The 57,671-nt window shown below is 28.1% G+C and carries 60 protein-coding genes and 1 riboswitch (1 of these 61 running past the window's edge); of the genes, 10 read left to right on the top strand and 50 right to left on the bottom strand.

Annotated elements, in window-relative coordinates; translation table 11 throughout:
- Positions 1–392, bottom strand: partial view of a VanZ family protein gene (locus QX51_RS02895; protein ID WP_039678406.1) — the 5' portion only. It extends 271 nt beyond the left edge of the window; the window shows 392 of its 663 coding nt (coding positions 1–392); it begins with the start codon at positions 390–392; its stop codon lies beyond the left edge, outside the window.
- Positions 393–627: 235 nt separating this feature from the next.
- On the opposite strand from QX51_RS02895, the gene QX51_RS20530 reads away from it, so the two are divergent.
- Positions 628–777 (top strand): hypothetical protein, encoded by a 150-nt coding sequence (locus QX51_RS20530; RefSeq protein WP_161791892.1) that lies wholly within the window; start codon positions 628–630, stop codon positions 775–777.
- Between the two features lie 223 nt (positions 778–1,000).
- On the opposite strand, the gene QX51_RS02890 is transcribed toward QX51_RS20530, so the two are convergent.
- The 4 genes from QX51_RS02890 to QX51_RS02875 form a co-directional block, all read right to left on the bottom strand.
- Entirely contained in the window at positions 1,001–1,426 is a 426-nt protein-coding gene (locus QX51_RS02890; RefSeq protein WP_039678405.1) for a hypothetical protein, read from the bottom strand.
- Positions 1,427–1,486: 60 nt separating this feature from the next.
- On the bottom strand, positions 1,487–2,146 hold the full coding sequence (locus tag QX51_RS02885) for an HAD family hydrolase (RefSeq protein WP_039678404.1): 660 nt from the start codon (positions 2,144–2,146) through the stop codon (positions 1,487–1,489).
- Between the two features lie 122 nt (positions 2,147–2,268).
- A complete protein-coding gene (locus tag QX51_RS02880) occupies positions 2,269–2,769 on the bottom strand; it encodes a GNAT family N-acetyltransferase (RefSeq protein WP_039678403.1) in 501 nt (166 codons plus the stop codon).
- An 80-nt stretch (positions 2,770–2,849) separates the two neighbouring features.
- Positions 2,850–3,593, bottom strand: coding sequence for a metallophosphoesterase family protein (locus QX51_RS02875; protein ID WP_039678402.1), 744 nt, complete (start codon positions 3,591–3,593; stop codon positions 2,850–2,852).
- A 300-nt stretch (positions 3,594–3,893) separates the two neighbouring features.
- On the opposite strand from QX51_RS02875, the gene QX51_RS02870 reads away from it, so the two are divergent.
- Both QX51_RS02870 and QX51_RS02865 read left to right on the top strand, forming a co-directional pair.
- Complete coding sequence (locus tag QX51_RS02870; RefSeq protein WP_039678401.1) at positions 3,894–4,166, top strand: ArsR/SmtB family transcription factor; 273 nt, start codon at positions 3,894–3,896, stop codon at positions 4,164–4,166.
- 118 nt (positions 4,167–4,284) lie between these two features.
- Positions 4,285–5,289 carry a permease gene (locus QX51_RS02865; protein ID WP_039678400.1) on the top strand — a complete coding sequence of 335 codons (1,005 nt, stop codon included), beginning with the start codon at positions 4,285–4,287 and terminating at the stop codon, positions 5,287–5,289.
- A gap of 115 nt (positions 5,290–5,404) precedes the next feature.
- Here the strand turns inward: QX51_RS02865 and QX51_RS02860 are convergent, their stop codons facing one another.
- From QX51_RS02860 to codA, 24 genes are all read right to left on the bottom strand, one after another.
- Positions 5,405–6,529, bottom strand: coding sequence for a M20 family metallopeptidase (locus QX51_RS02860; RefSeq protein ID WP_039678399.1), 1,125 nt, complete (start codon positions 6,527–6,529; stop codon positions 5,405–5,407).
- Positions 6,530–6,548: 19 nt separating this feature from the next.
- Positions 6,549–7,979: a YfcC family protein gene (locus QX51_RS02855; protein ID WP_039678398.1), complete on the bottom strand. Its 1,431-nt coding sequence runs from the start codon at positions 7,977–7,979 to the stop codon at positions 6,549–6,551.
- A 219-nt stretch (positions 7,980–8,198) separates the two neighbouring features.
- A riboswitch (Lysine riboswitch) is annotated at positions 8,199–8,375 on the bottom strand.
- Between the two features lie 124 nt (positions 8,376–8,499).
- Positions 8,500–9,489 (bottom strand): CPBP family intramembrane glutamic endopeptidase, encoded by a 990-nt coding sequence (locus QX51_RS02850; RefSeq protein ID WP_039678397.1) that lies wholly within the window; start codon positions 9,487–9,489, stop codon positions 8,500–8,502.
- A 430-nt stretch (positions 9,490–9,919) separates the two neighbouring features.
- Complete coding sequence (locus QX51_RS02845; protein WP_039678396.1) at positions 9,920–10,438, bottom strand: folate family ECF transporter S component; 519 nt, start codon at positions 10,436–10,438, stop codon at positions 9,920–9,922.
- A gap of 344 nt (positions 10,439–10,782) precedes the next feature.
- Positions 10,783–11,580 carry a DUF975 family protein gene (locus QX51_RS02840; protein ID WP_039678395.1) on the bottom strand — a complete coding sequence of 266 codons (798 nt, stop codon included), beginning with the start codon at positions 11,578–11,580 and terminating at the stop codon, positions 10,783–10,785.
- A 211-nt stretch (positions 11,581–11,791) separates the two neighbouring features.
- The gene (locus tag QX51_RS02835; protein ID WP_039678394.1) at positions 11,792–12,706 is read right to left on the bottom strand and encodes a DUF2935 domain-containing protein; all 915 of its coding nucleotides are present in this window, start codon (positions 12,704–12,706) and stop codon (positions 11,792–11,794) included.
- A gap of 153 nt (positions 12,707–12,859) precedes the next feature.
- Entirely contained in the window at positions 12,860–13,000 is a 141-nt protein-coding gene (locus tag QX51_RS20525; protein ID WP_161791891.1) for a class I SAM-dependent methyltransferase, read from the bottom strand.
- Positions 13,001–13,437: 437 nt separating this feature from the next.
- Positions 13,438–14,214 carry a sporulation protein gene (locus tag QX51_RS02830; protein ID WP_039678393.1) on the bottom strand — a complete coding sequence of 259 codons (777 nt, stop codon included), beginning with the start codon at positions 14,212–14,214 and terminating at the stop codon, positions 13,438–13,440.
- A gap of 205 nt (positions 14,215–14,419) precedes the next feature.
- The gene (locus QX51_RS02825; RefSeq protein WP_039678392.1) at positions 14,420–14,659 is read right to left on the bottom strand and encodes a hypothetical protein; all 240 of its coding nucleotides are present in this window, start codon (positions 14,657–14,659) and stop codon (positions 14,420–14,422) included.
- 283 nt (positions 14,660–14,942) lie between these two features.
- Positions 14,943–15,326 (bottom strand): hypothetical protein, encoded by a 384-nt coding sequence (locus tag QX51_RS02820; protein WP_039678391.1) that lies wholly within the window; start codon positions 15,324–15,326, stop codon positions 14,943–14,945.
- 186 nt (positions 15,327–15,512) lie between these two features.
- A complete protein-coding gene (locus tag QX51_RS02815; protein ID WP_039678390.1) occupies positions 15,513–17,186 on the bottom strand; it encodes a MutS-related protein in 1,674 nt (557 codons plus the stop codon).
- Positions 17,187–17,272: 86 nt separating this feature from the next.
- Positions 17,273–17,665: a putative immunity protein gene (locus QX51_RS21750; RefSeq protein ID WP_408645551.1), complete on the bottom strand. Its 393-nt coding sequence runs from the start codon at positions 17,663–17,665 to the stop codon at positions 17,273–17,275.
- A gap of 174 nt (positions 17,666–17,839) precedes the next feature.
- Positions 17,840–19,561 carry a M56 family metallopeptidase gene (locus QX51_RS02805; protein ID WP_039678389.1) on the bottom strand — a complete coding sequence of 574 codons (1,722 nt, stop codon included), beginning with the start codon at positions 19,559–19,561 and terminating at the stop codon, positions 17,840–17,842.
- A gap of 4 nt (positions 19,562–19,565) precedes the next feature.
- Complete coding sequence (locus QX51_RS02800; protein WP_039678388.1) at positions 19,566–19,931, bottom strand: BlaI/MecI/CopY family transcriptional regulator; 366 nt, start codon at positions 19,929–19,931, stop codon at positions 19,566–19,568.
- A gap of 799 nt (positions 19,932–20,730) precedes the next feature.
- Positions 20,731–21,075 (bottom strand): zinc ribbon domain-containing protein, encoded by a 345-nt coding sequence (locus QX51_RS02795; protein ID WP_039678387.1) that lies wholly within the window; start codon positions 21,073–21,075, stop codon positions 20,731–20,733.
- Positions 21,076–21,181: 106 nt separating this feature from the next.
- A complete protein-coding gene (gene lepB, locus QX51_RS02790) occupies positions 21,182–21,718 on the bottom strand; it encodes a signal peptidase I (protein WP_039678386.1) in 537 nt (178 codons plus the stop codon).
- A 452-nt stretch (positions 21,719–22,170) separates the two neighbouring features.
- Complete coding sequence (locus QX51_RS21120; protein WP_242842683.1) at positions 22,171–22,341, bottom strand: GNAT family N-acetyltransferase; 171 nt, start codon at positions 22,339–22,341, stop codon at positions 22,171–22,173.
- Between the two features lie 396 nt (positions 22,342–22,737).
- The gene (locus QX51_RS02780) at positions 22,738–23,778 is read right to left on the bottom strand and encodes an acyltransferase (RefSeq protein ID WP_039678385.1); all 1,041 of its coding nucleotides are present in this window, start codon (positions 23,776–23,778) and stop codon (positions 22,738–22,740) included.
- Between the two features lie 76 nt (positions 23,779–23,854).
- Positions 23,855–24,589, bottom strand: coding sequence for an SGNH/GDSL hydrolase family protein (locus QX51_RS02775; RefSeq protein ID WP_052232848.1), 735 nt, complete (start codon positions 24,587–24,589; stop codon positions 23,855–23,857).
- Between the two features lie 326 nt (positions 24,590–24,915).
- Positions 24,916–25,131, bottom strand: coding sequence for a hypothetical protein (locus QX51_RS02770; protein ID WP_039678383.1), 216 nt, complete (start codon positions 25,129–25,131; stop codon positions 24,916–24,918).
- Positions 25,132–25,324: 193 nt separating this feature from the next.
- Complete coding sequence (locus tag QX51_RS02765) at positions 25,325–25,678, bottom strand: carboxymuconolactone decarboxylase family protein (protein ID WP_039678382.1); 354 nt, start codon at positions 25,676–25,678, stop codon at positions 25,325–25,327.
- A 97-nt stretch (positions 25,679–25,775) separates the two neighbouring features.
- Positions 25,776–26,201, bottom strand: a complete 426-nt coding sequence (locus tag QX51_RS02760) for a MarR family winged helix-turn-helix transcriptional regulator (protein ID WP_039678381.1) — start codon at positions 26,199–26,201, stop codon at positions 25,776–25,778.
- Positions 26,202–26,316: 115 nt separating this feature from the next.
- Complete coding sequence (locus QX51_RS02755) at positions 26,317–27,579, bottom strand: Gfo/Idh/MocA family protein (protein WP_039678380.1); 1,263 nt, start codon at positions 27,577–27,579, stop codon at positions 26,317–26,319.
- Between the two features lie 240 nt (positions 27,580–27,819).
- The gene (gene codA, locus QX51_RS02750; RefSeq protein WP_039678379.1) at positions 27,820–29,091 is read right to left on the bottom strand and encodes a cytosine deaminase; all 1,272 of its coding nucleotides are present in this window, start codon (positions 29,089–29,091) and stop codon (positions 27,820–27,822) included.
- A gap of 485 nt (positions 29,092–29,576) precedes the next feature.
- Between codA and panC the strand changes: the two genes are divergently transcribed.
- From panC to QX51_RS02730, 4 genes are all read left to right on the top strand, one after another.
- A complete protein-coding gene (gene panC / locus QX51_RS02745) occupies positions 29,577–30,422 on the top strand; it encodes a pantoate--beta-alanine ligase (protein WP_039678378.1) in 846 nt (281 codons plus the stop codon).
- Positions 30,422–31,390 carry a bile acid:sodium symporter family protein gene (locus QX51_RS02740; protein ID WP_052232847.1) on the top strand — a complete coding sequence of 323 codons (969 nt, stop codon included), beginning with the start codon at positions 30,422–30,424 and terminating at the stop codon, positions 31,388–31,390. Before panC ends, QX51_RS02740 begins: the two co-directional genes overlap by 1 nt.
- 200 nt (positions 31,391–31,590) lie before the next feature.
- Positions 31,591–31,941, top strand: coding sequence for a MerR family transcriptional regulator (locus QX51_RS02735; RefSeq protein WP_039678377.1), 351 nt, complete (start codon positions 31,591–31,593; stop codon positions 31,939–31,941).
- Between the two features lie 91 nt (positions 31,942–32,032).
- Positions 32,033–32,857, top strand: coding sequence for a nitroreductase family protein (locus QX51_RS02730; protein ID WP_330376029.1), 825 nt, complete (start codon positions 32,033–32,035; stop codon positions 32,855–32,857).
- A 184-nt stretch (positions 32,858–33,041) separates the two neighbouring features.
- On the opposite strand, the gene QX51_RS02725 is transcribed toward QX51_RS02730, so the two are convergent.
- From QX51_RS02725 to QX51_RS02685, 9 genes are all read right to left on the bottom strand, one after another.
- Complete coding sequence (locus tag QX51_RS02725; RefSeq protein WP_039678375.1) at positions 33,042–34,193, bottom strand: toxic anion resistance protein; 1,152 nt, start codon at positions 34,191–34,193, stop codon at positions 33,042–33,044.
- 152 nt (positions 34,194–34,345) lie between these two features.
- Positions 34,346–35,485 carry a 5-bromo-4-chloroindolyl phosphate hydrolysis family protein gene (locus QX51_RS02720; RefSeq protein WP_039678374.1) on the bottom strand — a complete coding sequence of 380 codons (1,140 nt, stop codon included), beginning with the start codon at positions 35,483–35,485 and terminating at the stop codon, positions 34,346–34,348.
- A gap of 281 nt (positions 35,486–35,766) precedes the next feature.
- Positions 35,767–37,023, bottom strand: a complete 1,257-nt coding sequence (locus tag QX51_RS02715; protein ID WP_039678373.1) for a serine hydroxymethyltransferase — start codon at positions 37,021–37,023, stop codon at positions 35,767–35,769.
- A gap of 63 nt (positions 37,024–37,086) precedes the next feature.
- Positions 37,087–37,926, bottom strand: a complete 840-nt coding sequence (locus QX51_RS02710) for an alpha/beta hydrolase family protein (RefSeq protein ID WP_039678372.1) — start codon at positions 37,924–37,926, stop codon at positions 37,087–37,089.
- A gap of 19 nt (positions 37,927–37,945) precedes the next feature.
- Positions 37,946–39,307 (bottom strand): alanine/glycine:cation symporter family protein, encoded by a 1,362-nt coding sequence (locus QX51_RS02705; RefSeq protein ID WP_039678371.1) that lies wholly within the window; start codon positions 39,305–39,307, stop codon positions 37,946–37,948.
- A gap of 56 nt (positions 39,308–39,363) precedes the next feature.
- The gene (locus QX51_RS02700; protein ID WP_052232846.1) at positions 39,364–39,831 is read right to left on the bottom strand and encodes a hypothetical protein; all 468 of its coding nucleotides are present in this window, start codon (positions 39,829–39,831) and stop codon (positions 39,364–39,366) included.
- Positions 39,824–40,675 carry a DUF3100 domain-containing protein gene (locus tag QX51_RS02695; RefSeq protein WP_079764723.1) on the bottom strand — a complete coding sequence of 284 codons (852 nt, stop codon included), beginning with the start codon at positions 40,673–40,675 and terminating at the stop codon, positions 39,824–39,826. Before QX51_RS02695 ends, QX51_RS02700 begins: the two co-directional genes overlap by 8 nt.
- Before the next feature lie 17 nt (positions 40,676–40,692).
- The gene (locus QX51_RS02690; protein ID WP_039678370.1) at positions 40,693–41,880 is read right to left on the bottom strand and encodes a M20 metallopeptidase family protein; all 1,188 of its coding nucleotides are present in this window, start codon (positions 41,878–41,880) and stop codon (positions 40,693–40,695) included.
- Between the two features lie 240 nt (positions 41,881–42,120).
- Positions 42,121–43,428 (bottom strand): winged helix-turn-helix domain-containing protein, encoded by a 1,308-nt coding sequence (locus tag QX51_RS02685; RefSeq protein ID WP_039678369.1) that lies wholly within the window; start codon positions 43,426–43,428, stop codon positions 42,121–42,123.
- A gap of 260 nt (positions 43,429–43,688) precedes the next feature.
- Here QX51_RS02685 and QX51_RS19320 point away from each other — a divergent pair, with 260 nt between their 5' ends.
- Positions 43,689–44,354, top strand: coding sequence for a zinc ribbon domain-containing protein (locus QX51_RS19320; RefSeq protein ID WP_052232845.1), 666 nt, complete (start codon positions 43,689–43,691; stop codon positions 44,352–44,354).
- Positions 44,355–44,558: 204 nt separating this feature from the next.
- Positions 44,559–45,323, top strand: a complete 765-nt coding sequence (locus QX51_RS02675; protein WP_039678368.1) for an FMN-binding protein — start codon at positions 44,559–44,561, stop codon at positions 45,321–45,323.
- Between the two features lie 259 nt (positions 45,324–45,582).
- Here QX51_RS02675 and QX51_RS02670 read toward each other — a convergent pair whose 3' ends face one another.
- The 7 genes from QX51_RS02670 to QX51_RS02640 all read right to left on the bottom strand — a co-directional run bounded on the left by QX51_RS02670 (position 45,583) and on the right by QX51_RS02640 (position 51,119).
- Positions 45,583–45,999 carry a DUF3842 family protein gene (locus QX51_RS02670; RefSeq protein ID WP_039678367.1) on the bottom strand — a complete coding sequence of 139 codons (417 nt, stop codon included), beginning with the start codon at positions 45,997–45,999 and terminating at the stop codon, positions 45,583–45,585.
- A 33-nt stretch (positions 46,000–46,032) separates the two neighbouring features.
- Positions 46,033–46,227, bottom strand: a complete 195-nt coding sequence (locus tag QX51_RS02665; protein WP_039678366.1) for a CooT family nickel-binding protein — start codon at positions 46,225–46,227, stop codon at positions 46,033–46,035.
- Positions 46,228–46,737: 510 nt separating this feature from the next.
- Complete coding sequence (locus QX51_RS02660; RefSeq protein ID WP_200886375.1) at positions 46,738–47,493, bottom strand: ABC transporter ATP-binding protein; 756 nt, start codon at positions 47,491–47,493, stop codon at positions 46,738–46,740.
- On the bottom strand, positions 47,493–48,563 hold the full coding sequence (locus QX51_RS02655; protein ID WP_242842682.1) for a FecCD family ABC transporter permease: 1,071 nt from the start codon (positions 48,561–48,563) through the stop codon (positions 47,493–47,495). Before QX51_RS02655 ends, QX51_RS02660 begins: the two co-directional genes overlap by 1 nt.
- A gap of 4 nt (positions 48,564–48,567) precedes the next feature.
- On the bottom strand, positions 48,568–49,665 hold the full coding sequence (locus QX51_RS02650) for an iron ABC transporter substrate-binding protein (protein WP_242842681.1): 1,098 nt from the start codon (positions 49,663–49,665) through the stop codon (positions 48,568–48,570).
- A 104-nt stretch (positions 49,666–49,769) separates the two neighbouring features.
- The gene (locus QX51_RS02645; RefSeq protein ID WP_039678364.1) at positions 49,770–50,294 is read right to left on the bottom strand and encodes an FmdE family protein; all 525 of its coding nucleotides are present in this window, start codon (positions 50,292–50,294) and stop codon (positions 49,770–49,772) included.
- 12 nt (positions 50,295–50,306) lie between these two features.
- Positions 50,307–51,119, bottom strand: coding sequence for a class I SAM-dependent methyltransferase (locus tag QX51_RS02640; protein WP_039678363.1), 813 nt, complete (start codon positions 51,117–51,119; stop codon positions 50,307–50,309).
- 276 nt (positions 51,120–51,395) lie between these two features.
- On the opposite strand from QX51_RS02640, the gene QX51_RS02635 reads away from it, so the two are divergent.
- Positions 51,396–52,070, top strand: a complete 675-nt coding sequence (locus QX51_RS02635; RefSeq protein WP_039678362.1) for a Crp/Fnr family transcriptional regulator — start codon at positions 51,396–51,398, stop codon at positions 52,068–52,070.
- Between the two features lie 136 nt (positions 52,071–52,206).
- Here the strand turns inward: QX51_RS02635 and QX51_RS02630 are convergent, their stop codons facing one another.
- The 5 genes from QX51_RS02630 to QX51_RS21410 form a co-directional block, all read right to left on the bottom strand.
- Positions 52,207–53,754, bottom strand: a complete 1,548-nt coding sequence (locus QX51_RS02630) for a hydantoinase/oxoprolinase family protein (RefSeq protein WP_039678408.1) — start codon at positions 53,752–53,754, stop codon at positions 52,207–52,209.
- A gap of 21 nt (positions 53,755–53,775) precedes the next feature.
- Positions 53,776–54,855, bottom strand: a complete 1,080-nt coding sequence (locus tag QX51_RS02625; protein WP_039678361.1) for an S-methyl thiohydantoin desulfurase family protein — start codon at positions 54,853–54,855, stop codon at positions 53,776–53,778.
- A gap of 11 nt (positions 54,856–54,866) precedes the next feature.
- Positions 54,867–56,123 (bottom strand): cytosine permease, encoded by a 1,257-nt coding sequence (locus QX51_RS02620; RefSeq protein WP_039678360.1) that lies wholly within the window; start codon positions 56,121–56,123, stop codon positions 54,867–54,869.
- 164 nt (positions 56,124–56,287) lie between these two features.
- A complete protein-coding gene (locus QX51_RS02615) occupies positions 56,288–57,478 on the bottom strand; it encodes a PucR family transcriptional regulator (protein ID WP_039678359.1) in 1,191 nt (396 codons plus the stop codon).
- Between the two features lie 23 nt (positions 57,479–57,501).
- Complete coding sequence (locus QX51_RS21410; protein WP_257560608.1) at positions 57,502–57,636, bottom strand: hypothetical protein; 135 nt, start codon at positions 57,634–57,636, stop codon at positions 57,502–57,504.
- Positions 57,637–57,671: the final 35 nt, after the last annotated feature.

Here is a 57,671-nt window from a genome sequence, read left to right as displayed (position 1 = left end):
TAAGTAATATAGAACTTTTCACATTTTTTGAAAAGTAAAGGCATCACAAACCCAAGAGGAATGAACATCAATATATTAAAAATTATATTTCTTAATTCTAATAAAGAAAATCTATTCCATACTTTTATATAAGAGCTAAATATATGTAAATTTATATTTTCATACATAACCGGTGTTCTATGAATAAATGTGGCTCCTAGTACTATAACAGTATAAATTAAAAATATACCCCATAATAAAATTTTACTTGCCTTTAATTTTTTAGTTCCTTTCATGATTTTCTTATATATTAAAAAGTATATTATTAATAATATACTAATTCCAATGGACACACTAAATAGACCTAGTAAAAAATATTCTCTGGCCATGTGAATTATTGATGTGATTCTCAATTTACGCCTCCTCATATGATAGATTTCTAGTTAGTCTATAAATTCTAGTTACTTTTTTAGTTTAACATATACTTGCATAACTTAATATTACAATATCTTAATTTGCAATTATTTCTAACTAAAATAAATGAGAATTTAAAAAATGAATTAAATATTCTTACATATTGTTTGATAAAAATTAAAAATACTATAAGATTATTAATCAACATAGAATATATATAATAGGAATAATTTAATGCAACTTAATGAAAAATTATATTTTAACGAAGATATTTTAACACTTGAGGGTGAATTATATGTGGAATCAGTATTAATAAGAGATAGCAAAGTATTTGGAGAAAAAAAGACCATTATGCTTATGGAACGCAAGCTTACTCAGAAATAGAAAAAAATTAGAAAAGGCATTAAATGAAAATGCTCAAATACTAGTTCACTGTAATGGAAATGCTGCATGTCAACAATATGAATATATTAAAAGTTGAACCTAATGATATTAGAAATATACAAGTCATTGAAACCCTAAAAGAAGGGGAAACTATATTAAAAAAATAATAAGTCTTAAAAAGTAGCTACTAGATTTTAATTTCTAGTAGCTACACACTATTTCTTTAATTTTTATGTTCAGACTTTTGGCATAACTCTTTTAGTTTACTGTAGATTTTTTTTGTTTTATCTGAATCATTCTCATTAAAAACAATTGTTGAATCCTTAGTTTTAAGTTTTATAAACGGACTTATATTTTTATGTATACATACCTTCGATTTAAAATCATCTCCGTTTACTTTGTATCGTCCATTATTTATATTGGCAGTGTTAAGCCCTGAGCCACCTGAAAGACTTACTTCATTTAGCAGTTCCACCTCAACAATGTCCTCTTCAGTATAAGTATTATACATAATTTTAATACTATTATCATTGACTTCTACTGGCATTAACTTTGAGTCTGCTTTTTTTATTGTAAAGCCTATAAGTAAGGCTATTATTATAAGTATGATAAACGAAAGCACATAACCATATTTTTTAACTTTGTCCATTAATTTTATTCCCCTCTGATTCTTATGTTTAACTGATAATTAATAAACTTGCTATATGTTTTAATTATTAAAACTTGCTTCTTCTAATATACAATCTAATAATTCACCTGGTGTATTTACTACAAAATCAGCTCCAGCCTCTTCTAGTTCATTGTCTTCTGCATAACCAAATGTAACCCCAATACTTGCAGTTCCAGCTTCTTTTGCACCTATAATATCGTGCTTACGGTCCCCAATCATAATTACATCTGTAGGATTAGCGTTCAATTGTTTAAGCACTTCACAAATTACTTCTGACTTTCTTGTTCTTGTACCATCCAACTCGCTTCCAATAATCAAATCAAAGTATTTACTTAACTCAAATTTATCACAAATAGGAGTAGCAAAATGGGTAGGTTTGCTAGTGGCAACGGCCAGTACATATCCAGACTCTTTTAATTTTTTAAGTACTTCTGCCATACCATCAATTGCGCTATTTTCAAATAATCCAATATGAGAATAACGTTCTCTATAATACTTAATTGCAAGTTCTGATTTTTCCACATCAAAGTTATAAAACTCCATAAATGAGTCTAATAAAGGTGGTCCTATAAATGGAATTAAATTATCGCAATCTTCTTCAATTCCAAACTTGCTAAGTGCATATTGTACACTTTTAGTAATTCCTTCTTTGGGATCAGTTATTGTTCCATCTAAATCAAATAATATGTATTTTTTCATTGTTAAATCTATCTCCTTGTGTTTTTACTACCGTAACATAATTTTCATGCTAAATCAACGTTTTGCTCATACCCATCTCTAAGCATTTCCTGTCTTCATTAAAAAGGTGATAATATTTCAATTTATCTATATTTTCCATATACACACAAGTCATAGATATTATTATTTTTAAAAACAGCACTTCTCATAATTCCCTCTAATATAAAGCCATTTTTTTCCAATACCCTTTGTGATGCTATATTAGGCTTATATACTAAGCCAGTAATTCTTACAATATCCAACTGTGAAAATGCCATTGAGCAAATTTGTTTTACTGCTTCTGTCATTATACCTTTTGACCACTTATTTGTTAGCAATAGATATCCTACTTCAGCATCTTTGCAATATACATCATCCTTAACTTCCACTGATATATTTCCTACATATTCTCCATCAACAATTATTGCTCTGAAAATACCATCTTTTCCATCATGTTCGTCAGCCATATTTAACCACCATTTTGCATCATCTTCTGTGTATGGAAATGGTATTCTGTTTGATAAAAATTGTCGCTCAACTTTATTACATATATTAGACAATTTGTCTTTATCATTCATTGTCCATTTTTTTAATACAACATCCATATATACCCCCCTTATGAATTTCTATCTTTATTTTAATAATACTACTTTTTTGCAAGAATAAATGTATTATTAAAATAAAATTACTTAGCACTACCTTCTCTTATAAGTCTTGCAAAATCATTTGGAAGTATATTATTTTCCTCTATTTCCTTAGCTGCTTTTTCAAAATCATAATTAACTTCTATTATTTCTACTTCTGCTAAAGATTTACTATTAGATAAATTATCTTCATTATTTATTTCTATAATTACATAATTTGCTTTGGGATTATTTGTTTTTGGCTTACCCACACTACCTGCATTTATAAGCAATTTTTCACCGTAATATTTAGCATAAGGTATATGTGTATGACCACATACTAAAATATCCTCAGATAACTCACTCATAACTTCTTTTGCTTCTTCTGAATTCTCTTTTAAATATTCATTTATAAACCTTGTGCTTCCATGAACTAATTTTATAGTTTTATTGTTAAAAGTTAAAGTTGATTCCTTTGGTAAATTACTTAAATATTTTTTATTTTCATCCGTAGTTTTGCTTGATGTAAACTGCATTGAGAGGCCTGCTTTTTGTGCATCCTTAGGGTCTGGATAATCACACCCACATAAAATTTTATAGTTTCCTATAGCATCATCATAATTTCCCATTATTGTTAGCACTTTATTCTTTCTAATTGTATTTATAACTTCATTTGGCCTAGTACCATACCCTACCAAATCACCTGTACATACTACTAAATCCACATTCCTATTTTCTATATCCCCTAATACAGCTTCTAGTGCATAAATATTGCTATGTATATCTGATATGACTGCTATTCTCATTTGTTATTCTCCTTATCATATATCTTTTTAATTTTTATTAATTTCCTTCAATGTTTATCTTTTTCTTTAAAGTTTTCAATTTATATTATTTTCTTGCTCATATCCTTATGATATTTTATAAAAAAGGTTTTGTAAACTGATTCCAAAGAAAATAAATCAATTTTTTTTGATTTAATAATTATCTTTTGTTTATATTAATAATAGACAATTTTAGTTTCACATTTTATATTGAAATGATTGGCAATTTTTTTTATTTATTTTAGATAATTTGATATAATATAAAATATCGGAGGTATTAATATGGAAAACTATGAATTAATTTTTAAAGCATTATCTGATCCAATCAGATTACAAATATTAAAAAAGCTATATACTGAAGAAAGCGTCTGTGTTTGCAAGCTGGTAGATCTGTTTGATATATCCCAATCAAAACTATCTTATCATCTAAAAATGCTCCTTTCAGCAAATCTAATAAGTAAAACTTCCATAGGCAAATGGAATTATTACTCTGTGAATAAGGATAGTATATCTAGAGTTTTAACTTATGAAGTAATCCAAAAATTATTTTTATAAAGGCTTCTCAAATCAACTTTTTTTGATATAATAAATATAAGTATATTCAATTTAGTTGGATATACATTTATTTATCATTTTAACATCAATTTTTTTTGATGCATTATAGGAGGTTTATATGAATGCTTTTAATTTTTTTACAGAGCAGATTCTAGGTATGAAGTGGTTATCTGATTTAATCACCATATTTGTAGAAAACATTTTAAAACTAGATGTTTCATCTAAAATGGGAGGAAGTATACAATTCTTTATTTATGATACTATAAAAATATTTATACTTTTAGCTGTACTTATTTTCCTTATATCTTATATACAAAGTTACTTCCCACCAGAAAAAACAAAGAGAATATTAAGTAAGTTTAAAGGAGTTTATGGTGCAACAGTTTCAGCCCTTCTTGGTACTGTTACTCCATTTTGTTCTTGTTCTAGTATTCCTATATTTATAGGATTTAGTAATGCAGGCTTACCTTTGGGTGTTACTTTTTCATTTTTAATATCTTCTCCAATGGTTGATATTGCTTCATTATTATTACTTGCATCTTTCTTTGGAATGAAAATATCTATTGTTTATGTAGTTTTAGGACTTGTAATAGCCATTGTAGGTGGTACTATAATAAGCAAACTTAATATGGAAGATGAAATAAGAACTTATAATGAAAAAACTAGAGATTTATATGATGAGTCTGAGAATTTTAATCAAAAACAAAGATTAAATTACGCTTTGGATGATACAAAAGTTATAGTTAAGAATGTATATATATATGTTCTAATTGGTGTTGGTATAGGTGCATTAATTCATAACTGGATACCACAAGATATGATTCTTTCTATATTAGGTCACGAAAACCCATTCTCAGTTTTAATAGCTGCAATAGTTGGTATACCTATGTATGCAGATATTTTTGGTACAATACCTATAGCCGAAGCATTGTTTATGGCTGGTGTCCCTATTGGCACTATTTTAGCATTTATGATGAGTGTGACAGCCCTATCACTTCCATCTATAATAATGCTTAGTAAGGTGATTAAGCCAAAATTATTATGTATCTTTGTTGGAATAGTTACTATTGGTATAATTATAACTGGATATATATTTAACAGTTTTAGTTTCTTGTTAATGTAAATAATGAAAAATAGCATATATACACTTTTTTTGTAGTCTATTATAGCTCAACTTATGGTAATCAATAAACAAAAAACTTCTAGCCTCTAAATTGTAGACTAGAAGTTTTTTCTATTTATAACTCAACTTTTTTAGTTAAAACATCATATCCTGTATAAGCAAGAGCCAACGTTCCTGTAATCAATCTCTCATGTCCAAGTTTTGTTACAGTCGCATCAGCCATTTCTCTACTATGACTAATCACGCTACGATCACATATACCTATATTAGGATGAATAGTAGGTACTATATGGCTTACATTGCCTATATCACTTGAACCAAAAATCTTGTCTGTTGCAAATTCTGTAATACCAAGTTCCTTAAGATTTTCAGTAAAAGCATCTGATAAATTTTCATGAGTTACTAAATTATCATAGGGTAACTCGAATCTTTCCATTTCAAGTGTGGCACCTGTCATAAGTGCTGCACCTTCTGCTATAGCTTTAACCTTTTCCAACAACTCAGTAACAGTTTCTTTTTTAGCTGCTCTAAAGTAGAACTGTGCCACTGCTTCGTCTGGAACTATGTTTGCAGCAACACCTCCATTAGTTATTATTCCGTGCATTCTAACATCTGGTGTTACGTGTTGGCGAAGAGCATCAATTCCATTGAATAATTGTATAACACTGTTTAATGCATTTATACCATCTTGTGGGCAAGATGCCGCATGGGCAGTTTTCCCTTTGTATGTAAATTGTAGTGGATAAAGTGCCATAGATGTTCCACTTTTGCTAGTTGCGTTGGAAGGATGAAGTATCATTGCTGCATCCAACTCTTCAAAGACTCCTTCTTCTGCAAATATTACTTTTGCTCCATCAGTTTCTTCAGCAGGAGTTCCATATACTATGATACGCCCTCCCACCTCATCTAAAATTTTACTTAAAATAACACCGGCACCTGCTGACATGGTACCTATCATATTGTGTCCACACCCATGACCTATTTCTGGAAGAGCATCATATTCGCATAAATAACCAACTGTTAAACCTGGTTTATTACTGTCATATACTGCTCTAAAAGCAGTTTTAAGTCCTAAAAACTCTTTTTCCACTATAAAATTATGTTCTTCTAATAGTGAAGTCAGTTTTTGAACAGATTTAAACTCTTCATTTCCCAGCTCTGGATTGTGATACATATATTCACTAATTTCAACTAATTCATTTCTTAAATTTTCTACTTCTTTATTTAATAATTCTTTCATATGTAATCTCCCTCTCTTATTATGACCATCCCATAAGCGAACCTATTGTGATAAATGTTATTGCTAAAACAAATAGTATTCCTTGTAATGGAAGTACCCATTTGAACCATTTTCCAAAAGGAACTCCAGCTATTCCTAAACAAGCTATTAATATTCCTGATGTTGGGAAGATAATATTTGAGAAACCATCTCCAAATTGGAATATTAAAACTGTTAATTGGCGAGATACTCCTATTAAATCACCAAGTGGTGCTAGTATTGGCATTGTTAAAGCTGCTTGTCCTGAACCTGAGCCAACAAAGAAGTTGATGAACATTTGTATAGGGTACATTATACAAGCTGCTAATAATGAAGGTAACTGTCCTATTACATTAGATAAGTTATATAAAATTGTATCTATTATACTTGCATTTTCAGCAACTATTACTATAGCTCTTGCAAATCCTATCATAACAGCTGCACCTATCATACCTTTTGCGCCTTCTAAAAATGCATCTGCCATTTCATCTCCTGAAAGTCTTCCTATTATTCCACTAAATAATCCCGTTATTAAAAATACTGCTGCTATTTGAGGTATCCAGAACCCCTTAGCTAAAACTCCCCAAACTATTACACCTATACATATTGCAAGTGAAGCTAATATTACTTTATGAGTTAAAGTGAATTTTCCATGGTCTTCTTCAAAGTTTTGTAAGTTTTCTCTTTTTATTTTGTCACTTTCATAAACTGGGCTTAACTCAGGATTCTTTTTAATTTTTCTAGCATACATCATTAAAAACGCACATCCAACAATAGTTGTTATTACCCATATTATTGTACGATATGCTATTCCAGAAAACATTGGTATTTCTGCTATTGATTGCGCTATCCCTACTGTAAAAGGATTAAGCATTGCTGAAGAAAATCCTAGAGCACATGCCAAATATGTAACTGCAACCGCCATTATACTGTCATATCCTAGAGCCAGCATTAATGGTACTAAAATCGCAACAAATGGCACTGATTCTTCGTACATTCCAAATACTGCACCACCTAAAGAGAAGATTGTAGTTATTATTGGAATAATTAAAATTTCTTTCCCTTTAAACGCATTTACTATATTAACAATACCGAAATCTATTGCTTTTGTTCTTGATATTATATTAAAAGCTCCACCTACTATAAATAAAAATGCTATTATTTCTCCACTATCTACAATTCCTTGGATAGGCGCTTGTAATATTGCAAATAATCCTTGTGGCTCATTTTCTATATATTTAAATGATCCATCCACAACTACAGTTTTACCTAAATCATTTACTGCTTTCTCATAAGCACCTCCTGGTACTATATAAGTAGCTATTGATACAAGGAGTATAATAGCTGATATTATTACTAATGTGTGTGGTACTTTAAAGTTTCCACCTGTAGATTTTTTTCTTTTTTCATTTACTGACGTTGTTACATTCATGTTTTCATTTCCTCCTCATACTAAATTAAAATTGATTAATTAAACAAACTAAAATTCACTTTGCTCATATTGCCAACGAGATGCCTTCCTTACCACTTTAGGCAACGACCTTGCTCAACATTCACTTTGCTCAAGCTTACAATAAAAAAAGCCTTGAGCTAATCACTCAAGACTGTGTTTTATAAATTAGTATATTTTGAAATTTAACAAAAACATATCCGTCATGATAGCTCCCCATAAATAATATTTATGACAGTATTATACATATTCTGTATAATCCCAACGATATAACTTTAAAGCATTAGTTATATGTTTCGGCGACATTTCCTTTTGATTTGCTTCTTCGTGCTTAACTCCACAAATCTACTCTTAAATATCGCAACCTCTACCTTTTTAATTCAGTTGTATAATTTGATATTAATATACATTAAATTTTATATCATGTAAATAATAAACTTTATTTTTTTTATATAATTTTTATTTATTAATAATTTATATACTTCTTAATTTAAAATATTGTTTAAGATTTTACTAGCTTAAATTTATTTGCTTTATATTCCTTAGTAAGCAAAAATGGCATGAAGAATATTGCATAAATTAAAATACTATATAAAAGAGTTTCCAATGTGTATACTGCCGTATATCCCCCACCAAATATGATACCGATAACATTGTTAACCATGTGTATAAGCATTGGAGCCCACACATTTCCTGTTTTCATATAAGCATATCCTAAGAATATACCTAAGAATATGCAAGTAGCCACATGACCGATTACACAGTAAACAGGTGTCTTCGGACTATAAAGTATAAAACAAAGTGGGGCATGCCAAATTCCCCATATAAAACCTAGAATTATTACACCAAATCTTTTACCATAAAGCTTTTGTAATCTAGGTTGTAAAAAATATCTCCAACCAAATTCTTCTCCAAAGAATAAATTAAATCCTATTAAGAAATTAGTAATTAAACTTATCATGGCAATTACAAGATTTTCTGCCAGCTTGTCAACATTTACTTGTCCTTTGATAATTTCTGGTATATTACTAGCTACAATAAGTATTACAAATATTAATATTACAGTAGCAACTTTTTTAGAATTTTTACCAAGACACAGGTTTATATATCTCATTTCGTGACTATTTACTAATACAAAATATAAAAGATATGCAGATACAAAAGTATCTAAAAGTGAAGATATCCATATACTACTTAGTAAAAATGTTTCTCCTATGGTAATAACTATTCTTACAAGTGTAGCTATGGCAAATACCTTAAAGAATTTATCTATCTCTTGTTTAAATTTATAATCAGAAAATTTTTTTAACACAACAATTGTTGAAAATGCTGGTATGTACATAAATAGTCCTGCAAAGTTTACAGCAAACTCACTGGCATTTTGTTTTGTTGAAGAAAGAAATAAGAATATAGATATGAAAGCAATAAGACCAAAGTTGATTAATAAAAATTTTTTAATTTCTTTCTTAATGGTGTTAGCATCTTTACTCATAGTATATCCCCTCCATTTTATATAATTTTTAGATATCAACATAATACATATTTTAATACCTCGAGTTCCTATGTATTTAAAATGATTGTATTCCATTTTATACCAGGAGTCAAGAATTATAATTCTATCTATTTCCATACTACAATCAAGTTGCCCATTTCAGTCTATTTTACATTAATCTTAGCTCTATATTCTTTTAAACAATTTTTTAATGGCATTTAATCCCTCATTACTATTTTTATTGTCAAGTTATAAATAAAAGTTTATCCCTTCAACTTAAAAAAGTGCCTATAAGAATCTCATAGGCACTGGGTACTACATAAAGTTATTTAATTAAATTTGATAGACTTTGCTCCAATTCCTAGCTATTTTAACTACAACCATTTTATTTCATCTAAATTCGCAGTGGTTGGCCTACTACATATTTTACCTATATAGCTTGTGAAAATTTAGGTAATTTTATGATAATCTTCTTCCAAACAATACCTATTATTATAACTTTTATTGGTATCATAATAAGTTCCTTCATTATACGTGTTGGCAACAATGCCATAAATCCTTTTCCCATTAGGATAGACAACCAGTATGTATTAAGACATAAGTTTAATCCAATGTTTATAGCTATGGATGCACCTATTATTCTAGCCCAAGTAATAGGCTTCTTATATAAAAATACACCATAAATTACCCCCGATAAAATTGCAGTAAGAGTAAACCCTGGGAAGTAAGCTCCCGTTGGGAATAAAATAGTACCTATAATATCAGCTATGCCATTGGCTACACCTGCACAAATTGGACCATACATAATAGCAGTTACAACAACAGGTACAAAACCAAATCCTATTCTTACTATTGGCGTTTGTATTGAGCAGAATCTAGTTAAGATAATTTGTAAAGCTATCAATAAACTTATTTGTACTAATTTTTTAACATCAAACCTTTTATTCATAAATTTCCTCCTAAGTTTAGCTAGCACACAAATAAGTGATCTGTGTGTGGAGGTATCAATGATTTTTTATGATGCTTTTATGTTTATGATTATCATTTGATATAATCTATCTTCTAAATTTAAATAACCTCTTGAAGTTGTACAAATATAAATATGTTATATTTGTTTTAAGTAGATAGACGTCAATAACAAATGATGATTATACTATTTTGTTACTACTTTAACTTCCAATAGTATTGTAGCACAAAGTCATACTCATTTTGCATATTTGATATTAAAACTAGTATAATTTCCTAATAAATAAATTAAGGGTGAAGTATTACTCCACCCTTAACTTTATTCAACTAAAATCCAATTAATTCACTTTCTTGTGCATATCCCTTTTCTAGAGCATCTTCTCTAAGATAAGCGTATAGTTCTGCATTTGTACTTTCCACATATGGATTTACATAAAAAATTGAAAGTAAGCCTAAGGTACATATTGATAATATATGCCAACCTATAAAAGATAAGTCTAATTCAAAAGTACTCCATTTATTACCATTCATCATGTTTTTACTTATTTCAAAAGCTCTTTTTCTGCTTATATTTGGATTTTCACTTAATATATAAGGTATCATTCTATACTCATAAGATTTCACTATCCCAGGTATTAAAAGTAATAATGACCACAAATATATGAATATATCCATCGTAAACATTGTGAATACTGAACTTTTAAGTTTTCCGCTTTTATACGCAGACAATATAGTTTTTATAGGTTTTTCTTCTTCTCTAATTCCCATAAAGTAATTGTTCTTTCCTATTGCCACAGGGTAAGCTATGAATAATTTAATAAGTAGACTTAAAATTAAAACTAATATAATTGCATTCACAAAAAATAAGACTAAGCCATTTGCAAATAAGTCTTCAATTATCCCTGTTCCTGCATCCTCTAATTCTGAATATTCATCCTCGTATTCTTCTGTGTAGTTTTCACTATAAGAACTGTTATATGTATCTTGTAAGTCACTTGCACTATTAACTACTTGGCTCATTCCTCCTGTTAACATAAATGCTATAAAACTTACAAGTACTGCTTTCCAATAGAACCTTTTAAAAGTAATTTTTGCACTTTCTTTTAGCTGTTTTCTTTCCCACATATTATTTCCTCCTGTTTGATATGCTATTGATATGATTATATATTATAATTGATTTGTATAATCTTACAATTTTGTATCATTTTAGATAAATCGTTGTATAAACTATGAAGAGCAAAACTTAGTTATTGAATGATATAAATACATTAATTAATAATTTCATATAAAAACCGTATCACTTACTTATGATACGGCCCTTTATTATACACATCAACTACATTTGTTTATAAGTTTCTAGCAGTCTAATATAATGATTGGCTTCTCTTAACACATGATCTCCAAGAAGAGGCAGTATTATAGATCTAATTTTGCAGCTAGCAATCCCTTCTGTACCTGCTTGTTTAAAATTCTTAAGTTGAACAGTTTGATTTAAAGTTTGATTTGTAACACTGTTTATAGTCATACTAGTCATATTCTGAGCCTCTTCAAGTAAATCCTTAAATGTATCTGCAAATTCATCTGCAGTTTCAATTAAGTCATCTTCTGAAGGATCAAGTAGTCCCCTTATAAAAAGTGAATGTTCCATCATAATTTTATCCCAGAATAATTTAGTTTCTCTAGCATCTTTAGAATCAATATCAACTCTATTTTGAAGGTCATCTATTAATGAATAATATAACTCAGCTTCACGAGTTATATGTTCAATAAGTAAGGGATAATTAACAGTAAATAAATTGCATGATAAAACGCCGTCTAATATTCTCTTCTTAAACTTGATAAGCCCATTAAGAAGCATTTTTGCATTCGTATTAAGTTGATTTACATAGTTTACTAAATTAGAGCTAACCTGAGGATTTTGACCACTACGTAATTTTGATTCCATTTCAGTTATACTTTGATTTATCCCTATACCTGTTAATGCTTGAGTCTTAGCTTCTGTCCCTAGTGTAAAATCAGTTATAATTTCACCCGAATTTAAAACAATCGGTCTTATTATTCCATTACTAGCACTTACTGTATATGATAATAATTTCTCAAATTCATTTTTATAGTGCTCTGCTCTCTTGGCAAATTCTGAATCTTTAGATGTGAATCCAGCCTCTAAAAAAAGTGAATGTTCTTTCATTATCCTAGAAAAAAATAAGTGTAGCTCAAGTGACAGAATAGCATATCTTTGATCGTTTATCATAATGTCCCCCTTAAAATACTTTTTTCTAAATTCTATGCATTGCAGTGTTTATTAATGATAAAAGGCTATTTACTAGTTTCATAATAATTAGCTAAAATATTGTATAAAAATTTATAACAATAAACCGTATTACTTATTAGTAATACGGTTTTACTATATGTTAACATGTTGAGTATTTAACCTAACTTTACCACAACCTAAATCTAGTACTCTTTTATCTTCTAAATCTGGAAACATATTTTTAAAAGTTTGCCATTCATCAGCTCCCTGTAAACCATATACTGATCTTGTCATTTTACTATATTTATCAAAAAATTTTTTATCATCCTATTTATTATTTCTCATAAATTATCACCTTTCTTATTATCAGTAATCAGTATATTCTTATTTTGTATCAATTATTGCAATCTTAACAGTACATAAATACTTCTGTATAATTTATGTTCAAATAAATATATGCCCATTTATATTTAATAAAATTTATTCAACAAAAAAAGCCTGGATATCTGCTTTCCAAGCTTTTTTAATATTTTATAAACCCTTAGTGTAATCTATGAATAAAGAAAATTTCGGTACTTCTAAATTATGCACACACTTTTAAATTTATATACATATTTTTGTAATTTTATATAGCTTTCCTCTTTGCATACTGATTTTCTTTAGTTAATTCATTATTAAATATAGTTCTAAAAATAAATAATAATATATTACTTCATGATATATTAAAATGTTTATGAATATTTTTTCAGTAATCTTTCTATTTCATTCTTAATTTCATCTACGCTATATTTTCTAGAGTTCTCCAATCTAATTCTTAGCTTTGATTCATCTAAGCCCATGGATTCACTTATAAAACTCATAAGACCTCTAACTTTTCTATCAACTTCTAAAAGTATGTCCACATGAGTATTTGTCGGTATGAAAACTAACTCCAATTCGTCCAATCTATTTCTAAAACTGCCTCTTATTGGTACAAATTCAAACTCCTGAACAAAATTAAAACCATTCAACTTAGATTTGCAGTATTCGTTTTCTACTTCTCTAAGAGAAAATCCTAGCTCTGATATGGCATCTACAACATTTTGCATATAATCATTAAATCCTACGTTTATATAATCTCTATCTGATGTATCCTTACCACTTTTTATATCTAAATAAGTTGATAACCATACTTTTGATTTATGAATAGTAACAGGAACTCTCTTATATAGTATAAAGCTAAATTTAACTTCATGTATTTCATCAGGAAGTATATTTTTATCTATTTTTATAATATGCTCTTGGATACGTTGTACTTTGCTTATAGTATTATCATCTACTTCTTGTTTATAGCTAGTATAAACACCTATGGATATATCATTTATATATTGTTCTATGTTACCACCTTTTATTTTGCATATACCTTCAATTCTTTTTCCTGGCACTATGTTTTTAGTATGAACTATTGTATCTATTTTTGCACCACCTATACCAAGTGCTGATGCCATAACCTTGTTGAATATTCCCATATCATACCTCCAATTTTTTTATATTATAATATCTCTATTTTATAATAAATTAATTTTTTTCTCAAATATTTTGCAGAATAAAATATAGCAACTTAATAAAAAAATACTAAAAAAAATAAGTATAGATAATTAGGTAGTATTTTACTTATTATCTACACTTATTTACCGGAAAATTAGTATTTCCTTCCCAACATATTAAAATCAATTAACCAAGTACCGTTTGATATATTACAACAACTGTAAGCACTAGAAGGCATGATGGATGGAATATTGTGTTAAATACAATCTTCTTAGATGTCTTATATTCGTCTAAAGAAACATATGTAGCATCAAAAAAATGCAAGTAAAATCCGAAACTCATAAGATTTACTTTTTTCAGAAAAAATCCAAGTAGCATACAAGCTATGTTTAATAGTGAAATCAAGTAGAAAAATATTTTTTTCAAAGTAGTCCCCCTTATTTTTAGAAACAATAATCACTCTATAAATTGTACCATATTTTCCCAATAGCCATATTTGTACAAGGCAAATTATATATATACTCTCATAACATAAATATAGTGTCTACTCTTCTCAAATGACTTTTCACAATATTTGTAGATATATCCATGGCATTGGTTACTTCTTCTGTCTTGCCATTAAAATATTTTAATATTTTGCTTAAAGCATTACATGATAGTTACAATAAAAAACCATACTTCAAGGCTACAACTAATGTACAGTTTTTTATTATTCACCCATTATTTCTTCAATCTTCTTTGAAATAATAGACACAAGATAAGCGAATACACCTAAAAAGATTACTGTTTCAACTGCTAACATGGTATCACCATATGCTATTAAATCTCTCAATCTAATAATTCCTATCCAAAATGCTATCAAAGTAGTACTTCCAAGACCCCATGCAGTGTTATTTATAAGACCATATATGGATATGGTATATACACAAGCTTTACACAAAGCCACTCCAACACATGATACATAAATTTCGAAAAATCCCAAATTAACTAATATTTCTCCATCTCCACCAACATAAGAAAAATTTTTCAAAGTAATTAATATAAGTATAATAGAAACTACATAATACCCCTTTGGTACTTTATTTTGTGACATTGTCATCCCCCTATTTTTATTCTATAATTCCAATTTGCTTTTCTTCAGAATTATAGTACTTTTTCTTTAATATTAAATAATAAGTAGAAATCCTAGATAGATTACAGTCGATAAGATCATAAAGAAACAAATAATTAATTCTTTTTTCATATTTTTAATATCACACTTTTCATTGTTTACTCCATACTACTTCCACTTTCCAGTACGAACAAATATCGCTGCCCTCTCGTTAGCATCCTCGATAATCTTCTCATCATATCCCATAAGCCCTAACAGCTTAATGGCATTTCTTGATTTGGCACGACCACTTCTTAACTTATAATCAAAAACTATATCGTTGTCTGTTATTTCTTCTTCAAAGTGATAATTTTCAAACTTGTTTTCCAACAAATAAGTCAGTTCAATATCATGTGTTGATGCAAAACAAATACAGTTTGAATCATTAAAATAACTAAGAACTTCACTGGACGATGCTATTCTTTCAATAGTGTTTGTCCCCCTTAGTATTTCGTCCACAAAGCATAAGGTAGGTATTTTAGCTTTAGATTTATCTATAATTCTTTTTAAAGATTTTATTTCTACTATATAGTAACTTTCATTTTTAAGCACGTCATCTTTTAAAGCCATTGAAGTATAAATATTAAAAAATGATGCTTTGTAAGATTTTGCACAAGTTGTAAATATGCTTTGCCCTAAGATTTGATTTATTGCCACACTTTTGATAAATGTTGATTTACCAGAGGCGTTAGAACCTGTTACTAAGATTCCATTTTCTGTGTGCAAAGAGCTTGATACTGGATTTTCTACTAATGGATGATACAACTGTTCAAAATCTATTATATTTTCTGACTTATTGCTTGATATAAATAATTTTGGTTTTGAATAATAATCCAAAGACTGTCTGAAAGATGAAACAGCTATTAAAGAATCTAAAGTTCCCACGAATTCATAGATGCTTTTTAGGTATTCTTTATTTTTTATAACTGTTTCTTTAACTTTTTCATAAGTAATTAACTCTGATAAAAAAATCATATTTGTATATTCAGCTAAAACATTTAAATCAGATAACATAGAGTTTGGATTTGTTGAAACTATTTTTTTCTTTATCTTTTTAACTTGTTTTAAATCACTGCTAATATCATTCATATTTTCATTTATAATACTTAAGTTTTTTGAATGAATTTTAAAAGCCACGTTAACAACTTTGATTATGTTAAAAAAACCACTCACATCTACTTTACTTTTCTTGTTATTAAAACTTATGAAAATATTTAAACATATTGATAACAATGTTAGGAATAAAAATGACTTATTTACTCCTATCAATAAGATACTTATAACTGGTAGTGCTCTCAGTACCCTATACAGAGTTAATTTATTTTTACTGTTATCTATTTCTGTAAATAGAGACAATGTTGTATTTAAGTCGTAATTATAACCCAGCCTAGAAAAAAGTAGCTGAAAGTCTATTCTTTCCTTTTCATTTTCAGCAAAATATTCTATTATATTATCTCTTTTCATTAACTCCAACTTATCTTTTAGTGGGTTTCGTAATATGTCATATAGTACTTCATTTCCCACTGTACTTTGAGTGTTATTTATTTTTTTGAAAATATTATCCATGGATAAATCACTCCATGTAATATCATCAATTACATCATCTTTGTTCTTGTTTCTAAAATAGCTAGATACAGCTTCCATTTTGTAACTTACGTCTTCTATATCTATTTCTTCTCCATATTCATTAACTATTCTTCTTTTATTTCTTTTTAACTTTCTTATATTGGATAAATAGTCTATTAATAAACATATTAATATCATCAATATAACAGCTAAAATTATTTTTGTACTCTCCCCCATTTTTCCTCCGATTTAATTCTTTTTATTAACATATTCTCTTTAATTAAACACATATATACTTATTAAGTTATACTACTTTGCACATTTTAGCAATGCCAGTTTATTTTTGCTGGATTAAGCTCATCTGTTATAGCAACTTTGCGTAAAGCATCCTCCATTTTCTTGCACTCTCTTTGAGCAATCTCATCATAAACTTCAAGTGATTCATTAACACCAGCAGTTGAATATGCTACGGATGCACTGCCATAAAATGCAAGTCCTAAAGAACTTGTTACTGTATTAATAGTTCCTGTTGTTGCTCCAATTGCCCTTGCTGCAGCTTGTGCTGCATGATTGTTTTCTGCTTCTCTTGCTGCTACTTGAACTTCTTTAATAATTTTCTTTGCTTCTGTTAATTTTATATTTCCTTCTAACCATTCATTAACTGCATCTAATGCATTTTTTAAACGAAGATCTTTTGGATAATCTTTTTCATATATAGGTAGGATATGCTCCCTTGCATATTCATTACACCATTTTACAATTGTTTTTTTTACTTTGCGTTTCTATCAATCTCATAAGAGATATGATATATGGTGCATCTACTTTTCCAATCATTTTTCGTATTTTAGCCATGACAACTCCTTTTTAGTTTAGTATTGAGATTTATAACTCTAATTCATTATTTCTATCAAATTTTTCTGAGATTTTTCATCTTGTAAATTAAAGTTGGCTTGATTAGAATAATTATTTTTTATATTTATATCAAATACTATATTATAACTATTATTTGCAAAAGACATATTTAAAAGATTCCCTTCACTATTATAAACAGATGATAAATTATAGTCATCATCTTTACTTGACAGTGTATTTTGTAACTGATTTTTACCTTCTGGTTGACTCAAAGTGGAATCTATTTTAAGAACTTCTTCTTTTGTTATTTTATTATTACCTGCTAATTGCAAAACATCTAAGTATGATTTAAAAAGTTTATTTTTTGCTATATCAGGATTTATATTTTTCATTACTTCACCTAGATTCTCTGCTGATAAATTTTCCAATCTCATACTGTATTTTTCTTCACTACCTATCTCTTTTGCTTCATTAGCATTCATAAATGATAGTACTATATTTTTATCATTTTTGTATTCTAATATAGAAATATTATTATTACTTAATGTTATTTCTATATTTTCATTATCCTCTTTTATAACAATACTTTCTTTTTCTTGCACAACATTTTCAAATTTTAGATTATTAATTATACTTTTTGCTTCATTTAAATCTATATTTTTCTCTTCAATATTATTAACTAACTCAAAATATAAATTTTGTGTTTTTGATAGTTGTGAATTCATTAATTTACCATTTTCTTTTGGACTAGTTATTATAAATATTCCCATTGTTAAAACTAGAATGGCCCCCATCACTGTATATATTTTTTTTCTTTTATTTATTTTATCCATAAGCTTTATATTCCTAATTCTATCCTCTAAAGATTTTTTATCATTACTCATTCCTATTACCCTTGTGCTTGTTTTGTATTTATTTAAACTCGATGAGATGTTCAAAATTGTAAATCCATAATTTTTATATTCATTATTATTTATTCTGCTTAGTACTAGCTCATCTGTTGCAAGTTCCATATCTTGACGAATTATTTTTGACATATACCATATAAATGGGTTAAACCAGTGTATACTTTGATTCATAGTCAATAAAAGGTTTATTATATTGTCATTCCTTTTTAAATGAGATAACTCATGTATGAATATATATTCTATCTCATTTTGTTTAAATTCTAGAGTATTTATTGGTATTAATATGGTAGGTTGAAAAATTCCAATTATTGCAGGAGTTTTTATATAATCATTAATAACAATTTTTATATTTCTTTTGATTTTTAATTTAGCTTTACACTGTGTTAATACTTCATCTAGACTTCCATCATAATAAAATGATTTTTCTTTTATTTTGTTTTTCATAATGAAATAACTAGATGTAAATACTAAACTTAAACTTATACAAATTGTTAACCATATATAAGATATGTTATTTACTAAATTCTTACTACTATCATAGTTTGTTGCTGTATTTTCATAGTCACCTTTAATAATGTTGATATTGTTGTCAGTTGTCTCAGCTATATTTTTATCATAATTATTATTTATACTAGTTGAAAATTTAATACTGTTAATCTTGTTAAAAATGCTCAAGTTACTTTCAGGTCCAAATGGTACCATTAATTTTATTATCACTATCATCCATAGCAAATAAATCCATTTGCTATTAATCTTATTTTTTAAAATACATCTTATAAGAAGGATTATTAAACCTGCTATACTTCCTAAAAAAGATGCTTCTATTACTTTAATAAACAAATTTTCTATCATAAACTTATTCCTCGTTAAGTATTTTTTTTAGTTCTTCAATATCGTCATCAGATGCATTTTTATTTTTTATAATAGTTGAAACCATCATAGCCAAAGATCCATCATAAAGCTTCTCTAAGAAAGAGCTATTTTCTAAACTTTTATAATCATTTTCACTTATTAATGGATAATATGTAAAAACATACTGGTTAGATTTATCCACCCCTATTACATCTTTTGATACTAGTCTTGATATTAATGTTTGGATAGTTTTTTTAGACCAAGTATTACTTATTTCTGCAATTATTTCTGAACTGGTACCTTTTTTAATCTTCCACAAGGCTTGCATTACTTCTAACTCTGAGTCTGAAATTTTTATTTTTTTACTCACTATACTCCCTCCTTTTGGACTACATTTGTAAGTCAATACTACATTAATTTTATTAATACGTCAATATAAAAAGAAATTTACCATATTTCTACTAATAAAACTCTTATACTTTTTCTCTGAATAATTATAGTATTTACTATGATTACTTTAATTTTATATATGTTTTTTGTACAATTAAAAAAGAAGACAATATAGATTTATCAAATAATAACTCTATATTGTCTCCTCTTCAAAAGTATTTTTGTTATATTGTAATCAATTAAACATTACTTTTCTTAATTGACATTCCTAAGGACATTCCTAGTAACATATAATTTTTTTCCATACTTTGCTCACATTTGTTTGAGATTTCATTTCATAAAATATTTCTTTAAGATTATTTATTGATAAAACCACTGCAATTCCAACGGTTATTAATAGTAAAATAATTAAAATAATATTAAGCATAATATTAATCTATGAAATATTAAATTTACTTTTATTTATCGCCTAAATTTATTAACATTGTCCATTATATAATATAATCACCCAATATCAAAATAAATCTTCGGATATATTGAATATGAATAAAAAAAGACTTATATCTTTTGTTATATAAAATGTATCCTATAGAATACACCTTATAAAGATCTAAGCCTTTTGGGTTCCAACTATACTTCTTTAAGTATTTATTTCACTACTTGGTACTCTTTTTCTTTTTAAATTTTTGCATTAGTAATTCTTCATAGGTCTTCCTAATAAAATTACTTAAAAACTCTTTGTATATTTCACAATATTTATTTTTTTTACTTTTTTCTTATCATGGTTTTTCTCTTAAACAATCACCACAGAAAAATTCAGCTTGTTTATTATTTTTCTTGCCACAATAAGGACAATACCATGAACCATCTTCTAAATAATAACTTTTTCTCACTCTTTCATTTGTTGAACATTCATTTTCTCTATTATTCTTATCTAGTTCAATACCAGCTAAAGGTGCCATTGAAGTTCCCTTTGCTCCTGCTCCTGCAATACTTCCAAAGTTAAGACTTTCTACAAATTTTTTTAAACTCTTTTTTTGTGTTAAAAAACTTCCACATTTTTGGCAATATTTAGATACACTATCATTATCAAAACCACATTCTTTGCAAATTCTATCACTCATATACTATTCTCCTTACCCTGTATCTTAATAGATTTTTAGGATCTAAAATAACTATTACGATTTGTTAATTTACTATTATATTAACATAAATTCACATTTTATATATTTAGTTAATGCTTCCTATCTTATCAAAGGGATACACCCTCATAGAAACTTTGCCAACCACATCATCTAAAGATATTGTCCCTATTCGATCATCTCTACTGTCTAAACTATTTTCTCTATTATCACCCATAATAAAAATATTATTTTCAGGAACTATAATATCTATATCCCCAGATGTATATACTCCTTTTATGTAGCTTTCATTTAAAAGTTCATCATCTATATAAACTTCACTGTTTTTTATAACTATATGCTCACCAGGCAAAGCAATTACCCTTTTAACTAAGCTTTTTTTCTTACTGCTTTTATCATCTATTAACTCTGTTTTAAAAACTATTATATCTCCTCTTTTAGGACCTTCAACCTCATATGTTAACTTGTTTATGAATAAATAATCATTATCCTTTAATGTTGGATACATAGATTCTCCACTAACTGTGGTTGGTTGCACTACTATTGTTATCACCATTGCAAGAACTATGGAAACAGATATGCTTTTAGCCCATTCTATTAGTTCACTTTTCACTTTTTTATTCAAAGTTAATACCCCCTAATATAATTATACTTTTAATAGATCTTAAATCTTCTAAAATATGTTTTTATATAATGTCTAATTAATATAGTTTATCGATACTTACGATAGTAAAAATAGCTATCACTCTCCATGTTAGGTTGCTTATTACTTATTGGAGTTCTTTTTTCAAATAATTCAAAACCACATTTTTTAGCAAGATTACACGATGCCAAATTAGCACAGTCAATAGTCAAAATAAGATATTTTATGTTTGATACATTAAAACACCAATTTACTAATTCATTTACTGCCTATACTGTATATCCTTTTCTTTGGTATTTTTCTTACATAAAGTATGCTATTTCAACTTCATTTGATGTGTCTTCAAGTCCAACACCAACCATACCAATCATTTCATCTGTATCACTTGATGCAATTACATATCTTTTGTTTTCATAAATATCAGTTGAATGTTTTTAAGTTTGACGCCAGTCAATATATGGAAAGTAAGACTGTGGCGAATCTCCATTTTCTGACCAATCAGGCATGAATCTTAAGATATCCTTTTCTCTAACAATTCTATAAAGGTTTTCAGAATCCTTTCTTTCAAAATCTCTGATTACTATTCTATTACTTTCTATTCTCATATTTCCTCTAACCTCCTAGTACAACACGGATAACAATTAAACATAAATTTTGAGTACTTAAGTATATAATTCTCAATAAAAGTTAATTCTCCTGTATTTATCCTACAATAATACAGTTTACCTGCTTAATATAATTTGAGAGTATTCCTCACATTTACTAAAATATACTTCTATCTCATTGATAGATTTTTGCAACAAAAAAGCCTGGATAATCCGTTCTCCAGGCTTTTTTCGGGACATATGAATATGTTTGTATCTATGAACAAAGAATTTCTTATTAGTACATTTAAATTATGTACATTCTTTTAAATTTATATACATATATTTTAATATTTTTCATTTTTTACATATATTACTAATTTCAGTTCGTCTTCTATTTTTTCCACTGTATATTATTTATCTTAATTTAATATACCTGACTCTTAGTTTTGCAACCATATATGCAAAGACAAAAGAAATAAGTACCAAAGGTATCATTAAATATATATATTTTTCTTGTGGAATGTTATACGGCTTCAATACTCTATAAGTCAATCTATCTGTTATAAATGATGCTAGATAGATATCTAGTGTTAATTTAGATATACTTATTATAATTTTCCTAAATGAATTATTCTTTATTTCAAGTTTATAAAGTAAAATAAAAATCAAGTATCCTTCTACTAATCTAAAAATTGAAGAATAATCCGTCAGTATGTGCTTATACTCTCCATTACCTGCTGCAGTATATTCTATGATAGCTTGGATTAATACTATCACTATTATAAATCCAATATTTTTTGGAACACTAATTTCTGGTTTAAATTCTTTTATATACTTACCTACAAAATAATAAGTTAACGGATATATGCTCTCCCAATAACTTGGTATATGTAACTCTCTTATGGTTGTAGCACAAGTGAGCAGTGCTAGTATTCCTATTAGTATAGTTTTTTCTTTTTTATTTTCTAATGAGTTGTACATTTTATTTAAAAAAGGTATTAGCAAAAATAGTCCAAAGTATAGGTTTATATACCAAGAATATCTATGTCCTTTAAAATGTAATATTTGGTCTATCCATAATGGTATATTAAAAGGTATTTCCCCTATATGACTTCTATATATAAGTGCTGGTATTGAATATAAAAGATATAGATATATAATTGGTAATATCTTTTTATAATAATCCTTATTTATTTTTGTATTATTATTTAAATAGCCTGTAGCCATTACAAATAATGGAATACATATTAGACATATTTGCTGGATTACTGTTTGTATAAATAAATTAGCATTGTTTAAATCAACTCTATAATATCTAGTGTTTAAAAAAAAATGTACTCCAACAACGGATAGTATAGCTATTGATTTAACAACATCTACACCAATCTCTCTATATGATAGTGCATATTCTAAATCTAGTTTTATAGTTGATTCAATTGTTTCACTTTGTTCCATTTGTAGTTTCTCCCCATATATATTTATATCATACATATAAACATAGAAGAATTTGTAACTCTTCTCTATTTTACATCTATATATTTAATAAAAATCTATACATTTTTTCTGATATTCTTTCATATCCATTTTTATTTGGATGCAAATTATCTCTTGTATATATTTTCATAGTTTGATCTGTAAATCCACTAGTTGAATATAAATCTAAAACAGGTAATGAGTATTTTTCACCTAAAGCTTTTGTAGCATTTACATAATCAATAAGTTTACTCCCTACTTCATTTGTATGGTTCATGTCATATCCATCTTTTGTTCTTTGCAAAGGTGTAATTAATACCAGTTCAATATATGGATTTGATGATAGTATTTTTTCAATCAACATCTGATAAGATCCAATAAAAGTACTTTCATCATAGATATTTTTACTCTTTTCTTCAATTTTACCTAGTTTTTTATTATATCTATAGTCATTAGTCCCAATAAATATTGTTACTAAGTCATATTCTTTGTAATTAATATTTTTCCCCATTGAATAAGTGGATTCATTTGTTTTTTGGTAAGCCATAGTCTGTCCATTGATACCTTTATTTTCTACCCTTGAAAAACCTAATTTTTCTTTAACTATTGGCTGATATCCATTGGCTTTAGTGATACTATCACCTAGGGTTAACCATACTTTTTCGTTCCATTTATCTAAATATCCATTTTCACAATCTACTTTTTTACCTTGTGCACTTATAATTGTTATGTAAAAAACAAAGCAAATTATAAATGTGAAAAATAATATTTTAGTATTTTTTTTATTTATCATAAGTAAAACCTCCTATATTTTATTATTTAAATAGGAGCGTTTTTTATTACTATTTTTTTATTTATTTTAATCATATTATATCAAATTTAATACCATAAAATTTTTTTATTATACCTTTTATTTGTATTTTTATTTATATTTCATACAACTGTCATCTACTTCTAATTATAACTCCATAAATTGCTATTTATCACATACAAAAATACCCTATAGAGTAGATTTTTTATTAACTATCTACTTTATAGGGTACATTTTAATTTTCATATGACCTTTTATTTATCAATTTTATAAATTCATAAACTTATTATGATATTGTTTTTTATACTTTACTTTGTCTTAGATTTAATTTTGCTCATTTTTCTTTCTGCTAAACTAATTATACTTCCTAAAACCATTGAACCTACAATTAATAAAGGGAAATAAAAAATAAAACTATTGCCACCTGGTTTAGACTCTGCTGCATGAACCACTATAGTATTCGTTCCCATTATCATTAGAAAACTAATAACTAAGATGAAGATTAAACTTTTGCAATATTTCATTTTTTTCGCCTCACTTTTTATGAATATATCTTTGAAAAATATATTCTTTATATATTATATTGTCGCAGGCATAAAAAATTTCAACTTTTTATAAATATATTACATAACCTTATATATGTTACACAAAGTGTCATTATAAGCTCTCCAAATAAAGTCTAAGTGCAAATCTTGTTAATAATACAATCTAAAATTTTTATTTAAAATCACTTTCAAATTCATCTATAGCATCTTTTAATAAAGTTACACTATAAGCCATAGATGGTCCACCACCAAATCCTACAGCAACCATAGCTGCCTCTATTATTTCTTCTCTTGTAGCTCCAAGCTCCAATGATTTATAAACATGATAAACTATACAATATTCACAGCGGTTATACACTGCAATAGCAACACTCATAAGCTCTTTAGTTTTTGTACTTAAAGCTCCTTCTTTGTACCCAGTATTTAAAAGTCTCATAAATGCATTAACATTTGACTTATTAGTTTCTGCAAGTTCCTCTAACCCCTGAGTAAATGAATTTAATATTTCTCTAACATCTTTTTTCATAGTATCCCCCTTGATTTAAATGCTGTAGCAATAATTGCTATAGCAAGTATTTAAGAGAATTGTAGCACTGAGTGCTACTGTTGTAAAGTATTTACTGCTATTTATTTAGATTTTTTACCATTTTATTTAAAACTTCTTTGAAAGTTTCCAAATCTTCGTCACTTATTCCTTTAATACAATCTTTTGAGAACTTTTCTCCTATAGGCAGTATTTCATCTCTTTTTTTCATTCCTTCTTCTGTAAGAAATAGCTTTGTAACTCTTCTGTCCGTTGGATCTTTTTCTCTTTTTACTATATTTTCTTTTTCCATACGATCTATTAACCTAACAATGGACGATTCGTTAGAATCTAGTATTTGAGCCAAATCTCTTTGAGTAATTCCTTCATTATTGCCTATATAAAATAGTGCAATCCATTGAACTCTTGTAATATTATGTTCTTGAAGCCTTTGGTTAAATAATTCCGTAATCTCTTTGTTGTATTTGTTAGTTATAAATGCTATACAATCCTCTAGATTAAACATATTTATCTCCTTTGCTATATTTTATTTCATTTTAAATTTATTAAACATTTAACTTTAGTGTATCATTAATAATCTTATTTAGGTTAAAAACATAGAAAATTAATATAAAAAATGATTAAAAATTTCTTTGATTATTCCAAAACTTTTCCACATTAACTACTTTATGATTTAATCTAGAGTATTCAGCTGCAAAGGATATTATATGACTTTCCACAGAATTAATTGCACTTGTTTTGACTTCCCTTTTATTTGAACTTACTGCTTGCACAAAATCCTCCATTAGTTTGAAATCCCCTCCACCATGGCCACTTTTTACTATTTTAGGATGAATTACTGTATGATGTTCATCTCCAAATTTGTGTACATCTATTATATTCTTTTGCAGATTTCCTCCCACTTCTCCATGGGTAAACATAAGCTTTATAGTTCTTGTACAATCTTTTGTGAATGCAGATAAATTGAAAGTGGCTGTTATGTTGTCTTCAAACTCTAGTATACTTACCATATGATCTACTACATTATTATCACATTTGTATACACATCTACCATAAGGACCAGTAGTTATAGCTTTTTCTAAATTTTTCTTAGTCGGATTTGGGTCAACTGCATATAAAGATGCTTTTAGTACACCATCTTCCAAATATATTTTCTTAGCACTATATGGGCAAAATCTCTCCACTTCACAGTCCATACATCTAGGTGCCATATTTTCTGTGAAGTTTTCTTCTTTCATATGGCTTAGACTTCCAAAGGAAGATATATATTTGCAACTTTTTCCTGTTAACCATAATAAGATGTCTATATCATGACAACTTTTGGCTAATATAAGTGGACTTGTTTCATTGCTATTTCTCCAGTTCCCACGTGTATAACTATGTGCAAAATGATAATACCCTATATTTTCATTATGTTGTATGCTTACAAGGTTGCCTAATTCTTTGCTGTCTACTATTCTTTTTAGTTCACTAAAAAACGGTGTGTATCTTAGTACATGGCATATCATAAATACTTGGTCTTTGTGCTTTAGGGCCAGTTCTCCAAGTTTAATAACTTCATCTAGTTTGTTTGACATAGGCTTTTCTAATAAAACATGATATCCTTTTTCCAACGCGATTTTTGTTGGCTGGTAGTGACATTCATCACTGTTGGCTATGATTATAGCATCTGCTAATTTGTCTTTTGATAGGAGTTTTTCCCATGATGTGAATGTGTTTTCTTCTTTTGTATTGTATCTATTTTTAAAGTTATTTCTTTTTTCTTCCTTTGGCTCTGCTACTGCTACTATTTCACCTAAATCAGGATTTTCTAATAGATATGGTGCGTAGGCATTCATTCCTCTTGTTCCTGCTCCTATTACAGCAACTGATATTTTTTTCATACTATCTCCACCCTTAATTCATATATGTGGTATTTTTAAGTAGATATTTATTTCTACTATATATTCATATGTGTGGTTAAGATGATTATGAAAAATAAAAATTTCATACACAAAAATAGCCTGGATAATCGGTTATCCAAGCTATTTTGTAGTATATGATGTATATGAACATGCTGTTTCTATTAAGGAAATATTGATAGTACATTTAAATTATGGACATAATTTATATTTTTTATACAATTATATTAAAAATTTATTATTTGTTTCAATTTGTTCTGGTATTCTTTTAAATAAAAATTCTCCATCTCTTACTGAATATAAAACAGAAACTCTATCACAAATAGCGTCAAATTCAGTTTGTGCATTTAATACTATAAAGTTAGCTTTTTTCCCAACTTCTATTCCGTAATTATCAGTTATATTTAAAGTTTTAGCTCCATTTACAGTTATTAAATCAAGGGCATTGTTTATTTCTTCAAAACTCATCATCTGGCATATATGTATTCCTGCATCTAATATATTCATTAGATTTCCAGATCCCAATGGATACCAAGGATCTGACATTGAATCTTGTGCAAAGCAAACATTTATACCTTCTTCAACCATCTCTTTTACTCTAGTAACTCCACGTCTTTTTGGATAAGTATCAAATCTTCCTTGCAAATGGATATTCTCTGTTGGGCATGCTATAAAATTTAATTTTGATTCTTTTAACAGTTTAAATAATTTATAAGTGTAAGCATTGTTATATGAATGCATTGCACATGTGTGGCTGGCAGTTACTTTTTCCCCTATACCTTCCATATATGCATGAGCTGCCAAAACTTCTAAAAATCTTGACTGCTCATCATCAGTTTCATCACAGTGCACATCAATTAATCTGTTGTATTTTAATGCAAGTTCTATAGTTTTTTTAACTGATTTTTCCCCAAACTCTCTAGTATATTCAAAATGTGGTATAGCTCCAACTACATCAGCTCCCATTTTTAAAGCTTCTTCTACTAGTTCATCTCCACCTTTATATGCATACATTCCTTCTTGAGGAAATGCTATTATCTGCATATCTACCATATTTTTCATTTCTTCTTTTAATTCTAACATGGCCTTTAAAGATGTAAGATTTGGGTCAGTTACGTCAACATGAGTTCTTATATGTTGTATACCACTTAGGACTTGCTTTTTTAAGGCTAATTTAGCTCTAGATTTCACATCATCTATTGTTAAATTGGATTTGGAGTCTGACCATCTTTGAATTCCTTCAAATAATGTTCCTGTTGAATTTTTAGCTCCAGGTGTGTGAGCTGTATACACATAGTCTAAATGAATGTGTGGCTCAACATATGGAGGAATTGTTAAATTTCCCTTTAAATCAATGATTTCTAAGTTATCTTCTTTATTGTACTTATTAACTAAATCATTTTCAATTTCTTTAATTATCCCATCAACTACTAAAATATCTACTGTATTATATTTGCCTTTTAATTTAGCATTTAAAAAAAGTTTTCTTTTCATTATATCTCTCCTATTACTAAGTAAATATATTTTATGTAAATAGTAACATGATTAATTTTTATAGTCATTGTACTTTAAGTCTAATTATTTTCAGTAATTTTGTACTGTATATATTAATATGATAAATTACATTTCAAACGAAAAAATCGAAATGCTGATATACTTAAATTAAAAAGTTGAAATATTGACAGAATATGTTAGAATAATTTTGATGGTATTCTTTTTCACAAGAAACTATACAAATAAAAAACTATATGGATAATTTTATATTTATTTTTCCATCCTACTAAATGATAGAGGATAGGACCTTTTAGATTACTATAAATACATTATTTTCATAGTTCTATTTTTTGTATAAAAAATGTGATAAGTAAAACCACGAATTTAGTTCGTGTTTTTTTATTGCAAAAATAAAATAATTTCTTACTCATTAAAGACTTCTATCTGAAAAAGAATGCTAAAAAACAATAGAGGGAGAGCTTTAAATGAAAGTATTAAAAACAGTAGACGAAGTAAAAAAACTATCAAATCAATGGAAAAAAGAAGGAAAAACAGTTGGTTTAGTACCAACTATGGGTTATCTTCATGAAGGTCATATGAGCCTAATTGAAAGATGTAGAAAAGAAAACGATAAAGTAATTGTTTCAATTTTTGTAAACCCAGCTCAATTTGGAGAAAACGAAGATTTAGATGCTTATCCAAAGGATTTTGAAAAAGATAAGGCTTTATGTGAAAAAGCTGGCGCAGATTTAATTTTTAATCCTGATACATCTGAAATGTATTCAAACCCGCGTACATATGTAAATATTGATGGATTGTCAGATTATCTATGTGGAAAATCAAGACCAATTCATTTTAGAGGTGTATGTACAGTAGTTAGCAAATTATTTATAATTACAAAGCCTGATAATGCTTATTTTGGGCAAAAAGATGCTCAACAATTGGCAATCATAAAGAAAATGGTTAAAGACTTAAATTTCGATGTGAATATTGTAGGATGTCCTATCGTTAGAGAAGAAGATGGCTTAGCAAAATCTTCGAGAAATGTATATTTAAATGCAAAAGAACGTAAAGCTGCACTGTGTCTTTCAAAAGCTATTACTGCAGGAAAACTCCTTGCAAATAGTGAAACTGATGCAGATAAAGTAAAAAATGAAATGATAAAAATTATAGAGGCTGAACCTCTAGCAAAAATAGATTATGTAGAAATTGTTGATAATGAAACTATGCAACCTGTTTCAGAAATTAAAGATAATACATTAGCTGCCATGGCAGTTTACATTGGCAAAGCTCGCCTTCTTGATAATTTTATTAAGGAGGGTAAAAACTAATGAGTAAATTAATTTTATCACTTAGTCAATATGCCTCTAAATATATTGGTGTCTTAGTAATATTAATATCTTTATTTGCATTTTTATCTCCATCAATGTTTGAGTGGGCAACTACTTATACATCATTGTTGCTTGGTTTTGCCATGTTTGGTATGGGGATGACTATTAATGCCAATGATTTTAAAAATATTTTAAGACATCCTAAAGATGTATTTATAGGTTGCTTAGCTCAATTTTTAGTTATGCCACTAATTTCATATTTATTGGCAGTAACATTTAACTTGCCTACACCAATTGCTATTGGAGTTATTTTGGTAGGTTGTTGTCCTGGAGGAACAGCAAGTAATATAATTACTCATATAGCAGGTGGTGATACTACTCTTTCTGTTAGTATGACTGTGGTTTCCACATTACTTTGCCCAATCTTAACCCCTTTATGGATTTATCTGTTGGCTGGACAATGGGTGGATGTTTCAATTTTATCCATGATTACATCTGTTGTAAAAGTAGTTCTTGTGCCTATAATTTTAGGCATAATTATTAATTATAAAATGAAAAATAAAAAAGAATATTTATCATCAGTTATGCCTCTTATTTCTGTAGTTTCAGTATTACTTTTAATTGCAGGAATAGTTGCTACTAATAAAGAACAACTGCTAATTTGTGGATCAACGGTTTTTATTATAATTATACTGCATAATGTAATAGGTATGATTCTTGGATTTACAATTGCAAAATTATTTAAAATGGATTTACCTAAATCAACTGCTGTATGTGTGGAAGTTGGAATGCAAAATAGTGGACTAGCTGTTTCTCTTGCATTGTCAAATTTTGCAACTCAACCTCTTTGTGCAGTTCCTGGTGCAATCTTTAGTATTTGGCATAATATATCTGGTGGAATACTTGCTTCTATTATGAAAAAAAGAAGTGAGGATAATAATATAAATTATATACCTGAATTTGAATAATTTTTAATATAAAAACCGTATTACTTACTTGTGATACGGTTTTAAAGAGCTTATTTTTAAAACAAATATTTTTCTCATTTCATAATACTGTTATTAATTTAAAATATACTTATTTTTAGTTTATTACTAAATAAATTTATAAACTCTATAATATAAGTTATAATAATTAAAATCAATATTAACTATAAGGAGTAAATTATATGGAATATAAAATAAAAGAAGTTTCTGAAATAACTAATATATCTCAATCAAAAATAAGATATTATGAAAAAGAAGGATTATTACCTGAATTTAAACGAGATAAAAACAATATAAGAGTATTTTCAGAAAAAGATATAGAATTACTAAATTTAATTAGATGTTTAAGAAACATAGGAATGTCAGTCAAAGAAATCCGCACTAATTTAGATATTCTAGCAGACAGCAACAATAATCAATTAGCAATAACTCTTTTAATCGAACATCGAAATAAATTAGAAGAACAAAGAAAAATGCTAAAAAAGCATATTGATAAAATAAATTTAAACCTTGAAAGCAGACAAAATAGTTAGTATATATTTTCTTTATAAAAAAGCTTGACTTAAACTCTAGTTTAATAAATATAATTATAAATACCACTATATAGGAAGGAGGCATTTTATAGTGTTAGTAAATACCAATAAATGTATAGGGTGTACTTTATGTAAACAAGACTGTATAGTAAATGATATAGTGATGATTAACGGAAAGTCTCATATAAAAAATGAAACTTGTGTAAAATGTGGACATTGTATTGCAATTTGCCCTGTAAAGGCTATATCTTCTGATGATGAAAAAGAATACTCAATGAGTGAAGTAAAAGAATACAATGATAAAGAATTTTTAGTAAATTCAGATGTGTTAATGAACTTCATGAAATTTAGAAGAAGCGTTAGGTTATTTTCAAAAAAAGATGTTGAAGAAGCAAAGATAGATAAAATAATTGAAGCAGGAAAGTTCACTCAAACTAGCGGAAATCTGCAAGATGTTTCATATGTTATTGTAAAAGACAAAATACAAGAGCTTAGAAAAATGGTCCTACAAACTTTAAATAGTCAAGCTTATAATTTATTATCTGATGAAAATACTCCAACTCAAATTAGGATGTATGCTAATATGTGGAAGGATATGCATAAAAATTTTGTAGAAAATCCTGATGGAGAAGATAAGCTGTTCTCCAAAGCTCCGCTATTAATAGTAATAAAATCAAATAACATTGTAAATGGAGCTTTAGCAGCATCAAAAATGGAACTTATGATAAATGCTCTAGGGCTTGGAACATATTTTAGTGGCTTCTTATCAAGAGCTGTAAAATTTAATCCTGAAATAGGTAAGTTTCTTCAGATAGGAGATAACGAAGAGCTAGTTGCATGTATGGTAATTGGTTACCCAAAAGTACATTATAAAAGAACAGTTCCAAGAAAAGATGTAAATATAACAAGATTGTAATTTTAAATTTTTTTAATTATATGTAAAAAATAAACCATAATCAATATATTATTGGATTGACTATGGTTTACTTTTTAGTTCATTTGGACTGTGGATATGGTTGTGCTATTAATTACTCATTTTTCACATTTATTCTATACCTAATAAAATAAATTCTATATTATTTGATACTAAGCCTGCATTACTAATATTTAAAATCTAAAAGCTTATTTTTTAATTGATCTTCAATATTTCTTAATTCTATTTCAGCTTCCCTACGTTTTTCACGTCCTTCTGTTTGTATATTAAGTATTTCATCAAGAGTTGAAATCAATGATTCATTAGTAGCTCTAAGTGTTTCAATATCAACAATTCCTCTTTCAGATTCTTTTGCAGTTTCTATAGTTGAAGTTTTTAATATTTCTGCATTTTTTCGTAAAAGTTCATTTGTCATATCTGTTACTTCTCTTTGAACTTTGGCAGCATCAGCAGCATGAGCAACTCCAAGTGATAACACTATTTGACTTTTCCAAAGTGGAATAGTATTTATAATTGTAGATTGTATTTTTTCAGACATTAATGTATCATTATTTTGAATTAAACGAATTTGAGGAGCCATTTGCAAAGAAATCATTTTAGTTAATTCTAAATCGTGAATTTTCTTTTCAAAGCGATTACAAAGAGCAATAAAATCATTTAATTCTTGAGCATCCTGAGGATTACCACTTTTTTTTGCTTTTTCTTGTAATTTAGGAAGTTCTTCTTTTTCTAATTTTTGAAGTTTCTTTTTCCCAGCTAAGATATACATATAAAGCTCTTTAAAATATACTTTATTTATTTCATACATTTTATCTAGCATAGCAATATCTTTTAAAAGTTTTATTTGATGATTTTCAAGAACATTGCACATTTTATTTATATTACTCTCTACATTTTCATAATTTACTTTCATTTGAGAAATCTTATCTTTACCTTTTTTAAAGAAACCGAAAATTCCTTTTTTTTCTTCACAATCTTCAAAGTTCTTTAACTCAAGAACTACGCTAGACAGTATTTCTCCAATCTCACCTAAATCTTTAGTTTTCACATCATTTAATGCTGACTGTGAAAAATCAGAAATTTTCTTTTGAGCACCTACACCATATTGTAAAATAGAATTTGAATTGCTTATCTCTATTTTATCTACAAATTGATCTACCATTTTCTTTTCTTCTTCTGTCAGTTGGATTTCATCAATTATTTTTTCTTCTACCTTTTCTTCTTTTACCACTTTTAAATCAGGAACTTCCTCCCCAAATGGTTGGAAAGTTAATTCTGGTTTTATATCAACATACTTTTCTTTGAATTCATCACTCATCTTTAATGCCTCCCTTTTTGTTCAAAACTTACTTTTTAAAATTCGCTTTGCTTAAGCTACTGCGTGGGCGCCCCACTTCATATAGTCAACGATATATCCTAGTTACCACTTTAAACCACTGTGTGGGCGCTATGCAATTTCGGATAAATCCGTTACTTAAAATCTTCTTCTGATAATCCTTCTTGTTTAAATAATGTTTTAAGAACAGAAATATCTGTAGAAATATCTAAAACAACATCTTCATATAAATCATCTAATAAATTTTCAAAAGCATTATTAATAAGATCAACACTCTTTTCAATTTCAATTTTAGCATTTTTTATATTATCACCTTGAACTACTTGATTATTTAACTCTTTATATGAATTAATTAATTTTATAGTAATCGGAAGATAATGATTTACAAATTTATTAACTTCTTGTGTTTTTTTAGGATTTTTTTCAACATAATTAAGGATTTGATCCCCAATGTTTACTAATTTATCTAACTTTATAGATATTTCTTCTCTATAAAGCTCATTTCTTACAGTTTTTATTTGTTCAATATAATTTCTTCCTATTTTTATAGTAGATTCTATCTCTTCTTTTCCTGAATTATCTATTTCTTCTTTTAATTTTTCCTTATTACTTTCTTTAGCTATTTGTTCTTTTTTTAAATTTAAATAATCACCATATACTTCATCATTTAACATGAAATAAGTTTTTTCTTCATCTATATGTCCTTCTAAAAACATACCTAAATCAATCATTTTACGTAGGTCTTTAAGTACAAAACTCTTTTTTTCTTTAGCAAATCTCGCTAAATCCTCAATTAAGAAATAACTATTATCATCAATAAATCTTACATACTTCTTAAAGCGCTTTACTCTTTTTCTTAAATTTATTCCTTTTAATAATAAAGCTACACTTCCTACAAAAAATAAAACTAAAACTCCCAAAACAACTTGGCTACCTACAATAAAACCACTAAATAGTGAATTTGCTATTAGAAATAGTGCTACTGAAGAACCATAAATTATACTTCCGCTGGCTCCAAATACTATACAAAGTATTCCCGATATACTTCCAGCTGGTCTTTTACTAATGTATTTAGATATATCATTTTTAGATTTTTTATTTAAACCAATATATTTTTCACTATATTCATCAAACTTTGATCTAAATTGATTTATGGTTTCTTCAGTTTTATCGTTAATATCTCTTTTCAAATTAGCAATATCTATTGCTTTAAGTGCATTGCTAACTGTAGACATGATTTGATCTTCTAAATTAGAAAAATCCTTTTTATTCATTATGTTGCCTCCAGATTATTTTTCTTATTATTAACATAAATCTAGATATATACTATAACCTTATGATAATATTTTAATTTTATTATATATTATAATTTAGCTAATTGTAACCGCTAACTTAAAAATACTTTTGAAGCCATTTTTAATTGCTATTTTTAGTACAATAATCAATAAAATCTTGTTTAGTCTTGAATACAAGTAGTGTATAAATTGAAAACTCAAAAGACTTAGACCCCTTCTTTTAGGGTCTAAGCCTTTTGAGTTTTTGCTGTTATATAGGATTAATCTTCAAAATATCCTTTTGGATATAGTGGGAATCTTGAGATTAAATTTCTTGCTTGAACTCTACATTCGTTTAAAACTTCTTCATTATCTATGTTATCTGCAACTTTTTCCATAATGTCAGCTATCTCAGCTATTTCAGCATTACCAAATCCTCTCTCTGAAACTGCTGTAAGTCCTATACGAACACCACTTGTTACAAATGGACTTTCTGGATCATCTGGAATAGTGTTTTTATTAACTGTTATACCTATAGACTCAAGAGCTTGATCAAACTGTTTACCAGTTATTTTTTTAGGTCTTAAATCAACAAGTACTATATGATTGTCTGTACCACCACTTATTATTCTAAATCCTCTTTGTTCTAATTCTTTTGCTAAGTATTTAGCATTGTCTAAAACTCTTTGCATTGTTGCAATAAATTCCGGTTCTCTTACTCTTTTAAACATATTAGCTTTAGCTGCAATACCGTTTATTTGTATAGAGCCTAGTGTTCCTGGGAAAGTTGCTTTATTTAATGCTTTTGCATATTTTTCTTTACACATTACAAACCCACCTCTAGGACCACAAATTGTTTTTGAGCAAGAAGATGTGGCAAAATCTGCGTAAGGTATAGGTGAGGGAATAACTCCCGCTCCAATAAGTCCTGATATATGAGCCATATCTACCATTAAATATGCTCCTACTTTATCAGCAATTTCTCTCATTCTTTCATAATCTATAAGTCTAGGGTATGCACTTGCTCCTGCTATTATCATTTTAGGTTTAAATTCTAATGCCTTAGCTTCCACTTCATCATAATTTATTCTTTCAGTTTCTATATCTACACCATAGTGTTCATATTTATATATTTTACTTACAAAGTTTGCTGGTGAACCATGTGTTAAATGTCCTCCATGATCTAATCTCATGGCAAGTATTTTGTCCCCTGGTTCAAGAACAGCGTTAAATACTGTATAGTTTGCAGTTGCTCCTGAGTAAGCTTGAACATTTACATATTCACAACCAAAAGCTTCTTTTGCTCTTTCAATACATAAGTTTTCAACTTCATCTGCAAACTCTGAACCTGCTTGATATCTTTTTCCTGGAAGACCTTCTTCTGTTTTATTTACAAATACACTTCCCATAAGTTCTAGGATTTCTGTTGGTGCAGAACTTTCTGATGCTATCATTTCTATATTATATTTTTGTCTTTCTAATTCTTTCTCTACTATTGAGTATAATTTTGGATCTGTTATTTTTGTAGTTTTTAACATAATTCTTTCCCCCCTTAAATTTCTAATTTATCCTAATTTTATTGTACTTTTAGTATTTTTCAACTAAATATTTTTCTCAATCCAATATGCAATATTTTTAAGTAAACAAATTCTCTTATTGCTATAACAATGATCTGTATTTATTAACATCTCAGTAAGATTATTTTTATTGTGTTTTAATATTTCTTTTATTAAAGGCTCATGATAAAGTTTATATAATCCTATAGTATCTTTTTTTGCTCCAATTATTAATAATTTTTCATTAGCTAACTCTTCGCTTTTGTTTGCTAATTTCCACTCTGAATAATTTTCCATTATTTCATAAATCAATTTATTGGAACATGTTCCACTTAAAGGATCTTGCCCTCCTATAAACAATTCAATTATTTTTTGAACTTCTTCTTGATTATTATTTTTTATATTTTCACCTGCAAGGCCAAGATCAAAAGGACTTATGGCAACTGACATTTTTATTCTATTATCCATGCAATTACTTAATGCTAAAAATCCACCTACACTATGTCCAATTAATATCAAGTTATCTATATCAATATTAAACTGTTCTATATTCTTTTTATCAGTAATAAAGTCTATGGCTGAGGTAACATCTTCTAAACAATTAGTAAAAGAATAGCTTCCCTGACTTGACCAACATCCTCTATAATGAAAAGTTAAAACATTTAATCCTATTCTTCTAAGCCCCTGTGCTAAGTCTAAGTTTTCTTCATAACCTGGAAATCCATGTAATAATATTGCTGTAGGATGTTTCTCTCTTCCTTGTGCTGTAAACATGGTTCCAAGTAAGTTACAACCTTTACTTACTATTTTTATGCTAAATAAATCTGGCAAAAATTCTTCTACTTCTTCCCTATCTTCCAATAGATATTTCAAATTTATACTCACATAAACCACCTCTATTTATTTAAAGTTGTTTTTTTTTACCAAAACCATATTCTTCTTTATTAAAAAACTCTTTGCATAATGTAGCTATTGAACCACTAAGCACCAATAAACTTATTAAGTTTGGTATTGCCATTAATCCATTTACTGTATCTGCAAGTAGCATTAATGAGTTAAATTGGAATAAAGCTCCTACAAATGCACATACTACCCAAAGTATTCTATAAGGTATTATAGCTTTTGTTCCGAAAATAAATTCTATGGCTGTTTCTCCATACCAAGACCACCCAAGTAATGTAGAAAATGCAAATAATGTTACGCATATACTTACGACTACTCCACCTAAGTTACCTAAACCTGATGCAAATGCTTGATTTGTCATAGCTGCACCTTCTGCTCCACTTGTCCATGCACCTGACATCAAAATTACTAAAGCAGTTATGGTACATACAACTATAGTATCTATAAATACTTCCATAATTCCATATAAACCTTGTCTACAAGGATGATCTACTGTAGCTGTGGCATGTATCATTGGTGAACTACCTATACCAGCTTCATTTGAGAATATCCCCCTAGCAACTCCAAATCTTAATGCTTCTTTTAAGGTTGCTCCTACAAATCCTCCAAATGCTGCTTGACCTGAAAATGCACTAGTAAAAATTAATTTAAATGTAGGTATAATTTGTTGATAATTACAACATATAACTACTAATGCACCCATTATATAAATTAATCCCATGATAGGAGTAATAATACTAGTAACTTTTGATAACCTTTTTACACCACCAAATATAACTATAAATGTTAATACTGCAAGAATTGCACCTGTAACAACAGGCTTAACACCATAAACACTAAGTGCACTTGCAACGGAGTTTGATTGAACCATATTACAACTTATAAGACCTACAAATGCTGTTATTAATGCAAAGAAAACTCCCGCCCATTTGCAATTTAACCCATTTTTTAAAACATACATTGGTCCACCACGCCAAACACCATTTTCATCTTTTTCTCTATATTTCATAGAAAGTGTTATCTCACTAAATTTTGTAGCCATACCAAATATTGCTGAAACCCACATCCAAAAGATTGCTCCTGGTCCACCTACTCCAATAGCAGATGCTATACCAACAATATTTCCTACACCTATACAAGAAGATAAAGCTGTTGCTAAAGCTTGAAAAGATTTTATTTCTCCTTCTCCTTTTCCTTGTGATGGTGTAAATATTTTGCCTACCAATTCTTTAAAAGCAGTTGTAAAATATCTAAATTGAACAAATCCCAATTTAAATGTTAGAAAAATACCTGTCCCAACTAATAATGTAATCATATATGGTCCCCAAAGAATACCACTTAGCCAATTTAAGAAATCTGTCATGTTACTCCCCTCCTCTTGTTAATGCTATCTTAATCTTTAAAATATAAAATTAATTATTATATTATTCCACTAGATGATAGAACAATCTGAGCAACAAATGCTGAACCTACAAATGTTCCTAACATTACGAAACATGCCACAACTATTCCTCTCCAGCCAATACGTTTAAGATCCACCCAGTTTTTAGACATGGATACACCTGCAAAACCTAAGATACAAGTAGCAAGAGCTAACATATTTATTTTTTCAACGTGCATATTTACAAATTGAGAAACAGGAGATATAGGACAGGCAACTATAACACCTATAATACTAATCCATACAACAGCTGGACAATTTATAGGAATTATATATGTCAAAAGACTACCAGATAGAGCTATTGCAAATAAAATCAACATACCTGGTATTGATTCCATAATTGAAATTTTGTATCCTATGCTGTTTCCAAAAATACTAATAACTGATACTAACAACATAATTGATACTAATTCTATAAATATACTTATATTTAACTTCTTATTCATTTTCTTGGACCTCCTCAACTAGCTTAATTTCAGCTTTACTTTTTCTTCCTATAATAGGTTCCAATTTTTTATACAAAAAGTTACATAATGGATAAGCAATAAATATAGTTACAAATATTCCATCTGCAGTAGACAGAGTATTACTCATACCTGCATATGCAGAAATCTCTGTAGCCATTTGAGGGAAGGTTTCCATTAAAGGAGCAACTGATGCAGCCATCATACTTCCACTTCCTACGCCACACGCCATTGCTAAAGATAGAGGATGGAATGGTGTAGCAGTAGCAAGAAAACTAGCTAATGCTCCTAAGAAAATTGACCCTACCAATGTTCCTACAACATATGTAATCATTATTCCGCGTCCTTCTGGAGAGTTCATTCCACATTTTTCTGCTATATATGCAATATTCGGCTCACGTCCTATGGAATGTGTCATACCAACAGCTTCTCTTTTAAATCCAAATAATAATGCTATTGGTAATGCTAAAAATATAGTTCCTAAGTTACCAAGTTCTTGTAATATAAGTGCTGGCCCTGCTAATATAACACTTTCTATTGCTGCTCCGCTGTTAACTCCTACTTTTGCACAAAATACAGCTATTCCTATAACAACAATCTTATCTGATATATCACAGTCTTCCTTTGAACCTATTATTTTGATGGGTTTTAATAAAGCTAATATTAGACAAATAATCATGCAATACAATAAAGGTAAAAACATAATACTTCCAGATGCTATTGGTATTTTTATAACACCTATTTTTTCACTAATTAGTGTTATTATAAAGACTACTAATATCATCTTCCAACATCTAATTATATTTTTAATATTACTTTCACTCATTTCATCACCCTTTTCTTTTATATTTGGGAACTTTTATTTTTTAACATATAATTAATAGCACTTTGGGCTAACACATTTGATCCTACTAGCAAAGAGTCTGTGTCTGCCACAAATCTTGAGTTATGCCATTGATTAACATATCCTTTTTCCTTATTTCCAACACCTAGCCAATAGAAAAATCCTGGTTTATTTTCAGTAAATATGGAAAAATCCTCTCCACCAGTTGTTGGCACTGGGTCAAATATAGCATCTTTACCATAAGTTTGTTCTACTGTTTCACATGCTAAATCATACATATCTTTTTCATTTATTACTGCAGGTAAATCATATCTATAAGTAACTTTACCTGTTGCACCATATCCTGCAGCTATGCCTTCTACTTTTTTACTTAATATTTCTGGCATATTTTTTCTTATTTCTTTATCAAAAGTTCTTACAGTACCACTCATATGAATATGTTCACTTATTACATTATTTGCTGTTCCACCATTTATAGTTCCAATAGAAACTACTACAGAATCTATAGGGCTTATGTTTCTACTAACAATACTTTGTATCCCTTGAATTACTCCACTTGTTGCAACAATAGGGTCGATAGTTCTTTGAGGAATACCTCCATGACCACCTTTGCCATAAATATCTATCCAAATTGTGTCTACAGCTGCCATAAGACCACCTAGTTTTACACCTACTTTTCCTACTGGTACGTCTGGATGATTATGAAGCCCAAATATTACATCTACATCATCCATCACACCTGCTTTGACAAGCATTTTTGCTCCTTCATTTTTTTCTTCAGCAATTTGAAATATAAATTTTATATTTCCATGTAGTTGGTCTTTTAGCTCTGATAGAATCATGGCTGCACCAGCTAAACATGTTGTATGAACATCATGACCACAAGCATGCATTACTCCATCTACTTTTGACTTATAATCTAAGTCAGTTTCTTCTACTATGGGAAGTGCATCGATATCTCCTCTTAGAGCTACTGTTGGTCCACTATATTTTCCTTTTAATAAACCAACTACACCTGTTTCCATTCCCATGTCTAAAATTTCAATATCAAGTGATTTTAATAAATCCTTAATTTTACTTGTTGTTCTAAATTCTTTAAAACTTAATTCAGGATTCATATGCAAATCCTTAAAAAATTCTAAAAGCTTATCTTTATATCTTTGAGAAAAATCCATCACATCCAGCATAAAATTCCTCCTTCTAAGATTTCAAATCTTGTTTCATTTTTTATATTTAAATAAATCTTATATAAATATATTTCTATATCTAATTTAATTATAGATAATATATAATAGCCATAATAGTACATTAAAATGACTTTAATTATCAAAATTTTCAATTAAATCAAAATATGTTTATAATACCTTAACATGCAAAAAAAGATATATATTCAAATAACTAAAAAATTATCTGAATATATATCTTTTTTAAAATTTAAATTTCATGATTCTTTTAGGTCTACCAGCACCGTCTGGAAATTGTTTACCAACTATATCAATATAATTACATTCTTCCAATCTGTTCAACATTCTATTCGTTGATCTAATAGAAATACCACAGTATTTAGATAATTCACTTGTTGTAAAACAGTCTATTTTATATTTGTCTACCACATTATAAATTTTTAATATTTTATTTATATTTAAATTAGTTTTTGTTGCTATTTCTAATATTTTTTCGTCTATCTTCTCTTTCTTTTTTCTTTTAACATTATTAATAGGTCCTACACTAATACCATCTTCATATACTACATATGCAGTATTTTCATCATATTTTTTTGCTTTAATCATTGCTATATTAGAATTGTATTTAGCTTCAATTGCTGTTTTACCATAACCTATACCTATTGATACAATATGTAGTGATTTTTGCGAAATCCAATCTAATATGCTTATTTCTTTAAAGTTATTTGTTTTTCTTTCAATAATTTCTTTTGTAGTAAAAAGCAAGTATGTATTAAAACTTACTTCAACAATTGTAGCCTCAATATCTCTTCCAAATTCATAAACTATATCACTTACCTTGTTCTTCTCTCTTATATAATAATACTCATTTTTACTTATCAGAGAATATTCACTAGGCAAATCTATTTCTATAAACATTGAAACAAGTTGACTATTTTTATTAACTTTAGCTGTATATTTTAAATACAGCCTTTCAAATGAATCCATTATTACACTTTCTGTAGGTATTGCCATGTAATTTTTTATATTCATATTTTTTAATTCATTATTAACTTTACTTAAGGCTGTAACAATACATACATTTTTATTTTCCTTTAAATTTTTTTTATGAAATTCAAGTGCTTCTTCATTTAAATTTCTATAATTTTCTAAATTCAGTTCATATAACTTTATATTTGTATCATTTAGATTTACTCCAACCATATCAAAGATTTGCTTTAGGTTTGATTTTGAATATGTATCAATACTTAAATCTTTTATATTTTCATTAAAATATTGCGCTTGAAATAGAGCATTCAAAAGAGAACTTTCATGCAATTGAAAATACTCCCACATTACTTCTTCTTTTATATTTTGTTTTGCTAAATAATAGCTTATTATACCTGCAAACATAATTCCATCGTATTTACTTTGTATTTTGTTTAAAATATCTAACACTTCTATATAATCATTATAGATATATATTTTTAATTCTATAGAATCCATTTGAGTTTTAACAATAGGTTCAACTTTACTTGCAATAGAATCAGGTGCTAATAGTGCAACTTTCATAAACATCAATCCTCTCAAAATCAGCATTTTATATTGATTTTTGGCTTTTGCCGTATTTTTTTATCGATATATTGTATTAATTACATATTTTTTATAAAATCCCTCTATAATTTGTTAAATTTTTATTTTCTTGTTTTATTTTAAGGTTAATTGAGAATTTATAAACTTGATTATTCTTATTTAAGTATAATTATTATATAATACTAATATATCATGAAGTTGGCTACTATAGTATAAAGATGACATAAGGAGAGTAATGTATGAGTATTATTTGTACAAATTGTAAAGCACCTATTAGTGAGGATTTTATATTTTGCTGTAATTGTGGAGCTAAATTGGATCAAAATAATGTTAAAGAAAATGATAAAGCTCTTGGATTTTGTAACGCTAGAATGGGATTCAACAAAGGAGAATTACACATTTATAGAAATAGACTAGAGTTTATATGTAAAAATGGAATAGAAAAAATGTACTACTGTAATTTAAAAACAGTAAAAAAAAGTTTTGGAAGCATTGACTTAAAAACTATTGATGGTAAATATGAAACCTTGTCAGTGCAAGATAGAATGGATGAATTAGTAAAATTCTTAAATGAACAAATTATTTACTCTAAAGAAAATAGCCAAAACATAGAAGTAAACAAAGATACTACTATTAAGATTGATGAAAGTAACATTTATGAAAAAATTAGGAAACATTTAAAAGAAAAGGACGGTAAGGTTCATATTGTTATGATAAATAGCCAAATTGATTTTTCACGTGAAGAATTTGAGTGTTCTAGTAAGTATACAAATGAAATAGATCGTGTATTAAGTTCTATGCAAGATGAAGGGTACGAAATAATTGATGTGAAATATGACATAAGAAAAGACTCAGATGGACGATCATATTATGATTATTATCGTACGTTAATAATGTACAGGTAAAAATGTTGAATTGCTATTTTTCTATAAAAAGCAGCTAGGTTGGATATATCCCTAGCTGCTTCTTTGTCTGCTTAAAAGTTCTTTCTTTTTTATTTTAAATTTTTATAAAACTTATGTATAATAATCTATAAATAGTTGAAAAAAATATAAAACTAAGTAAAAAAACAGTAATATAATATTAATTAAAAAACAACTGGAGGTATTATGACTTTATTTTTTAATATTTTATTTGCATGGATAGCTCTAATATCAGGAATACTTCTAAGCATCATATGGCTATTGAGAATTGTACAAAAGAAAATACAAAAAGATCGCAATAATGAATTATTAATAAAAATAGATAAGTTTTTAAGAACAATAAATAAGTTTTTGAGGAAAAATCACATTAACTTAGGATATTTATTTTTATTATCATCATTTATTCATGGAATGCTTTCCTCATATTCAATCATAAGCTTTAATTATGGAACAATTGCTCTTATAATAGGTTTACTTTTATGGCACACATTTGTTGATAAGAAAAATATGGGAAAAGTGTGGATACAAAGACATAGAGAGTTAACTGCCTTGCTTATTATTATTACGGTATTACATATATTTGAAGTTGGAGGATTTGTGGGATTTGATAGAGTTATTAATAGTATTAAATCAGACTTCAGTCCTAACATAAGTACAAATGAAGGCAGTTCAAACAGTGATTACAAAGATGGTGTGTATGAAGGTACTGGCTATGGATATGGTCCAGACCTTAAAGTTTTAGTGACTATAAAAGATGGTATCATTGATGAGATTTCCATAGTTAGCCACAATGAAGTTGGCGAAAGATTTTATGAACCAGCTTTTGATTCTATTCCCGAAAAGATAATAGAAAATCAAACATATGATGTTGATGCAGTAAGTGGTTCAACTTATTCTTCAAAAGGTGTTATTGATGCTGTGAAAGATGCCTTGTTAAAAGCTAAAAAGTAAGATTAAAGTTATTTTTTACAATATTTCATTTTTTTCGCCTCACCTTTTCAATATATCTGTAAAGAATATATTGTTTGTATATTCTATTGTAAGGTGAGGCGAAAACTTCAAATTTTCGTAAATATACTCCTTAAATTTTAGGATTTAGGTTGTAAGTATACTTAACTAAAATTTAAATATATCTTTTATCCATTGAACTATGGTATTAATTAAATAAAATATTTAATGCTTGAACTTAAACTAATACGTTCAAAGTGATTTATTTTATGTTAAATTCTTTTTTGATTAATTTTACTGCATCTTTTATTAGTAATGATAAAGGTTTACCTTCTATCCCTACTATTTCTAAATTTTCTGGTACGAGTGGTAATAATATCTTAAATGCTTCACTATCACACACTGCCTCACTCATTCTACTTGTAACCTCTCCCATCATAGAGTTTGGCATAACTATAGATATGGGTGAAACAATTACATTAGCCTTTTTAGAAGATACTACTATGGCATTTTCACCCGTAGCACCTTTGTTAGCATGAGATTTCATCATAGCACTTGTAGCTATGGAGTTTGTCCCCAATGCATATATTTCTATATATGAAGGTAACTCTTCTCTAATAGCTTTAATCACTTGCGCACCTATTCCCCCAGCCATTCCATCGATCACTGCAACTACCATACTTACTCTCTCCCTAATTTTATTGTTTTTAAATTATTTATTTTCCTCTAAAATTATTTTGTGGTCAATTAATCTCATCTCTTTAATCGCCCCGTCTATAATTTTTTGATTTCCAAATAAATCAGTTAAATAAACCTTGTCTCCATCTGGATTTATATTTACTATATAGTCCATTATTTTTATTAACTCATTATTTTTTCCCATTATAAACGCTGATGATTCACACATATTATGCCTCCCTTAGTTATAAACTTTCTGAATTTAAGTATATAATTTAAATTTATACCAGTCAAATAATATACTTTTTATATCAAGTAATTTTAATACATTTTATCTATAATATATTATAATTTTTATAAGTTAATTTTCTCAAAAACACTTTACAAATATTGGAAAATGTTTTATTATATAGTTATACATAATAATTATATTATGAAAATATAAAAAAAGTCAGAAGGCTTAAACCTTCTGACTTTTTTTGTTTTTAACCCTTAGATGAAGTTAGCTTAGTTTTATCACACTAGTTTTTTTACATAATATTCTACTTTCCCCGAGTATGAATTATGTAGTTAAAAAGATGGCTTTGCCATCTTTTTTATTGTCTAAAACTTTCTTCTTATTTAAGGTTCTTTAGTACAATAATATACTTTTTCATATTTTTATCTTCCATAAATTAAATATGTTTATATAAAGAAAAGCTGTGATTTAATAAAATTATCAAATCACAGCTTTCCTATTTTAGGTTAAAGGTATAACTATACTTCTATTATTATAAGACTTTACTTCTACAGGTACCTTATATACCTCCTCAATATTTTCAGGAGACATTATCTCCATACCTCCATAACCGTATATTTTTCTATCTTTTAAAAACATAAATTTATCACAATACCTTAAAGCTAAATTTAAGTCATGTATTACAATAATTACAGATATATTATTTTCATGGGCAATTTCGTGAACTGTTTTTAATACATCCAATTGATTTTTTAAATCTAAATTACTTGTAGGTTCATCTAATAATAAAACTTTAGGTTGTTGTGCTAATGCTCTAGCCAGCATTACTTTTTGTAATTCTCCTCCACTAAGCTCATCTAAATATCTCAATGAAAAATCTTCTAATCCCATTCTTTTTATTATATCTTCAACTATTTCTATATCTTTTCTAGTTTCACTAACTTTTATATAAGGCTTTCTTCCAAGAAGTACTGCATCAAATACTGTAAATTTAGTTGCTTCATTTTTTTGCGCTACATAGGCTATCTTCTTTGCAATATCACCTTGTCTAAGCTTTAGTATATCTTCTTCTTCCACATAAACGCTACCATATTGAGGTGAAATAATTCTGTTTAAGCATTTTAACATTGTACTTTTTCCAGCTCCATTGTTGCCAAGTACTGCTATACACTCTCCACTTTCCACATCAAATTTTATATCATCTAGAATTTTAGCATTGTGCTTATATGAAAATTTTAAGGAATCAATTTTTAACATTATTTTTCAACTCCTTTAAATAAAATATATAAAAACAGAGGAGCACCCATAAAAGATGTTATAGTTCCTATTGGCAAAATTATTGGAGATATTACCATTCTTGCTATAGTATCACTAAATAATAATAAGAAAGCTCCTAATATTGCTGATGCAGGTATTAAATATCTATAGTCATTTCCTATAAACCTTCTCATAATATGAGGTGCTATTAATCCTATAAAGTTGATTATTCCAACAAAAGATACAATAACTGATGCAGTCAAAGAGCATATTATCATACCTACAATCCTCATGGCAGATACATTTACTCCTAAACCTTTTGCCGTTTGTTCACCACTTTCCAATGCATTATAATTCCATCGATTATAAAAGAAATACAAAAGAGCTACTGACGATATAACTGTAACTATTAATATTTCTGTCCAAGATGCTCTACCTAAATCTCCAAAGGTCCAAAATACTATAGCTGCAACTTGAACATCATTGGCAAAATACTGAATTAGAGCCGTTGCTCCAGAAAACAATGAACTTATGGCAACTCCTGCAAGCACCATAGTTTCAGGTGTTACTTTTTTAAATCTAGAAAGTATTAAAATAACTATTGTTGCTCCCATGGATCCTAAAAAAGCACAAATACTTGTCATATATGGATTACTAATTGCCACTGCATCTGCTGTATTACTTTGTATAGCTCCTGCTCCAAAATATACTATAGCTAGTGCAGCTCCAAATGCAGCCCCTTGAGATACTCCTAAAGTTGATGAAGATGCCAAAGGATTTTTTAATATACTTTGCATAACACATCCTGTAATAGCTAAACCTACTCCAGATACTACTGCCATAGCAACTCTAGGTAGTCTTATATTATACAAAAGCATATTACTTTGCTTGCTACCTTGTCCCAAAAGAGTTTTGATAACTTCTATTACAGGTAAATTTGATGATCCTACACTAATTGCATAAAGCCCCATTCCTATTGTAAGTAAAAGTGTAATAAGTAATATGAACCTTTTTTTATAAACATACTGATTATAATCACTTAGTACTTTATGCTGTTTCATTGCTAACATCTAATCACTCCCCAATAGTAATAGGTCCAAACCCTAATCCTTCTTTTACAAAATCACTATATAACTTTTTACCTAAGAATTTTTCGTATATTTCATCTGCTTTTTCTTCCACTTTTACATCTTTAAATTGCTCTGGATATATTATAGTTCCTGCATAGTAAGCATCTGCTATTGCAATTTCCACATTTGTTGTATACCAGTTATATGATGGTTGAGAATAAACTTTTTTGTTTTCTACAGCACTTAGTGAATTATAAAAATCAGGATTTTTCTTATAATCTTCATTTACTAATTTCATATTTGTAGGGTTTAAGAAAATTATATCTGGATCCCAAGTAGATACTTTTTCTAAATCTATTAATAAAGCTCCACTTTTTTTAGTTTCATCTACTACATTTTTAGCATTTATTGCATCAAAAGGAGGATATTTAGCATATGTTCCTTCAAATCCATGTTCTCCTCTAAAACTTACTGCTCCAGTATATACTGTTGGTTTATCTTCATCAGCTATATCCTTAGTTCTATCATTTAAATCTTTTTCTAATTCATCCATATATGTAACTAATTCATCTGCTCTATCTTGTTTTCCAATAACTTCTCCTATTAATTTTAGAGATTTATCCATATTCTCATCAAATATTCCATCATAAGAAACTGTAACTACTGGTATTCCAGTCTTTTTAGTTAAATCTTCTGCCATATCTTTATCATAAGCAGCTATTATAACATCTGGTTCTGCTTTTATTATTTCTTCCTGATATGCAACACTACCATTACTTCCACCTTCACCAACTACTGGCAACTTAGAAAGTTCTGGATAAACATAGCTGTAAGGTCTTGCTATATCTGTTTCACTTTCTAAATTTTCTACACCTACAACTTTATCTGTTCCCTGCATATAGCACACCATTCTCAAAGCTCCAGCACCTAAAGCTATAATAGAATCTGATTCACTTGGTATTTCTACTTCTCTCCCTAAAATATCTGTTACAGTTTTAGTTGTTGCCTCCTCTTTTTTTCCTTCGTCAGATGTTTGACTACATCCTGTAAGTACCAACATAAATATAAGCATTATTGGTAAAAAACGTTTTATAAATTTCATATTAATTCCCCCTCACATTTTTATTTTATTGCTTAATAAAACTATAATTATCTGCTATTATTTTGTTATTTATTAAAGCTACCAACTTCTCTTATTATTTCAAACTACCAGCCTCTGTTATATGGATTGAAGCAATCTTCACAAACTGTTTTGCCACCTTGTAAATGCATCTTATGCTCTGGCGCTTTTTCTTTACAACAGTCGCATTCTATACTTGTAAAAATACGAGCTTCCTCTGGTAAATCAAACTTTGGCACTGAAAAGTCAAATATTTCATCTATTGGTCCTTCTAAAATAAACTTTTGTTTAGCATCTCTATCCTCTACATTACTTACTCCTTTAAAATAAAGACGTAATTTTTCACCATTTTTTCTGTTGAAGAATGAAAATGCTTGTTTTCCTGTTCCTCTATAAATTAAATTTCCTTTTCCTATGGAGCATCCAAGTAATGATTGAATTGCATCTACTCCACAAGCATCATTTTCTGTAATACAAACTATTTCTTCATCTTTTGCACATGTAATACCCATTTTCTCCATTATCGCCTCACAAGCTCTTACTCCTATTGCAAGACCTGGACACTCATGTCCATGAAACTCCACTGCTTTTTCCCATAATTTTTTATCCATTTTATTTTCCTCCTATACTTGCCAATATAAAGTTGCTATAGTTGTGTTTACATCTTCACTAACTACTCCATCTTTGCTTATTGACTCTAAATATTTTTTTATAATTTCTTCTTCCTCTAGGGTAATATCTTTATATGATTTGACTCTATTTATATATAATTCAAAAGCTTCTTCAAGTGTTTTTTCCATATTCCAAACTTGTTTCTCATATTCTACCTTTGGTTCATACCCTTGTAACCATAGCATTTCAAATGCATAGGCTATATCCATATCACAACTTTCTTTATTATTATTTATACCTACTAGCTCTTTTACTTTTTCAGATACAGGATCGCTCCTTCTAGTCGGTTTACATAATACGCAGTATTTTTTACTAGCTTTTGATAGTTTTTCAAATGTTTCTGCACTATTTACTGCTGGAGTCATGTGAGCAAAAACTAAATCAAAATTATTTTCAAATCCTCTCTCATCTAAATCCATATCTGCCCAGTCTTCACAGTAAAATTCTATATTATTTATCTTATATTCTTCTTTATTGCTCTTTGCATTTTCAATCATCTTTGGTGATAAATCTATTCCTATAATTTTTTCACATAAATTTGATAAAGCAATAGAATATTTTCCAACTCCACACCCCACGTCTAACACTTTAAAATTAGATTTTATCATATTGTTATCTGATACCAGTTTTAAAAACTTACTACTTTCTACTGTGGGAACTACAAATTTGTTGAAGCTTCCTGCCATAGAATTCCATAAGTCAACACTTGCTTTTTTGTTAACACTATCATTTTTCCATAAATTACGAATATTATCTAACTGCATTTAACCCCTCCTCACAACAAAAAAGACGCTTTCAAATTAGCGTCTTCATAACAAATTTATTCAGCCTTCGGGCTAGATATTATTTTCTTATTAAATTTTAAAATTAACTTTTCAAAGTAATCTTACTTAATATTAATAGTAATCCAATTATCTTAGCTTATATGTTGCAAATGCAACACTTTTATAAATTATTTTGAGAAATTTGATGTTTTTTTAAGAAATTTAAGATAATATTTAAATTAATAAGATATTAAAATAAATAAGGTGGGTAATATAATGATTGATGTATATAAAGACATGAATACACTTACTAAACTTAATATTTTTTCAAAATTCCCTTTAGAACATTTGGAGCATCTTTTAAAGTGCTGTGGGGCATATTATAAATTCTATGATAAAAATCAAATTGTTTTTTTACAAGGAAATAAAGTAGACTCTCTATGCATAATAATTTCAGGAAGTGTCTCCATAGAAAAAATAGATATTTTAGGAAATAATACATATATGTTAGATATTTATGAAGGAAATTTCTTCGGTGAACAAATAGTTTTAGATAAACCATCCATAAGTCCATACACTTATAGATGTTCTAGTGACTGTAAAATTCTATGCCTCCCTTTTCATAAAAAATATAGCACTGATAATTGTAAGAATACTTGCGCTTGTAGGTTATTATTTAGAGAAAATCTTCTTAATGAGATTGTTGAAAACAATATGCTATTAATAAATAAACTAGAAATTTTATCAAAGAAAAATATTCGTGAAAAAATAATGACATTTTTAGCTTATGAATCTGAAAAATATAGTTCTAATAAAGTTAAAATACCTTTTAGTAAATCAAAATTTGCTGAATATTTAGGTGTAAACAGATCTTCTCTAATGAGAGAATTATCTAATATGAAAAATGAAGGTATTATTGAGCTAAACAATAAAACCTTTACAATTTTATAAAATTGTAGTGTCTATCTATGAGTAATTCATTGTAATATAATAATTAATTGTATATTCCTGTTGCTATAAATAAATTAAATATTTAGTCACTAGAAAAACTCTATTCTAACTATATAGCTAAAATAGAGTTTTTTATTTATACTAAATCTCCTACAACTTTTATTTTTATTCTTATGGCATTTCCAGGAAGATAAGCTAAAGGCACATCTTCAATAAATAATACAGATATACTATCAAGCTTGGCCCCTGCCATTTGAGCTTTTTTTATTGCTTCTTCTTTTACCTCGTTTATAGCATCTTCTCTTGATATTTTATCTAAACTATATACTTTTTCAACATCACCACTTACTTGACCAAGAGCTGCACCTATGGCATTGGCTGCATTATAATGTGGTGGTATAATTATATTTTTAACTCCTTGTAGTTTCTCTGGTACAATTATGCTTCCTCCACCAGTTAATACTAAGTCCACATCATCTTGATTAGTTTTCATTTGATCTATTAAGTCTTCAAGTGTAGTTTTAACTTTTTCTTGTATCAATTCACAATATTTTATATCTAAATCAGATACATTATTTATTTTATCACCAAAAGCTCTTCCTAATTTTGTAGCTACATCTGATAGAGTTAGTGTATTTCCTCCAAATACTAAGGCTTCTTCTGTTATCTTATAACCCACACTTTCTGGCCCTATTTTAAAAGAATTTATATCACCTTTTACACAAGTTCCTCCTGCCAGACCTATGGATATAATATCAGGCATTCTAAAGTTTGTATGTACTCCACCAACTTCTACTGCTATGGCTGATTCTCTTGGAAATCCATTTTGTAAAATACCTAAATCACTAGTTGTACCACCCACATCTAACACTACGGCATTTTTTACTTTAGATAAAAATGATGCTCCTCTTATGGAGTTTGTAACACCACATCCTATAGTAAATATAGGGTATTTAACTGTGTATTCTAAATTCATCAAAGTTCCATCATTTTGACTAAAATAAATTTGTGCATCTATATTTAATTGATGTAAAGATTTTTTTAATCCAAGGGAAACATCTTTTCCTACTTTTGATAGTGCCGAGTTTAAAATAGCTGCATTTTCTCTTTCTAAAATTCCCACATTTCCAATTTCATTAGATAGAGATATTGGAATATCCTCTCCTAAAACCTCTCTAACCCATTTGGCTACTTGTTTTTCTTGCTCATTATTTACTGGTGAAAATACACCACTTATAGCAACACTTTCTGCTTTTCCTTTTACTTTTTCACAAAATTCTACTACTTCATCTTTACATAATTCAGAGATTATTCTTCCATCAAATTCATATCCGCCTGATACTATTATGGAGTCTAATTCAACTTTTTGTCTTAAATCTTCTGGCCAATCAATAAACGGATTTATTGCAACTGTTGCTGGTTTTGCTATCCTTATCATAGCTACGTTATTTAATCTTTTTCTTTCTACTATTGCATTTGTACAATGAGTTGTTCCGAGCATAACATATTTTATTAAAGAAGAATCTATTTTACTTTCTTCTAAAACTTTTTTTAATGAGTTGTATATTCCACTTTCCACATCATCTGTAGTTGGCATTTTTACAGAATTAACTACATTTAAATCTTTATCTAATATACACGCATCTGTGTTTGTTCCTCCAACGTCAATTCCTATACGATACATTCCAAATATTCCTCCCACAAATTATTTTCCTTGAATTTTTTCTACTGGTACATAATCTACTTCATATCCAAAATATTTAGGTCCTGCTACTTCTAATCCTTTTTCACTTCTCCATTGATAATTACAAGGAAAAGCTACCACAACTACTCTTGAACCATATTTCATTCTTTCTGTAGTTATTGGAATACCTGTCTCTAAATCTAATACTGCTATTAAATCTGGCGTAGTACATAAGATTTCATCATCTTTCTTTGCAATTAAATGCTCATTTTGGAAAAGTATTGTATAATCTCCTGTGTATTCATTTATGCCTTTAAAATAAGCATGACCTCTTGTAAATCCACCTTTTAATTCTCTTTTTATATCAACTATTTTTCCTTCAAATAATTTATATCCTTTTAAGTCTTCTAACATTTTATTAATGCCTACTTGAGCATTAGATCTATTTTCCATTAAAGTTTTGCCTATATTTTCTGCTATGGTTAAGGTATTTTCTACGACAGCACTTTTTACTTGCTTTCCACTTAAGGCATAGTCAGACACAGAAGAACTTCCTCCCATTTCTATAGTTAATGTTCTAGCCAATCTTTCAGCCCAAATTCCATCCTTAGGATAAATTACTACTGTATTACCTTTTTCGTCTGCCATGGTTACTGGTGAACTTTTATATCCTGCCAAATAAAATGTAACCATTTGTGCTTCTGGGAAGGCTCTTCCCATAGCATCTGCATCTAATATTGGCAATCCTTTTTGAGCTGCCACTGCAATTGGCATTAATGAGTTTATCCCCCCTATTTCTATAGGGATAATAACATCAACTTTTTTATTTAATAATTCTTCCATCTTTTCCAGTGGAGCAGTTAATTCAACTTCAGAAAGAAGCTTTTCTATAGTAATAGTTGGTGCCCCCATTCCCGAAACAGGAACTACAAGGGCATCATCTTCTAATTCTTCAATAGATATAAGTTTAACTGGTCCATATTTTTTTATAGCTTGTTTGGCTAACAACTTTCCTACATATGGGTCACCTCCACCCCCTGTTCCTAATACAGCTGCTCCTATTGCAATCTTCTCTATACTTTCTTCTGTTAATAGTCTCATTATTTCACTCCTTATTTTGATAATTTACCTATTATTGCTTGTGCTATAAATCCTGTAATAAAACCATCTAGAGGTGATATTGTACTTAATGTAATAAACCCGTAAGTTGAAAGTGTTGTTATTACTATACCTATTACCCATGCTACTATAGATCGTGTAACTATAGGATTTACACTTGATTCATCTTCTATATTTTTAAAAGCCTTTTTAACTATATAGTACTCTGCTATGTATACCCCACCAACAGGTGCCACCACTATTCCTAATATATTTAAAAAATTTATAAACCCTTCATATATTCCTAAAACAGCTAATAATGTTGCTATTAAGCCTAAGATTATTGTTAATTTTTTCTGAGATATATTTTTAACTACTAAAGCAATACTCAATGCTGATGAATAAATATTACTTGTATTTGTTGTCCATTGAGCTAATGTTAAAACTATCATTCCTGGTATAGCCAATCCTAGTGCTAAGAATATATTCATTATTTCTGATGTTCCCATACATTTTACAAGAATTATGGAAACTATAATCATAAAACTATTTCCAAATAGAATTCCAAAGAAACTTGCTAATGTACAATCTTTTCTACTTTTTGCCCAACGGCTTATATCTGGTGATATTATTGCTCCAACAATTATTATACTTACAGCTAAAGAAACACCTTGCGCAAAAGTCATAGTTTGTTCCATATTAGCTTCTATAGTTGGAATGCCATTTGCTTTAAATCCTAAGAGTATTGTTAAAAACATAAGTGCTAATAATAATGGTACTGAATAAACACTTAACTTTTCCATTGCTCTATATCCATAAATAACTGTACTCATCATTAATAACCCACCAACTAGACTAAGAATTCTAACATCAATATTTATATTAAAATTATTGAATAACAAACTAGCATTTTCTGAGAAAAATCCAACTTGTACACCAAACCATCCAAGTAAAGATATACCTATGGCAAGAGAAAATATTTTTGCGCCTATATCTCCAAATACATATTTTGTTATCATTGATGTGGATAAGCTAGTAGACGAACCTACTAATGAGCATAATGTATACAAAATTGCTGACAAAAAAGAACCAACCACTACTGAAAGTATTGCTTTGTCCAGCGGCATACTATTTGCAAGTTCCGCTCCTAAAATTACAGATGATAAATCCACACCTATTGCAACTAATACACAAAATATGGATTTCCATCCACGTTTCATATCATCAGGAACTTGCTCTAATGCGTAATTTTCTACTGCTTGATTTTCCATAATAAACATCCCCTTTTGTGAATTTTAATTTAATAGTATCAATTATAACAGAAATTTTTGAAAATTCTTTTGTGCAAAAAATAAAAATAATCTTGTTTTTTTGTATAAAAAAACAAGATTATTTTTATTTCATTGAACCTATATATTTTTCTAGCTATTATTTTCTATCTATTATTTCGAATTCTTTTTATTGCTATTGCTATAGTCAATTGATTTATTGCTGGAAATTCAAATATATCACTTCCTATAGCTTCTTTAATTTTATTCAATCTATATTGAACTGTATTTTTATGTAGAAACATATTTTCTGAGGTTTCTATAATATTAGTATTGTAATCTATTAAATAAGACTCTAATGTTTCATATAAATTTTTATCGCTTTTTTCAACTTTATTTACTATTGATAAATAATATTGTATGTCACTTTCTCCGTCTTTTATTAAATTAATACATTGTTCTGTAAATAATAACTCATGTCTATTAAAATATTTTTTAGTTTTAAATATAAATTTTATTTCTTTCATTGTAAATGCACATAATTTATATGCACTTATTATATCTTCTAGAGAATTTAATTTATCTAGGTGTGATATAATTGGTCTCTCATAAATATCATCTATATATTCATATAATTTGTCTATTTCATCGCTTATTAAACTACTTTTCTTTGATATTAAAATAACAATTGAGTTTTTATATATTCCTATATAAGCCTTAATATTATTATCTTTATAAAACCTTCTGATTTTATCTAGTAATTCACCTTTTTTCAAAAATGACTCTTCTATATAAACATATCTCATATATCTAATATCTTCTGGATAATCATCTATATAAAAAGATAATCTGTGAAGTGACATTCGATCTTCATCTAAAATGGATTGTACAAATTCTGCATCTATTTCATGACTATTTTTTCTCCATGCATTTGCCTCTAGTTTCTTCTGAAAAATAAGCTGCATTACTTCATAAATCACATAAGAATACGGAATAGCATCTGTATTTTTAGGCATCATTATTATTGGAAAATCTAATTTATCAGCTAGTTCGCATACTTCTTTGGGTATTTCTTTTAGATAAATGCCAACATAAAATATTATCAGGCCAGAATCTCCTCCTTTTGCAAATAGCTCTACACATCTCAACATACTTTCTATATCATCATAGCATGATATAAATCCTGTAACTACTAACTCTCCCCCAAATCCTTTATAGCTATCACTATTTAAAATTGTTTTACTTGTTTCTAAAACTGATATTCCTAATACATTTTTGTTTAGTCCACCGCTGCCTGCTACTACAGTTGCCGCTGACATTATAGGTAGTTGTAAGCAGTCGTTTACTGTTATATTCATGCTTTATCCCCCCCTATTTATTACTAATTAACTTTTTGTAATTCATCACCTAGATAATACAAATAAACTTCAAATATTTGTTTATCTACTAGATAATTACAACCACTCATAGCGTCACCATACTGTACACCAAATACGTAGTACTTTGATACTCCCATTTATTTTACTCTATTTTACTTATAATCTATATTTT

Source organism: Terrisporobacter othiniensis, assembly GCF_000808015.1.
GTDB lineage: Bacteria > Bacillota > Clostridia > Peptostreptococcales > Peptostreptococcaceae > Terrisporobacter > Terrisporobacter muris.
The sequence above is the reverse complement of the archived record's forward strand: the minus strand, read 5'-3'. Positions and strand labels throughout refer to the sequence as shown.

Coding starts and splice junctions, on each gene's coding strand:
- QX51_RS20530 (WP_161791892.1), top strand. CDS start 628: ATGCAACTTAATGAAAAATTATATTTTAACGAAGATATTTTAACACTT.
- QX51_RS02890 (WP_039678405.1), bottom strand. CDS start 1,426: ATGGACAAAGTTAAAAAATATGGTTATGTGCTTTCGTTTATCATACTT.
- QX51_RS02885 (WP_039678404.1), bottom strand. CDS start 2,146: ATGAAAAAATACATATTATTTGATTTAGATGGAACAATAACTGATCCC.
- QX51_RS02880 (WP_039678403.1), bottom strand. CDS start 2,769: ATGGATGTTGTATTAAAAAAATGGACAATGAATGATAAAGACAAATTG.
- QX51_RS02875 (WP_039678402.1), bottom strand. CDS start 3,593: ATGAGAATAGCAGTCATATCAGATATACATAGCAATATTTATGCACTA.
- QX51_RS02870 (WP_039678401.1), top strand. CDS start 3,894: ATGGAAAACTATGAATTAATTTTTAAAGCATTATCTGATCCAATCAGA.
- QX51_RS02865 (WP_039678400.1), top strand. CDS start 4,285: ATGAATGCTTTTAATTTTTTTACAGAGCAGATTCTAGGTATGAAGTGG.
- QX51_RS02860 (WP_039678399.1), bottom strand. CDS start 6,529: ATGAAAGAATTATTAAATAAAGAAGTAGAAAATTTAAGAAATGAATTA.
- QX51_RS02855 (WP_039678398.1), bottom strand. CDS start 7,979: ATGAATGTAACAACGTCAGTAAATGAAAAAAGAAAAAAATCTACAGGT.
- QX51_RS02850 (WP_039678397.1), bottom strand. CDS start 9,489: ATGAGTAAAGATGCTAACACCATTAAGAAAGAAATTAAAAAATTTTTA.
- QX51_RS02845 (WP_039678396.1), bottom strand. CDS start 10,438: ATGAATAAAAGGTTTGATGTTAAAAAATTAGTACAAATAAGTTTATTG.
- QX51_RS02840 (WP_039678395.1), bottom strand. CDS start 11,580: ATGTGGGAAAGAAAACAGCTAAAAGAAAGTGCAAAAATTACTTTTAAA.
- QX51_RS02835 (WP_039678394.1), bottom strand. CDS start 12,706: ATGATAAACGATCAAAGATATGCTATTCTGTCACTTGAGCTACACTTA.
- QX51_RS20525 (WP_161791891.1), bottom strand. CDS start 13,000: ATGACAAGATCAGTATATGGTTTACAGGGAGCTGATGAATGGCAAACT.
- QX51_RS02830 (WP_039678393.1), bottom strand. CDS start 14,214: ATGGGAATATTCAACAAGGTTATGGCATCAGCACTTGGTATAGGTGGT.
- QX51_RS02820 (WP_039678391.1), bottom strand. CDS start 15,326: ATGTCACAAAATAAAGTACCAAAGGGGTATTATGTAGTTTCTATTATA.
- QX51_RS02815 (WP_039678390.1), bottom strand. CDS start 17,186: ATGGGGGAGAGTACAAAAATAATTTTAGCTGTTATATTGATGATATTA.
- QX51_RS02805 (WP_039678389.1), bottom strand. CDS start 19,561: ATGATAGAAAATTTGTTTATTAAAGTAATAGAAGCATCTTTTTTAGGA.
- QX51_RS02795 (WP_039678387.1), bottom strand. CDS start 21,075: ATGAGTGATAGAATTTGCAAAGAATGTGGTTTTGATAATGATAGTGTA.
- QX51_RS21120 (WP_242842683.1), bottom strand. CDS start 22,341: ATGAGAATAGAAAGTAATAGAATAGTAATCAGAGATTTTGAAAGAAAG.
- QX51_RS02780 (WP_039678385.1), bottom strand. CDS start 23,778: ATGGAACAAAGTGAAACAATTGAATCAACTATAAAACTAGATTTAGAA.
- QX51_RS02775 (WP_052232848.1), bottom strand. CDS start 24,589: ATGATAAATAAAAAAAATACTAAAATATTATTTTTCACATTTATAATT.
- QX51_RS02770 (WP_039678383.1), bottom strand. CDS start 25,131: ATGAAATATTGCAAAAGTTTAATCTTCATCTTAGTTATTAGTTTTCTA.
- QX51_RS02765 (WP_039678382.1), bottom strand. CDS start 25,678: ATGAAAAAAGATGTTAGAGAAATATTAAATTCATTTACTCAGGGGTTA.
- QX51_RS02760 (WP_039678381.1), bottom strand. CDS start 26,201: ATGTTTAATCTAGAGGATTGTATAGCATTTATAACTAACAAATACAAC.
- QX51_RS02755 (WP_039678380.1), bottom strand. CDS start 27,579: ATGAAAAAAATATCAGTTGCTGTAATAGGAGCAGGAACAAGAGGAATG.
- codA (WP_039678379.1), bottom strand. CDS start 29,091: ATGAAAAGAAAACTTTTTTTAAATGCTAAATTAAAAGGCAAATATAAT.
- panC (WP_039678378.1), top strand. CDS start 29,577: ATGAAAGTATTAAAAACAGTAGACGAAGTAAAAAAACTATCAAATCAA.
- QX51_RS02740 (WP_052232847.1), top strand. CDS start 30,422: ATGAGTAAATTAATTTTATCACTTAGTCAATATGCCTCTAAATATATT.
- QX51_RS02735 (WP_039678377.1), top strand. CDS start 31,591: ATGGAATATAAAATAAAAGAAGTTTCTGAAATAACTAATATATCTCAA.
- QX51_RS02725 (WP_039678375.1), bottom strand. CDS start 34,193: ATGAGTGATGAATTCAAAGAAAAGTATGTTGATATAAAACCAGAATTA.
- QX51_RS02720 (WP_039678374.1), bottom strand. CDS start 35,485: ATGAATAAAAAGGATTTTTCTAATTTAGAAGATCAAATCATGTCTACA.
- QX51_RS02715 (WP_039678373.1), bottom strand. CDS start 37,023: ATGTTAAAAACTACAAAAATAACAGATCCAAAATTATACTCAATAGTA.
- QX51_RS02705 (WP_039678371.1), bottom strand. CDS start 39,307: ATGACAGATTTCTTAAATTGGCTAAGTGGTATTCTTTGGGGACCATAT.
- QX51_RS02700 (WP_052232846.1), bottom strand. CDS start 39,831: ATGAATAAGAAGTTAAATATAAGTATATTTATAGAATTAGTATCAATT.
- QX51_RS02695 (WP_079764723.1), bottom strand. CDS start 40,675: ATGAGTGAAAGTAATATTAAAAATATAATTAGATGTTGGAAGATGATA.
- QX51_RS02690 (WP_039678370.1), bottom strand. CDS start 41,880: ATGCTGGATGTGATGGATTTTTCTCAAAGATATAAAGATAAGCTTTTA.
- QX51_RS02685 (WP_039678369.1), bottom strand. CDS start 43,428: ATGAAAGTTGCACTATTAGCACCTGATTCTATTGCAAGTAAAGTTGAA.
- QX51_RS19320 (WP_052232845.1), top strand. CDS start 43,689: ATGAGTATTATTTGTACAAATTGTAAAGCACCTATTAGTGAGGATTTT.
- QX51_RS02675 (WP_039678368.1), top strand. CDS start 44,559: ATGACTTTATTTTTTAATATTTTATTTGCATGGATAGCTCTAATATCA.
- QX51_RS02670 (WP_039678367.1), bottom strand. CDS start 45,999: ATGGTAGTTGCAGTGATCGATGGAATGGCTGGGGGAATAGGTGCGCAA.
- QX51_RS02665 (WP_039678366.1), bottom strand. CDS start 46,227: ATGTGTGAATCATCAGCGTTTATAATGGGAAAAAATAATGAGTTAATA.
- QX51_RS02660 (WP_200886375.1), bottom strand. CDS start 47,493: ATGTTAAAAATTGATTCCTTAAAATTTTCATATAAGCACAATGCTAAA.
- QX51_RS02655 (WP_242842682.1), bottom strand. CDS start 48,563: ATGTTAGCAATGAAACAGCATAAAGTACTAAGTGATTATAATCAGTAT.
- QX51_RS02650 (WP_242842681.1), bottom strand. CDS start 49,665: ATGAAATTTATAAAACGTTTTTTACCAATAATGCTTATATTTATGTTG.
- QX51_RS02645 (WP_039678364.1), bottom strand. CDS start 50,294: ATGGATAAAAAATTATGGGAAAAAGCAGTGGAGTTTCATGGACATGAG.
- QX51_RS02640 (WP_039678363.1), bottom strand. CDS start 51,119: ATGCAGTTAGATAATATTCGTAATTTATGGAAAAATGATAGTGTTAAC.
- QX51_RS02635 (WP_039678362.1), top strand. CDS start 51,396: ATGATTGATGTATATAAAGACATGAATACACTTACTAAACTTAATATT.
- QX51_RS02630 (WP_039678408.1), bottom strand. CDS start 53,754: ATGTATCGTATAGGAATTGACGTTGGAGGAACAAACACAGATGCGTGT.
- QX51_RS02625 (WP_039678361.1), bottom strand. CDS start 54,855: ATGAGACTATTAACAGAAGAAAGTATAGAGAAGATTGCAATAGGAGCA.
- QX51_RS02620 (WP_039678360.1), bottom strand. CDS start 56,123: ATGGAAAATCAAGCAGTAGAAAATTACGCATTAGAGCAAGTTCCTGAT.
- QX51_RS02615 (WP_039678359.1), bottom strand. CDS start 57,478: ATGAATATAACAGTAAACGACTGCTTACAACTACCTATAATGTCAGCG.
- QX51_RS21410 (WP_257560608.1), bottom strand. CDS start 57,636: ATGGGAGTATCAAAGTACTACGTATTTGGTGTACAGTATGGTGACGCT.